Consider the following 57,671-nt stretch of genomic DNA (forward strand, 5'->3'; position numbering starts at 1 on the left):
CGGCCGCCCTCGACGTTTTGGAGGACCGCTGATGAAAGCCCGCCTGATCGCCACCGGTGAACGCGCCCCCAGCTGGGTCGCGCAGGGCTTCGCCGAGTACCAGAAGCGGCTGTCGCACTGGCTGCCGTTCGAGCTGGTCGAAATCGAGCCTGGCCTGCGCGGCAAGGGCCGCGATCCGCGCCGCGCCACGGAGGATGAAGGCAGGCGGGTAATCGCTGCGCTGCCGAAGAACGCTTATGTGGTGGCGCTGGATGTGCCGGGCCGCCAGCTCAGCTCCGAACAGCTGGCACAACGCCTGGAGCATTGGCGCGGGCAGGGCAGGGACCTGGCGTTCCTGATCGGTGGCCCGGAAGGGCATTCGCCGGAAGTATCCGCGTTGGCCGATGAGAAGTGGTCGATTGGACCATTGACGCTGCCGCACATGCTGGTGCGGCTGGTGGTGGCCGAGCAGCTGTATCGGGCTGCCGCAATGATCGCCAATCACCCCTACCATCGCGCGTGAAGAATGGTTATACTAGTCGTCTGCCCGAATAGCTCAGCCGGTTAGAGCACTTGACTGTTAATCAGGGGGTCGTTGGTTCGAGTCCAACTTCGGGCGCCACCTTGAGAAACCTGCATCGCAAGATGCAGGTTTTTTTTGTCGTATTGTAGAACCGAGGCCATGCTCGGCTGCATCCTCGAAGCCGGGCATGGGCTCGGCGCTACAGCGTAATCAGGCCCTTCCAGAACGCGACCAGCGTGGCGATCGCCACCGCCAGGATCGCGCCGAACAGCACCCATTCCCAATGCGTGAATACCAGCTCGCCGCGCTGGCGCCGGGCCAGTGCGAACAGCACCACGCCGGGCACGTACAGCAACACCGACAACAGCAGGTTGTCGAGGCCGCCGGCATACACCAGCCACAGCGCGTACGCACTGGCCAGCAGCGCAACCGCGAAATCACGCCAGCGCACACTGGGCTCATCGGCGTAGGCCTGCCCGCGCCAGGCCAGTTGCACGCCGAATGCCGTGGACAGGAAGTAGGGCACCAGGCTCATCGACGCAGCGAGCAGCACCAGCCCGGTGTAGCTGCCCGAACTGACCAGCACCAGCAGCAGGAACAACTGGATCAGGCCATTGCTCAACCACAGTGCATTGGCCGGCACACCACGCGCGTTCTCGCGGCCGAGGAAGGCGGGCATGGTGCCGTCGCCCGCGGCGGCATAGAGCACTTCGGCGCACAGCAGCACCCAGGCCAGCAATGCACCGAGGACGGAGATGATCGAACCGATGATGATCACCGTCGCGCCCCATTCGCCGACGATGGCGCGCAGCACATAGGCCATCGACGGATTGGGCAGCCCGGCCAGTTCGGCCTGCGACAGCACGCCCATCGACAGCAGGCTGACCAGCACCAGCAGCAGCCAGACCCCCAGGAAACCGATCACCGTGGCGCGGCCAACGTCGGCGCGGCGCGCCGCACGCCGTGAATAGATGCTGGCGCCCTCGATGCCGATGAATACCCACACGGTCACCAGCATCATGCCGCGCAGCTGCTGGCCGAGATCGCCGAGCGCGGGTGTGCCAAGGAAATCGGCACGGAACACCTCCATGCGGAACGCACCTGCTGCCAGGATCAGGAACAGCGTGATCGGCAGCAGCTTGGCCACCGTCACCAGGCCATTGACAATGGCCGCCGTACGCAGGCCACGCAGCACCAGCAGGTGCACGGTCCACAGCAGCACTGACGACGCCGCCACGGCGGCAGGCGTGTTGCCTTCGCCGAACACTGGCAGGAAATGGCCGAGGCCGCTGAAGATCAGCACGAAGAAGCTGGCATTGCCAAGCACCGAGGCGACCCAGTAGCCCCAGGCCGCAGAGAACCCGATGTAGTTGCCGAAGCCCTCACGCGCGTATGCGTAGATGCCGGTATCAAGATCCGGCCGGCGGTTGGCCAGGGCCTGGAACACGAAGGCCAGCATCAGCATGCCGGCGCCACTGACCGCCCAGCCGATCAGCGCGGCGGCCGGCCCGGCGCTGCGCGCCACGTTCTGCGGCAATGAGAAGATGCCGGCGCCTACCATCGAGCCAACTACCAGTGCAGTCAACGCGGGCAGGCCCAGGCGTTGCGATGTCGTGGCCATGGTGATCCCCTGCGGCGGTAGTGCCGCTTGCACACGGTAGCCACGTGCCTGTGAACGTGCATGCAAGGCGTGCAACGACGAAGGCCCGGGCTGCTGCCCGGGCCTCCGAAGTTGATGCGTTGAACGGTATTACTTGAAGGTGTACTTGGCGCCGACGGTGAAGTAGCGACCGATGGCGCCGCTGAAGTGCAGCGGGTTGTAGTTCACGCCACCGTAGGTGGTCGGATCGAGCGGAGCAATGCGATCGAACACGTTCTGCACCGAGGCGTTCAGTTCGAAGGCTTCGGTGATGTTCCAGCGGCCGGACAGATCGAAGGTGGTGAACGAGGAGATCTTGGTGACGTCGGTACCGTCGGCGTAGGAGAACTGGTACGAACCCTCCGGACCACGGAAATCCTTGTTGTCCATCTTGGAGATGTAGTTGGCGACGCCGCTCACGCTCCACGGCCCCTGACGCCAGGTGGTACCGAAGTTGATCCGGTCCTTTGGCGTACCGATGCAGTTGGTCACGTCGCAGTTGCCGTGGGTGCCTGCATAGTCGAAGGTCTCGTCGGAGTCGGTGCGCTCGTACTTCAGCACATGGCTCCACTGCAGGTCCATTTCCAGCTGGCCCGGGCCGATATCGAAGGTCTGGCGGATATCGGTATCGATACCGCGCACGCGCGTGGATGCCGCATTGATGTACGCGGTGTTGACCGCCAGGATGCTGCCGGTGCCAGCGATGCCGTTGATCAGGTCGATGTCACGCAGCACGTTGCCGGCGGCGATGGCATCGGCCGTGGAGCCTTGGGCGATTTCGTTGGTGCGCTTGATCTGCCAGGCATCCACGGTCATCGAAGTGGTGGAGGTCGGCTGCAGCACGATGCCCACCGAGTAGCTCTTGGACTCTTCCGGCTTCAGGTCCTTGTTGGGGCGGGTGATGATCGCGACCGGGCGCGAGCTGCAGTTGGTGCCGACATCGGCCGGCGGGCTGACGGCGCAGCGCACCGGATCGCGGGCGTTGGAGAAGGCGGCCAGGCCACCATCGCCGTTCTCGGCCGGGTTGGGGGCGCGGAAGCCTTCGGCGTAGCTGGCACGCAGAGCGATCCAGTCGGCTGGGGTCCACTTGATGCCCAGCTTCGGCGTGGCCTTGCCTTCGCCGCTTTCGTACTTGTCGTAACGCAGCGCGCCGGAAAGTTCCAGTTGCTCCAGCACCGGTGCCGACAGTTCGACGTAGCCGGCGTAGACATTCTGCGTACCGTCATAGGCCGAATAGCCCAGGCCGATGATGTCACCCTGGTCGGTGTAAGTCTGCGGGGTCAGGCTGTTGCTGGTCTTGCGCCACTCGGTACCGATTGCCAGGCCCAGCGGACCACCTTTCAGGTCCATCAGGCTGCGCGACACGGTGAAGTCGAACATGTCCAGGCTGGACTTGGCGCGTGCGCTGATGGTCGGCGAGATGAAGTCGTACAGCGCCTGCGAGTTGAGGTTGGCATTGTCGCCAATACGCCACACGCCGCCGGCACAGTTCGGGTTGCCCAGCGCGCACTGTACAGCGCTGTAGCGCAGGAACCCGGTGCGCTTGTTCACCAGATCGGTACCGGAGTGCAGGTAGGCGGTGTCGTAGCTCCAGTCACCCCAGTTGCCCTTGACGCCGACCAGGAAGCGGTTGAACTCATTGGTGTTGTTGGTCACGCGCGGACCGACATCCCAGGCCGAGTAGCGCAGGCGCGAGGCCTGGCCCTGGATCGGATTGTCGGGATGGGTCGGCGACAGCACCACGGCGCCCGGGCCGCTGCTGGCATTGCGCGGGCCAAGGGGATAGCCCCAGCTGCCGGAGACGCCGGACGGTGTGTTGCTGAAGATCGTTTCCTTCTTCGAGTAGCCGATCTCGGTGTAGACCTCGCCGCCTTCGCCGAAGGCGAAGCTGGCGCGGCCGAACACGTTGACGTACTTCTCTTCAGGCGTGAGATCACGGAACTGCTGCGCCGGATCCCACAGGCAGCCCTGGGCCGCCACTGACGCGTCGGTCTGGCCCGGGATGGTGGTCAGGCCTTGGCAGCCGGGCAGTGGCACGAGCCTTGCCGGATTGGTCGCCGTGACATTGCGGTCGTCATACACCGAGCCATTCGGACCGACGCCTCCGCTGGTGCGGCCATTGAGGTAGGCGCCGCCGAGGAACTGGGCATTGTTGCCATAGCCCCAAGGACGGATGTCGCCGGTGCCGATCCACTTGCGGTTCTTGCGATCGCTGATCTTGATCGCGTCGGTCTTGCCGACGTCCAGGCTGAAGAAGGCATTCCAGCCGTCAGTGGCCAGGTCGCCGGTGCCGGCGGTCAGGGTCGCCTTCTTCGCGTCGCCATCGCTGTCACCGGACAGGCCATAGGAGCCACGCAGGATGGCGCCCTGGAAGTCGCTGCGCAGGATGATGTTGACCACGCCGGCGATGGCATCGGAGCCATAGATTGCCGAGGCGCCGTCCTTGAGCACTTCCACGCGCTCGACGGCATCGAGCGGAATGGTGCTCAGGTCGGTGAAGACCTTCTGGCCGTCGTCGGCCAGGCCGTAGGTGGCCATGCGGCGGCCGTTCAACAGGACCAGGGTCGAGCCCGCGCCCAGGCCGCGCAGCGAAATGCCGGCGCCACCACCGGCAAAGCCGTTGCCGAAGGTCTTGGGGATGGAGCCGGAGCCATCAGCGGTCAGGGTCTGCAGGTATTCGGCAACCGTGGTCTTGCCGGTGCGGTCGATTTCCTGGCGGGTTACTACCTGCACCGGCGACGGCGTTTCAGTGTTGGTGCGCGGAATGTTCGAACCGGTGACCGTGATGCGGTCCAGGTTGGTGGCCTTGTCCTGCGCGAAGGCGGAGGTGGAAGCCGCGGCGCCAACCAGCAACAGGGTGCTGCCGGTAAGGATATGGGTGATGGACGATGCCAGAGTGCTGCGGCGGCGGCTGGCGGGCCGTTGGATCAGGTGTTTCACAGCTTCTCTCCTAACTGGAAAACCGTAGCGTTGAGGGCTGTCTCCGGAAGATTCCGGGACGGATCAATCTAGGTTTCCGGTAGGTGACGAAGTCGTGAATTTTTGCTTAATCGGTAACGGTTGATCCGGTTCCGTCCGTTGGCACGTGCAGGGAAGCGCCGGCCCGGCAGGGGGCCGGGCCGGCGATCACTTCACTCCGGCAGCGAGAACTGCACCGGCACCATGCCGATGGCCGGTACCGCCACGCCATCACGCTGGGCCGGCTCGAAGCGCCAGTGCCGGAGCACCTGCAGGCGCGCGGCCTGGTCCAGGCTGCGCGAACCGCTGCTGCGCTCGATGCTGACCCCCGTCGGCTGCCCGCGGGTGTCCACCTCTACCCGCAACAGCACAGTGCCCTGTTCGCGGTTGCGCAATGCCGCCAGCGGATAGGCCGGCGGCGGGGCGCTGCGGTACTGCAGCTGGGCACCGGCCAGTGGTGCGGAGGTATCGATGCTCGGTGCAAGCTGGGGCGGGGCCGGTTCGGCGGCCGGCAGCGCGATGCCCTGGGCTTCTTCCACGGTTGCGGTAGGAGCTGGAAGCGGCGGCGCGGCCGGCTGCGTCTGTGGCTTCGGTACGACCCGGGCGACCTCCCTGGGCTGTTCCAGCACCGGGGGCGGCGGCGTTGGCGGGATCTTCTCGATCAGCCTGACCGTGGTCTTTTCACGCGGGGCCTGCACGGCCTGGTAGGTCGCAGGGATGAGCAACAACAGGAAGGCCAGCAGGTGCAGGGCGATCGCCGCGCTCCAGGCGGCAACGCGGGCGGGGTCGAAGTGCAGGGATGCAACGGGATACGTACGAACCATGGTCCACCTCCATGCCAGTGACGAAGTCCTCAACGCACCAGGGCCCGTGGCGGGGTTGCCGCACGCGGCTGGCAGTGCATCAGTAGCGCGCCCGGGCGGCCACTGCATAGAGGCAGGGGCAGCCGTGTTGGGCTGGCCTTCAGCCACTGCCGTCGGAATGCACGAAAAAAGGCGGGTCCCCTGGGGAACCCGCCTCTGTCGGCAATGACCAACGGCTCAGCGACCCAGTTCGAACACCACGTCCAGGTTGACCGAGACGGTGGATTCACCCGGCGCGACCGGGGTGGCCTTGTCCATCGCCGCACCGGCCGCCATGGTGCGCATCATCGGCATCGGGCGGAAACCGCCATTGCTGTTCTCGGAGATGCTGACGATGCGGCGCACCTGCAGGCCCAGTGACTTGGCATAGGTCTGGGCGCGGGCCTGGGCCTTCTTCAGCGCAGCCAGGCGGGCTTCGTCATACACTGGTTCCGGCTGGTCGATCTCGAAGCTCGGGCCGTTGATCTGGTTGGCGCCCTGCGCGGCCAGCGCGTCCAGCACCTTGCCGAGCTTGGCGATGTCGCGCACCTTGAGGCTGACCGTGTTGCTGGCCTGGTAACCGGTGATCTTCGGCGCTTCGTTGTCGGCGTAGCGGTACTGCGGGTTGAGGCTGACGCCGCTGGTCTGCACGTCGCGCTCGGCGATGCCGGCGGCCTTGATCGCGGCCAGCACCTTGTCCATCTGCTGGGCGTTCTGGCGCATGGCGCTGTTGCCATCGGCAGCCTGGCTCACCACGCCGGCCGACAGCGTGGCCACGTCAGGCACGCGGGTGGCCTCGGCATTGGCCGAGATGTTCAGCAGCGTGCCCTCGGCCGGTGCGGCGATCGACGGCGAGGACGGAGCGGCATGGGCGGTCATCGAGGTTCCAAGGGCGAGGGACAGGGCGAGCAGCAGCGGGGTGGCAGTCAGGCGCATGGGATCTCCTTGTTGTGCCGTTGAGGGTGGTGTCGTAGCGATGAACGCGTTGTGAGTCCGTTCGGGGTTGAACGCGTTCCGGGACGGGTTGCCGACGATTCAGGTGGCGGCCTCAGGTTATGCTGTGCCGATGCTCTACCTAGCTTCCCGCTCCCCCCGACGCAACCAGCTGCTGGCCCGACTCGGACGCCCTTTCCAGGCATTGGATCTGGAGGTCGTCGAGCAGCGTGCGCCCGCTGAAAGCGCCGAACAGTACGTCTGCCGGGTCGCCGCCGACAAGGCGCGCGCCGGCCTGGCCCGGGTGCTGGCCAATGACCCGCAGGCGCGGGTGCTTGGTTCGGACACCGAGGTGGTGCTGCATGGCGAGGTGTTTGGAAAGCCCGCCGACGCTGCCGATGCCCGGGGGATGCTGGCGCGTCTTGCCGGGCGTACCCACCAGGTGATGACGGCCGTAGTGGTGGTCGGCGCGGACGGGCTGGACAGCGAACTGGTCATTTCCGAAGTGACCTTCGCCCCGATCGACGCTGCCGACATCGCCGCCTATGTCGCCACCGGCGAACCGCTGGACAAAGCCGGTGCCTACGCCATCCAGGGCGGGGCCGAGCGCTGGATCGAGCACCTGTCCGGCAGCTACTCCGGCGTCATGGGGCTGCCGTTGCTGCACACCGATCGTTTGCTGGCGCGCTGCGGCGTGCCGGCCCCCACCGCCGATGCCGCCAGGGAGGCTGCAGATGTCTGAGGAAATCCTGGTCAACGTGACCCCGCGCGAGACCCGGGTCGCGGTGATCGAAAATGGCATGCTGCAGGAACTGCACATCGAGCGTGGCTGGCGCCGGGGTGTGGTCGGCAACATCTACAAGGGCAAGGTGCAGCGGGTCATGCCCGGCATGCAGGCCGCCTTCGTCGAAGTCGGGCTGGAGCGCGCCGCGTTCCTGCACGCCAATGACGTGGTGCGGCCGGCGCCGGTGGCCAGTGCCGATACCGAGAACACCACCCTGCCGCCGCCGGCCAGCGTGCCGATTGTCGAGCTGCTGCGTGACGGCCAGGACATCGTCGTGCAGGTGGTGAAGGACCCGATCGGCACCAAGGGCGCACGCCTGACCACGCAGATCAGCATTCCCTCGCGCTACATGGTGCTGCTGCCGCAGTCCAAGGTGGTGGGCGTGTCGGCGCGCATCGAGGACGAAGCCGAGCGCGCCCGCCTGAAGGCGCTGGTGACCGAGCTGTCGGCGCAGCACGGCGGCTACGGCTACATCGTGCGCACCAACGCCGAAGGCCAGCCGGCCGAGGCCATCGCCGAGGACATCGCCTACCTGTCGCGCGTGTGGAACGTGGTCGAGCGCCGTGGCCGCGAAGCGCCCTCGTGCAGCATCATCTATGAAGACCTGAGCCTGCCGCTGCGTTCGGTGCGCGACCTGATCCGCAAGGATGTGGACAAGGTGAAGGTGGACTCGAAGGAGACCTTCGGCCAGCTGCAGGCCTTCGTCGCCAAGTACATGCCGGTGCTGGCCGAGAAGCTGGAGCTGTATTCCGGCGATCGCCCGATCTTCGACATGTTCGGGGTGGAGGACGAGATCGGCCGCGCGCTGGACAAGCAGGTGCCGTTGAAATCCGGTGGCTACCTGGTGATCGACCAGACCGAGGCGATGACCACCATCGACGTCAATACCGGTTCGTTCCTCGGCCAGCGCAACCTGGAAGAAACGGTGTTCCGCACCAACCTGGAGGCTGCGCAGGCGGTGGCGCGGCAGCTGCGGCTGCGCAACCTGGGCGGCATCATCATCATCGACTTCATCGACATGGATGATGCCGAGCACCGCCGCCAGGTGCTGCGCACGCTGGAAAAGGCGCTTGCGCGCGACCATGCCAAGACAACAGTCTATGACTTCTCGCCGCTGGGCCTGGTGGAGATGACCCGCAAGCGCACGGTGGAAAGCCTGGAGCGCCAGCTGTCGGAAACCTGCCCGCAGTGCAGCGGCCGCGGCAGCATCAAGACCACCGAGACGGTGACCTACGAGATCTTCCGCGAGATCACCCGCGCGGTGCGTCAGTTCGACGCCGCGCGCCTGCTGGTGATCGCCTCGACCAAGGTGGTCGCGCGCATCACCGACGAGGAATCGGCGGCGGTGGCCGAGCTGGAGGAATTCCTCGGCAAGAGCATCCGCTTCCAGGCGGACGAGCAATACCTGCAGGAGCAGTTCGATGTCGTTCTGCTCTGATCCTCGCCGGCTGCAGGCCGGCGGTGGCCGATGAGCGCGCCGCCGCGCCTGCGACTGCGAAGGATCCGCCGTCATCTCATTGCCGCCTGCGCGGTGGGCCTGGTCGGGCTGGCACTGCTGGTGGGCACCCTCAGCCAGCTGCTGCCGCTGGCCGAGCGCCACCCCGACAGGATTGCGGCCTGGCTGAGCGAACGTGCCGGCCAGCCGGTGCGTTTCGACCAGCTGCAGACGGCCTGGACCCGTCGTGGCCCGTTGCTGCAGCTCAAAGGCCTGCATATCGGCGCGGGCCGCGGCCTGGCCATTGGCGAGGCCGAGGTGCTGGTATCGATGTACAGCGGCCTGTTGCCTGGCCGTTCGCTGACCGAGTTGCGCCTGCGTGGGCTGGCGCTGGATCTGCAGCAGGATGCAAGCGGTCGCTGGTCGGTGCGTGGGCTGCCACAGTCCGCCGACGGTGGAGATCCGCTGGATGCGCTGCGCCGGCTGGGCGAGCTGCAGGTGATCGGGGGGCGCCTGGGCGTGCACTCGCCGACGTTGGACATCGACACCACGCTGCCGCGCATCGACCTGCGCCTGCGGGTCAATGGCGATCGCCTGCGCGTGGGCGTGCGCGCCTGGGCCCAGGCCGAAGCGCTGCCATTGACTGCGGTGCTGGATGTGGACCGCACGCGTGGCAACGGCGAGGCCTGGCTGGGCGCCGATCCGGTCGATTTCCATGCCTGGTCTCCGCTGTTGGCGGCCGGCGGTGTGCGCCTGCGCGAGGGCAAGGGCGAACTCAACCTGTGGTTGACCCTGCGCGATTTCGTGCCGGTGGCGGTGACCACGGATTCGGACCTGCGCGACGTGCGCATCGATGGCGCACCGATACCCGGCATGGCGGCGCCGCAGCTGCAGCTGCAGCGACTGCAGGCCCGCCTGCGCTGGCAGCGCCAGGCCGAGGGCTGGGCGCTGCAGGTACCGCGCCTGCGGCTGAAGAATGAAGACGGCGAGCAGCGCCTCGATGGCCTGCAGCTGCAGGTCGGCAAACAGCTGCGGGTGCGTTCCGGTGAAGTGCAGGCCGGCATCGCGCTGCGTGCGCTGGCTCTGAGCGATCGCCTTGAGCCGGGCCTGCGTCGCTGGCTGTTCCTGTCCAGGCCGCAGCTGGACGTGCGCGCGTTGCAGCTGGCCGGCGAACGCGATGGCCCATTGTGGGCGCAGGGTGAACTGCAGTCGCTGGGCTTTGCAAGCGTCGGCAATTCACCGGGGCTGCGCGGCCTTGGCGGGCGTTTCGAAGGCGATGCCAACGGCTTCAGCCTGCAGCTGCAGCCGCAACGGCAGCTGCAGTTCGACTGGCCCACCGGCTTCGGCGTGCGCCACGACCTGCAGCTGGCCGGGCAGATCGTGGGCTGGCGCGACGAGGGCGGTGGTTGGCGGATCGGGACGCCGGCGATGCGTGTGGAAGGTACCGACTATGCGGCCGACGTGCGCGGCGGTGTGTGGTTCCAGGGCGACGGTACGCGGCCGTGGCTGCAGCTGGCCGCCAAGCTGGACGACGTGCCGATGACGGCGGCCAAGCGCTTCTGGATCCACTCCAAGATGAGCAAGGGCGCCACCGACTGGCTGGACATGGCACTGGCCGGCGGCCAGGTACGTGGCGGCGTCGGCCTGGTCACCGGTGACCTGGACGACTGGCCGTTCGACGACAACGATGGCCGCTTCGAGGCCACCGGCCACATCACCAATGGCGACATCCGCTTCCAGCATGATTGGCCGCTGATGAGCCAGGTCGATGCCGATATCGCCTTCATCGGCCCCGGCTTCGACATGCATGGGCGCGGCGACCTGGCCGGCGTGGCGGTGCAGAAGTTCGAGGCGGGCATCCAGGATTTCGGGCAGCAGCCGCTGTACGTGCGCGCCGATGCACAGAGCGAGGCCGGCAGACTGCTGGCCATGCTGCGGCAGAGCCCGCTGCACAAGGACTATGGCGATACCCTGGACAACCTCACCGCAGCGGGCCCGGCGCATGTGACCTTCGATCTGCTGCAACCGCTGCACCACGATGAAGGCGGTGGCCATCTGCAGGGGACGGTTGACCTGGCCGGCGTGAAGCTGGTCGACAAGCGTTTCCAGCTCGCCTTCGACAACATGCACGGGCAGGCGCGCTACAGCAATGGCGGTTTCGATGCCGAGGAACTGTCGGTGCGCCACCTCGGCCAGGACGGCCGCCTGAGCCTGCGTGCTGGTGGCTACGTGCACGACAGCAGACTGGCCTTCGAATCGAAGCTGTCGGCCACGCTTGACGCCGGCGTGCTGATCGACCGCGCACCGGAGATGGCCTGGCTCAAGCCCTACATCACCGGGACCTCGCCGTGGACCATCGCGGTCAACCTGCCCAAGGTGGCGCCAGGTGCTCCTGCGCCGCCCAGCGAGCTGCGCTTGAGCTCCGATCTGGTCGGCACACGGCTGGATCTGCCGGCGCCGCTGGACAAACCGGCTGCCGAGCCGCTGGCGACCACCGTGGCCGCACAGCTGCCGATGGGTGCCGGCCGCATCGATGTGGCGTTCGGCCAGCGCCTGGCGCTGGCCGCGCGCAGCCACAACAACCAGACCGGCGTGCAGGTGACGCTGGGCAGCGACCATGTCGATCGCGAGCCGCCGCCCAGCGGATTGACCGTCAACGGCCGCAGCCCGACCTTGGACGCATTGGAGTGGATCGGCCTGGCGCGGGGCGGCAGCGATGACAACACGATGCCGCTGCGTGCGGTGGACGTGCAGGTCGGTCAATTGAAGCTGATCGGTGGCGTTTTCGAGCAGACCCGGTTGCAGCTGCATCCGGGCGCGCAGGCGCTGGACGTGCGCCTGGCGGGCCCGTCGCTGGCCGGGCGCCTGACTGTCCCCAATGCTGACGGCGGCACCATCAGCGGCCAGCTCGACCGTGTGCACTGGCAATCGCTGCCGGCAGCTCTGGATGCACCGGCCGCACCGGCCCGGGTCCAGGCCGGCGCCAACGATATGGACCCGGCCAAGCTGCCGCCGTTCGCGCTGGACATCGCCGACCTCAAGTTCGGCAAGGTGGTGCTGGGCCAGGCGGTGCTGCGCACACGACCGTTGGCCAATGGCCTGAACGTGGACGAGCTGCGCTTCCGCGCGCCGGACCAGGAGATCGACATCAACGGTCGCTGGCTGGGCCGTGCCGGCGGAGCCCGCACCGAGCTGACCGCCCAGGTGCGCAGCGAGGATCTGGGCGGACTGATGCAGAACCTGGACTACGGCGGCCAGCTGCGTGGTGGCTCCGGCCAGGCCCAGCTGCAGGCCACCTGGAGCGGGGGGCCGTCGGACTTCCAGCTGGGCAACCTGCAGGGCCGCCTGGACCTGCACGCACGCAACGGCCAGCTGCTGGAGCTGGAGCCGGGTGCTGGCCGCGTGCTGGGCCTGCTCAGCGTGACCCAGCTGCCGCGGCGCCTGATGTTCGACTTCCGCGACTTCTTCTCCAAGGGCTTCGCGTTCAACCAGATCGACGGCAGCATGCAGTTCGGCCAGGGCATGGCGCGCACCGACAAGGTGCTGATCGAAGGCCCGGCAGCCAACATCACCATCCGCGGCCAGGCCGACCTGCGCAACCAGCAGTTCGACCAGACCATCGACGTCAACCCGCGTGCCGGCAATCTGCTGACCGTGGTGGGGGCAGTGGCCGGTGGCCCGGTGGGAGCGGCGTTGGGCGCGGCCACCAATGCGGTATTGTCCAAGCCGTTGGGCGAGATTGGCGCCCGTACCTACAAGGTGACCGGTCCATGGAAGGAGCCCAAGGTGGAAGTGATCGAACGCAGCCGCGACAAGGCTCCACCACCCGCGCCGGCACCGGCGCCGGCCATTCCACCGACCGTCACCGGCCTGCCGCGCCCGCGGTGAGCGCGGCCTTCCTGTTCACGGGGCTTGCCTGAGCGCCCCCGCATCCCCAGATCGAGAACCATGACTGACATCGCCCTGACGCTTGCCCAAGACCGCCTGCTGCGCCCCGGCGGCCTGGATACCGCTGGCCTGGAGCGCACCTTCGGCCAGTTGCTTGGCCCCGGTGTGGACTTCGGTGATCTTTACTTCCAGCATGCCCGCCGCGAGAGCTGGAGCGTGGAAGACGGCATCGTCAAGGATGGCGCCCATTCCATCGAACAGGGCGTGGGCGTACGGGCAATTTCCGGCGAAAAGACCGGCTTCGCCTATTCCGATGACATCCACGCCGACGCGCTGCTGGCGGCGGCGCAGTCGGCACGTGCGATCTCACGCGAAGGCGGTGCCCAATCCGGGCGATCGCTGCTGCGTGGCAACGCGCGCGCGCTGTACCCGGCGCTGGACCCGATCGATGGTATCGGCAACGAGGCCAAGGTCGAGGTGCTCAAGCGCCTGGATGGCTACCTGCGTGCCGCCGACCCGCGCGTGAAGCAGGTGATGGTGAGCCTGTCCGGCGGCGTCGACACGGTGCTGATCGCACGCAGCGACGGTGTGCTGGGTGCTGATGTGCGGCCGCTGGTGCGCCTGAACGTACAGGTGATCGTCGAGCACCACGGTCGCCGCGAGTCCGGCTATGCAGGCGGCGGTGGCCGCTACGGGTATGAAGAACTGTTTGCGGGCGGGCGCCCCGAGGCCTTCGCCCGCGAGGCGCTGCGCCAGGCGCTGGTGAACCTGGACGCCGTTCCGGCTCCGGCCGGGGTGATGCCGGTGGTGCTCGGTCCGGGCTGGCCGGGCGTGCTGCTGCATGAAGCGGTTGGCCACGGGTTGGAAGGCGACTTCAACCGCAAGGGCACCAGCGTCTACGCGGGCCGCATCGGTGAGCGCGTTGCCGCCCCGGGCGTGACCATCGTCGATGACGGCACGCTGGACGGACGCCGCGGTTCGTTGAACATCGACGACGAGGGCCATCCCAGCCAGTGCACCACGCTGATCGAGGACGGCATCCTGGTCGGCTACATGCAGGACAGCCTCAATGCGCGCCTGATGGGCGTGGCGCCTACCGGCAATGGCCGCCGCGAATCATTCGCGCACATGACCATGCCGCGCATGACCAACACCTACATGCGTGCCGGCCAGCACGACCCGCAGGAGATGATCCGTTCGGTGAAGAAGGGCCTGTACGCGGTCAACTTCGGCGGCGGCCAGGTCGACATCACCAGCGGCAAGTACGTGTTCTCGGCGACCGAGGCCTACCTGATCGAGGATGGCCGCGTCACCACGCCGGTGAAGGGCGCGACCCTGATCGGGAACGGTCCGGAAACCATGCAGAAGGTGCGCATGGTCGGCAATGACCTGGCCTTGGACGAGGGCGTGGGCGTCTGCGGCAAGGACGGGCAGAGCGTGCCCGTGGGTGTCGGCCAGCCCTCGCTGCTGATCGAGGGCATCACCGTCGGCGGTACCCAGGCCTGAGCCGGGCGATGGCCAGCGCCACCGCCCCGACCGGCGCGGACTCAGTCCTCGTCGGCTTCGTCGGTCTCGACGTGGCCGGCGTCTTCGTCGCCCGCCGTCTTCAGGCCAAGCGCGGCCGGCAGCATCAGGCCGCGCAGCACCTGGAAAATCTCACGGTAGGCGCGCGGCGGCTTGTTCCTGGCCTTTTCGGCCTGCGCGTTGCGCACCAGCGTGCGCAGCTGCTGGCGATCGGCCTGCGGATAATCGTCGAGAAGGGCCGCCAGTGCCTTGTCACCCTCGGCCAGCAGGCGGTCGCGCCAGTCCTCAACGCGATGCATCATTGCCACTTCGCGGCGGCCGGTCTCGCTGTTGGCGTCCAGCGCGTCGCGGATCGCATCCAGCGTGGCCTCTTCTTCGCGCCGCATGTGCTTGGCCAGGAACGCCAGCTGGCGCTTGTGGGCGATGTGGGCGGTGATGCGCTTGCACTCGGCGATATGCGGCAGCAGGTCTTCCGGGATCGGCAGGCGCGCCAGCTGGGCCGGGGTCAACGACACCAGCTTCTCGCCCAGGGCCAGGACGTCGAGCGCGTCGCGCCGGCTCTGGCTGCGGCTCTTGTCGTGGAATTCACCGGTTTCTTCGTCGCGTCCGCGCATCGTCCATACCTGATTTCAAAAAAGTCGCCCGGCGTGATGCCGGGCCCAACCCGTACAGGATAAAGCATTGAACGTGATCGCCCCTGAAGTGGCCGTCGGCGACGACAGCGCGGCCCGGCTGGAACGGCTGGCCGACCTCTCCCAGCAGCTGCTCGACCGTGCCCGCGCGCTGGGCGCCAGCCAGGCCGAGGTCAGCTGCAGCGAGGATCGTGGCCTGGAGGTCAATGTCCGCCTTGGCGAGGTTGAGACCGTGCAGTCCACCCGTGACCGCGGTATCGCCGTCACCGTCTATTTCGGGCAACGCAAGGGCAGTGCCAGCACTGGCGACCTGAACGAGGCCAGCCTTGCCGCCACGGTCGAACAGGCCTGTGCGATCGCCCGGCATACCGAAGATGACCCGGCTGCCGGCTTGGCCGAGGCCGCGTTGATGGCCACCGACTTCCCGGATCTGGATGCCTGGCACCCGTGGGCGCTGCAGGCCGACGAGGCGGTGGACCTGGCCCTGGCCTGTGAGAACGCAGGCCGCGAGGCCGATGCGCAGATCCGCAATTCCGACGGCGCTTCGGTGTCAAGCATGCAGAGCCTGTCGGTCTATGCCAATTCGCATGGTTTCATCGGCCGTGAGCGCGGCACCCATCATTCGGTGGGCTGTGCGCTGATTGCCGGCCAGGGCGATGGCATGCAGCGCGATGGCTGGTACACCAGTGCGCTGGCCCGCGAGGATCTGGAGGAGGTGGGCCTGGTCGGTCGTCGTGCTGCCGAGCGCACCGTCGCCCGCCTGCAGCCTCGCTCGATGGCCACCGGCAGCATGCCGGTGTTGTTCGCCCCGGAAGTGGCGCGCAGCCTGGTCGGCCACCTGTTGTCGGCGGTGTCCGGCGGTGCCCTGTACCGCCAGGCCAGCTTCCTGCTGGACAGCGTCGGCCTGCAGTTGTTCCCCGGCTGGATGCAGATCGAGGAACTGCCTCACCTGCGCCGTGGCCTGCGTTCGGCCGCCTTCGATGGCGATGGCGTGGCCACCCGAGCTTCGGCGCTGGTCCGTGACGGCGTCCTGCAGCGCTACGTGCTGGGCAGCTACTCGGCACGCAAGCTGGGCCTGCAGACCACCGCCAATGCCGGTGGCGTGCACAACCTGCAGTTGGCCGCCAATGCTGGCGCGCTGCAGGACATCGCCCGGCAGATGGGCAATGGCCTGCTGGTGACCGAGCTGATGGGGCAGGGCGTCAACGGGGTGACCGGCGACTATTCGCGGGGCGCCGGTGGCTTCCGGGTCGAGAATGGCGAGATCCAGTATCCGGTGGATGGCATCACCATCGCCGGCAACCTGCGCGAGATGTTCAGCAGCATCGAAGCGGTGGGCAGTGATGTTGACCCGCGCTCGCACATCCGCACCGGCTCGATCCTGGTGGGGCGGATGACCATTGCCGGTAATGATTGATGGCGTCGATGGCGTAAGCTATGCCCGCCTGACGCAGCCAGCTTGGTGCTGGTGGGTCAAGACCACCCAATGAAAAGGAGTTTTGTCGTGAGCGAATTCGATAACGTCCCGCCGCCGCCGGCGACCACCGAGGCCCCGGCCGACCAGCGCACGATGGCGCTGGCTGCGCACCTGCTGGGCATCTTCACCGGCTTCATCGGCGCGCTGATCATCTGGTTGATCAACAAGGATGATGCGGGCAAGGCCTTTGTGACCGACCAGGCCAAGGAAGCGCTGAACTTCCAGATCACCGTGGCCATCGCCATGGTCATCTGCATGATCCTGACCATCGTCGTCATCGGCGCGATCCTGATGCCGATCGTTGGTCTGGTCAGCCTGGTGTTCTGCATCATTGCCGCCGTCAAGGCCAACAACGGCGAGGCGTACCGCTACCCGTTCGCGCTGCGCCTGATCAAGTAAGTTCGTCCGCACGCGGATACATGCAACGCCCGGCATTGCCGGGCGTTGTTGTTTGGCGCTCCTGCCGGGCCAAGCGCGGTGAGCGCAGTGCGGCAGCGTCGCCGCCAGCAATCAGTGATTGCGCTCCACCGCCAGCGTTGCCAGCGCGCGCAGCGGATCGGCTTCCTCGCCATGGCCGGCCAGGGTTGCCTGCATGCGCGCTGCCAGTTCGCGCAGCTGTGCTTTGGCGCCGTCCATGCCCAGCAGCGCCGGGAAGGTGCTCTTTTCCTGTGCCTGGTCCTTGCCGGCGGTCTTGCCCAGTTGTTCAGAACTGGCTTCCACATCCAGGATGTCATCGCGGACCTGGAAGGCCAGGCCGAGTGCATCGGCGAAACTGTCGAGCTGGGCCAGCTGCGGTTCGTGGGCCTGGCCGCACAGCGCACCCATGCGCACCGCCGCGCGGATCAGTGCGCCGGTCTTCAGTGCATGCATGCGGGTCAGTGCCGCCAGGGTCTGTTGCTGGCCGGTGGCATCGATGTCCAGCGCCTGGCCGCCGCACATGCCGGAGGCACCGGACGCGTGGGCCAGGGTCTGCAGGCAGGCCACGCGCAGCGTGGCCGTCAGCGGCGCATCGGCCAGCAGGCCAAAGGCACGGGTCTGCAGGGCGTCACCGGCGAGGATGGCGGTAGCTTCGTCGAAGGCGATGTGGGTGGTCGGCTTGCCGCGGCGCAGGGCATCGTCGTCCATCGCCGGCAGGTCGTCATGCACCAGCGAATAGGCGTGGATGAGCTCGACGGACATCGCCGCCGCGTCCAGCTGTTCCGGCTGCGCGCCGAACAGGTGGCCACTGGCGTACACCAGCAGCGGCCGCATGCGCTTGCCGCCACCCAGCACCGAGTAGCGCATGGCCTGGTGCAGGCGTTGCGGGGCCTCGGCGGGCGAGGGCAGGGCGGCGTCGAGCTGGCTCTCGATGCGGTCGCGCCAGCGCGCGAACAGAACCTCAGCCATCATGGCTGGGCGGATCGAACGGCTCGGATGCTTCCGGCTGCGCCGGATCGCTGAGCAGGCGCACGCGCAGTTCGGCCTGTTCCAGCGCTTGCTGGCACTGGCGATACAGACCGACGCCACGTTCGTAAGCACTGAGCGAGGCTTCCAGGCTCAGCTCGCCGGTTTCCATCTGCTCCACCAGCTGTTCCAGCGATTCAAGCGACTGCTCGAACTGGGCGACCGGGGAGGCGTTTTCGGGGGACTTCTTGGCCATGCGGCAAGTGTGGACGGGCTGCGCGCGGGGGTCAATTCACCAGCCGCCGGGACGCCAACGCAGCTGTGCCCCGTTCGTCTGCAACCAGGCCTGCAGGGGCGCGGCGATGACCACGTCGGCGGCGGCCAGCAACTGCGGGCCATCGAAGATCAACGGCAGCTGCGCGCGGCGCCACGGGGCAAGACGCTCACGTTGCAGGCAGTCCTTCAGCGCGTGCGAATGCTGGCGACCGGGTAGCAGGATGCGCTCACCGCCCGCGCGCGCACGTACCTGCAATGGGCGTTCGAAGGCCGGGGCGCCCTGCAGGCGCAGTTGTCCGCCATCGGGCAGCGCCAATGGCGCGCGTCCGTCCCATTCGGCCTGCCACGCGGGGGGGAGCGCAGGTAGCCGGGCTGGCAGCAGGTAGGCGTGGTCGCGCCATTGCTGGATCGCGTGATCGTGCCAGCGCACACGCGCCTGGCGATCGTTGCCGGCCGGCAGCAGTTCGTCCAGCGCCTGTTTCAGCACCGTGGCCGGCAACGGTGCTGCAGCATGGCCCAGCACCCAGGCACGCAGCACGCGCGCGGCGCGGCCCGGCGACACCTGGCGTAGCAGCTGCAGCGACAGCACGCGCGGTGCCACTTCCAGATGCGCGATCAGCTCGGCGTCTTCCTCGTCCAGCAGTTCGCGGGTCTGCCGGCAATGCGTCGCGCTGCCGGCCAATGCCGACGCCGCGTGCGGCCAGCGCTGGCGCAGCAACGGCAACACCTGCAGGCGCAGGAAGTTGCGATCGGCGTGGTCTTCCGCGTTGCTGGGGTCTTCAATCCATTGAAGCGCGTGCTCCCGGGCGTAGTGGAGCAGCGCGTCGCGCGACGTCGACAGCAGTGGTCGCCACAGGGGATGTTCGCCAAGATGGCTGTGTGCAGACATCGCTGCAAGGCCGTCGACGCCTGAACCGCGCAGCGCGCGCAGCAGGAAGGTCTCGGCCTGGTCGTCCTGGTGCTGCGCAAGTGCCAGCGTTTCGCCCTCGCGCAACTCGGCCGCGAACGCGGCGCGTCGCGCCTGCCGCGCCGCGCCTTCAAGGCCGAGGCCCGCACGGTTGTCGACCTGCACGCGATGCACGGCCAGTTCGATGCCCAGCGCGGCGCATTGATGCCGGCAATGCAGCGCCCAGGCGTCCGCATCGGGTTGCAGACCGTGGTGCACGTGCACCGCACGCAGTGCCGTGCCGGAGGCCTGTGCACAGCGCCACAGCCAGTGCAGCAGCACGGTCGAGTCGACACCGCCGCTGTAACCCACCAGCAGCGGCGCATCCAGCGGAACGAGGGCAGGGAAGGCGGTCACGGCGGCAAGTATAGGGTGGGGTTTGCTTGGCAGGGCTGCGCCCTGCACCTGCTACGAGCCAGAGCAACAGCAACAGCTGGTCTGCTGAGGGATGGCGGGGTGGGTCCGGTTGCGGGGGACGCTGCAAGTCCCCCTCCGGGGCCCGGCCCAGCCGCTGGCGGCTGTGCGTTCGGGCGCTTGCGAAGCAGTGCTTCGCAAGCAAAGCGCCCTCACCCATGTAAGCTCGGTCGCCGCTTGCTCGTGTGCGCAGGACTGCGCACACGTGCAAGCGGCGACCAAGGCTACATGGACGTACTCGCGCCGTCCCCGCACACCCACAGTGCCCCGCCATCCCACGGAATGCACGCTGTTGCTGTTGCTTCCGGCCGTTGCCGTTGCCGTTGCGTCTGCAGGTGCAGGGCGCAGCCCTGCCGAAAACCCTACTTCACCCGACGGCCCGAACGGTCGATGCGGAACCACTCTCCGCCTTCCATCGGCGTGTGGCCATCGGCATCCGGCGTACCACGACGGCAACCATTGCAGACCTCGGCGACGCCGTCCTGGAACGGCCATGCGAAATCGAACGTGCCGGGTACCACCTGGCGGAACGTCAGGTCGAAGTAACCCACGCGGTTGCCTACGCGGGCGCGCAGCAGGCCTTCCTGCGGCGTTTCCGGGCCGTTGTCCCAGGTCAGCACCGGCAGGCTGCGGCCCTTGCGGTCGACGTAGTGGAAACCCTGGTCGGCGTACACCACTGCCAGGCCGTGGTCGTCGTAATTCAGGGCCTTCAGCGTGTCGGCACTGATCTTCGGCCGGTGATCGATCACCTCGCAGTTGGGCAGCGGCCACAACCCGTGTTCGTCGGTCAGCAGCTTGCATGCCGGTGCCTGTGCCGCTGCAGTGGCGCTGACCAGCATGCCAAGCAGGGCCAGCGACCGCGCGAAGCGGCCGCTGGCAGAATCAGGGCGGGCCTGACGTGCGATCACTGGGCCTCGGCCTTGCGCTCGAACGCGGTCGGTGCCGGCAGCTGCACCGGCACGCCCTTGTCATCGCAGGTGCCGGCCTGGCACAGGCGCTCGCGCAGGGCCGGGGTGGCCTGCACGATCATGTGATAGATCGCGTTCTGTTCCAGCGTGCCGCGAATCGCCTTGCTGCCCGGGCCGCGTGCCCAGATGCCGACGTCCTCGCCACCGTGCGATTCGGACTTCATCGGCACCAGCGCTTCCTGCATGTAGTCCGGATGCTCGGTGTCGACCTCGCGCAGGTTCGGGCGGCCGTTGGCCGGTTCGAAGCTGCTCGGGTTGTGCGGATAGCGCTTCGGGCCGGCCGGCTGCTGGTTGCTGCTGCCGGTGTGGCCCGGGCCATTGGCGTAGCTCAGCGTGGTGTACGGCTGGCCGGTGCCGTCCAGTGCGTAGTCCAGCTTGCCGGCGCCATCTTCGCCGCCCTTGTCCTTCACCTTGCCCAGGATCGGGTTGCCGCGCGCCGGGTAGCCGACGAAGTTCAGCGTGTGCGAGTGGTCGGCGGTAACGATGATCAGGGTGTCGTCGGCCGAGGTCAGCTCGCTGGCCACGCGCACCGCATCGGACAGCGCCACGGTTTCGGTCAGCGCACGGTAGGCGTTGCCGCTGTGGTTGGCGTGATCGATGCGTGCGCCTTCGATCATCAGCACGTAGCCTTCCGGGTGCCTCGACAGATTCTTGATCGCCGCTGCGGTCAGTTCGGCCAGGCTCGGCTCACCGCCCGGATCCTGCGGGCGCTCGTACTCGTAGCGCATGTGGTCCGGTTCAAACAGGCCGAGGATCGCCGGTGCGTTGGCGGCGGCGGCCAGCTGCTTGCTGTTCCACACGTAGGCGCCGTGCGGATGGGCCTGCTGCCATTCCTGCACCAGGCTGCGCCCATCCAATCGCTGGCCGGCCTTGTCGTCGTACTCCGGGTCGCGCTCTTCCACGGTGGTGAATTCCCCGCGCCCGCCGCCGAGGGCGACCAGCGGGCCGCGGCCGTAGCGCGAAGTCGACAGCAGCTGCTGGGCGATGTCCTTGCAGCCGGCCGCCTTCGCCGCTTCAGTCAGGTCGGTATCGTTTTCCCAGTTGCGCTCGGGCGAGTGCGCGTAGGTCGCGGCCGGGGTGGCATGGGTCAGGCGCGCGGTGGACACCACGCCGGTGGCCAGGCCGGCGCTGTCGGCCAGCTGAAGCCAGGTCAGCAGGCCCTTGGACAGGCTGTCGGCACAGTCGGTGCGGCTGCCGGCGCTGACGCCGATCGCACCCATGTGGGTCTTCACACCGGTGGTGATGGCGGTCATGGTGCCGGCCGAATCCGGGGTCTGCGAATCGGTGTTGTAGGTCTTGCTGAACGCCGTGGCCGGGAAGCGCTCCCAGGACAGCAGGTTCTCTTCACCGGAGCCCCCCTTGCGCTGGCCCTCGTAGATGCGCGAGGCGGCCACGGTGGTCAGGCTCATGCCGTCGCCGAGGAACAGGATGACGTTCTTGGCCTTGCCGGACATCGCGCCGTTGGCGGCGGCCTGGGCAGCGCCGCTGCGGTACCACCACTGCGGGGTTTCGCCGGCCGGGTGGGCGACGGGATTGACGGCGACCTTCAGGCCGGCCGGGGCAGAGGCAGGGGTGGTGCTGGCGCAGGCGCCCAGCAGCAGGGTGGTGGCGCAGGCGGCCAACAGGGAGACGGAACGGCGCATGGACGCTGGGATCTCACAAACTGTAACGGGACGTTCATTATGCCCGCCCTCGCAAGGCACGCCGATGACACACTGATTTGCCGGTCGGGCGGTCGTTCCCCAGCCGTTGATGGGCTATCGTGCCAGCATCCCTTCCTTCCCTCTGGATTGCCTATGAAGCTGGTCTCTGCCTGGCTGCGGATTCCATTCTGGCAGCGCGTGGTCGGTGGCTTCGTGCTCGGCGCGCTGGCCGGCTGGGCGCTCGGCCCGGCCGCGGAAACGTGGTTCGGCCCGCTTGGCGAGCTGTACGTCACCCTGATCAAGATGATCGCCGTGCCGCTGGTGTTCTTCGCGGTGATCAATGCGATCTCGTCGCTGCACGGCCAGAAGTCGGTTGCCGCGCTCAGTGGCCGCACCTTCCTGTGGTTCGTGATCACTGCTGCTTTGGCGGTGTGCGTCGGCCTGGGCGTGGGCACCGTGCTGCAGCCCGGCGCCGGTGGCCTGCAGCTGACGATGGCCAGCAATTACGTGCCGCGCGAAGTGCCCAGCGTGGTGCAGGTGCTGCTGGACGTGGTACCGGCCAATGTCTTCTATGCGCTGTCCGGTATCGGCACCAAGGTCAACGCGGCCGGCGAAACCGTGCTGGCCGCCGGCCGTGGCTCGATCCTGCCGGTCATCTTCTTCGCTGGCCTGGTCGGCTTCGCCATCGTCAAGCTCGGCGAGAAGGTGACCGAGGCGCGCAAGCTGGTCGGCCAGATGAGCGACATCATGATCCAGGTGACCCGCTTCGTGCTGGAAGTCACCCCGATCGGCACCTTTGGCCTGATCGCCGGTCTGGTCGGCAGCTACGGGTTCGAGAAGCTGCTGCCGCTGGGGCATTTCGTGCTGGCGCTGTACGTGGCCTGCGCCCTGCACATCGTGGTGGTCTACAGCGCACTGCTGCTGGCGCACGGACTGAACCCGCTGAAGTTCTTCCGTGGTGCGGCGCCGGGCATGCAGGTTGCGTTCGTCAGCTCTTCCAGCTTCGCGGCGATGCCGGTGGCACTGCGTTCGATCACCCACAACCTGGGCGTGAACAAGGATTACGGTTCGTTTGCGGTGCCGCTGGGCGCCAGCATCAAGATGGACGGCTGCGGCGCGATCTACCCGGCGCTGTGCGCGGTGTTCATCGCGCAGTACAGCGGTGTGCCGCTGACTCCGGAGCAGTATGTGGTGGTGCTGATCGCCTCGGTGCTGGGCAGCTTCGGTACCGCCGGCGTGCCGGGTACTGCGGTGATCATGGCCACGGTGGTGCTGAGTGCGGCCAACCTGCCGCTGGAGACCATCGGCTACCTGTATGCCATTGATCGCATCCTGGACATGATGCGCACGATGACGAACGTGACGGGCCAGATGCTGGTACCGGTGATCGTGGCCAAGGAGACCGGGCTGCTTGATCAGGCGGTGTACGACAACCCGTCCAGCAACGTGGGCGTGGATGATCCCGACCCGACACCACCACGCGCCTGAGGTGGTGTGCTGAATTGAAAGGCCCGCCCTGACCGGCGGGCCTTTTGTTTGGGGGATGGCCGAGGCGGTGTCGGCCAAGGCGGTCTCCGCTTGATCTACACCATGCATGGATGGAGCCGGTGGCGACCAAGGTCGGCAGCCACCCACCATTACGGGCCCAACAAAAAAGCCGCTGCAGGGCAGCGGCTTCTTGCATCAGGCGGCGCTGTAGCGCCAGGGGTCAGAGATCCACCCGGCGGGCCTGCATGAACTTGTTGCCCCAGTAGCCACTGAGCAGGGTGTCCACGCGCACATCCTTGCCCGAGCTGGGGGCGTGCAGGAAGCGGCCGTCGCCGACATAGATGCCGACGTGGTCGACGCGGCCCTTGCGGCCGAAGAAGACCAGGTCGCCCGCCGCCAGCGCGGTGCGGTCGTTGATCAGTTCGGCGTTGTCATCGTGCGCCATCTCGCGCGAGACGCGCGGCAACTCGATGCCCAGCGCCGAACGGAACACATAGCCGACCAGGCCGCTGCAGTCGAAACCGCTGTCCGGGTTGCTGCCACCCCAACGGTACGGGGTGCCCAGCAGGGTCATCGCGCGGCGCAGCAGCGACTGCACCTTGCCGTTGTCGGCGGCGGTGCCGACGACGCTGCCATTGGCGGCGCTGCTGGTGTCGTAGTTGGCGAGCAGGCGGCTGAGGTCACCGGCCACCACGGCCGAGCGATCCATCAGCGGAATGGTGTCGTTGGCGGCCAGGTGCGGCAGCAGGGCGGCCAGCGTGGCACTGGCGGCGGCATCGACTCGGCTGCGCTGCGGAGCGGCAGCCTCGGCCTTGGCGGCCGGTCGGGCGGTGCTCTCGGCCACCGGGGCCGGGGTCACATCGGAACGGTTTGGAGCAGTCTGCGACCAGGCCGGAAGGCTGGTCAGGCACAGTGCCAGGCCAAGCAACAGCGGGCGGGCACTACGTGAAGATACGGAAGTCTGGCCTTCGCTTTTCAGGTCGTCAGTCGTCACGCGTCGGTCACAGGAAAAAAACGATGGGGCATCATGCCCTGTAAAAGCGCGGATAAGTTAAAAATTCCGTTATAAAATCGTTATTTATATAGTGACGCATGTCACATTTTTAGACATATCGCCTGTTCAGCTTAGCGAAGGACACGTTTCGCGCCCGTGTAGTGGTCTTTCCAGTAGGGGCCACTGAGCGAGTCCAGGCGAACCGTACCGCCGGTACTCGGCGCGTGCACAAAACGCCCTTCACCTACATAGATGCCCACGTGGGTGACGCTGCCGCGGCTGCCGAAGAACACCAGGTCGCCGGTGGCCAGGCGTTGCGGATCGATCCTGGGGCCCTGTACCGCCGCCAGGTCGCGCGAGGTGCGCGGCAGCCGCAGGTCCAGCATCTCGCGATAGACATAGGCGACCAGCCCGCTGCAGTCGAAGCCCGAGTCCGGGGTGTTGCCGCCATAGCGGTAGGGCGTGCCGACCAGGCTGATGGCCCGCATCAGCACCGAGTTGGCGGCCTCGGGGTTGTCCGGCACGGTCTTCGGCCAGTTCGCCGTCGGCGGGGGCGGCGCCGGGCGGGTGGCCTTGCCGCCGCCACAGGCGGTCATCAACACGGGCAGGGCCAGCAGCAGGGCCGGGGCGAGAAACCGGCGCGGGCCGGACGAAACTGGCGTGATGTGCATGATCTCCGGATAATGCGCCACCTTGGAATGGCCGTCATGATGGCGGCGTCCCCGTCGGGCGACAACCCGCCCCAACCCGCCTGCCTCCGGCAGATCCAGACAGAGTTGCGCATGAAGATCGAAAAAGACCGCGTTGTCCGCTTCCACTACACCGTTTCCGAAGTCGGCCAGGAGCCGATTGAATCGTCCAAGGACCGCGGCGAGCCGCTGGCGATCCTGATCGGCCATGGCAATATCATCCCGGGCCTGGAAAACGCCATGATGGACAAGGAAGCCGGCGCGACCTTCAGCGTCGACGTCAAGGCGGCCGATGCCTACGGCGAGCGCCGCGAGGGCCTGTCCCAGCGCGTGCCGAAGAAGCACTTCGGCAACACCAAGCTGGCCCCGGGCCAGCAGGTGGTGCTGCAGACCAACTTCGGCCCGCGTGCGGTGACCGTGCAGAAGGTCGGCATGAGCGTCGTGGACGTCGACCTGAACCACCCGATGGCCGGCAAGGACCTGCACTTCGACGTGGAAATCGTCGATGTGCGCGAAGCCGGCAAGGAAGAGCTCGACCACGGCCACGTCCACGGCGACGGTGGTCACCAGCACTGATCGCAGCGCGATCGTGATGGATGCGACGGCCCGCTTCGGCGGGCCGTTGCGTTTCTGGAACATGGCGCGGCCATCCATGGCGCGCGGGCCGGCGGCATAATGGCGGACCTGCCTGACGGACGCCCCGTGAACGCTGTCTCTCCTTCCCTGCAGCCGGTGGCTTCCGGCGAACGCATCGCCGTGCTGGACGTGCTGCGTGGTGCCGCGCTGCTGGGCATCCTGCTGATGAACATCGAGGCCTTCAGCGGTCCGCTGGACCTGGCCTTCACCGGCATTGACGTGCACTGGCGGGGCATCGATTACTGGGCCGACGCCTTCGTCTATGTGTTCGTGCAGGGCAAGTTCTTCACCCTGTTCTCGCTGCTGTTCGGTGCCGGCTTTGCGGTGATGGCGCAACGCGCCGAGGTGGCCGGGCGCGACTTCACCCCGTTCTACCTGCGCCGCAGCGCCGGCCTGCTGCTGATCGGCCTGTGCCATGCACTGCTGGTCTGGTCCGGCGACATCCTGGTGATGTATGCACTGGTCTCGTTGCCGTTGCTGGCCTGCCGCGAGGCGCCGCGCAGCTGGCTGCCGTGGATGGGCGTGATCGTCTACCTCGGCGGTGTAGCGATGATGTTGCTGGTGGGTGCGATGGTGTCGATGGCTTCGGCCGAAGACATGCAGAAGATGCTTGCCGAAGCACAGCAGGCCATCGCGCAGCAGCGCCTGGTGTACGGGCACGGCAGCTGGATGCAGGCCACCGCGCAGCGCCTGCACGAGTTCGGATCGTCGATGGGCGCGCTGCTGATTACCGGTCCGGAAGTGCTGGGCATGTTCCTGATCGGCAGCTGGTTCGCCAGCAGCGGTGCACTGGTATCACCCGAGCGCTTCCCACGGCTGTACGTGCTGTTGCGTTGGGTGGCGCTGCCGCTGGGCCTGGCGGTCACGCTGCTCGGCGTTGCCTGGAAGCCGTATCTGGCACCGGGCGCCTACGACCTGCCGGTGACCGCAGCGATGGCACTGGTGACGATCGGCGGGCTGCCGATGTGCCTGGGTTACCTGGCGTGGATCGTGCGTTGGCGCGCGCGGCTGGGATGGCTGGCGCCGGTGGGGCGCATGGCATTGACCCACTACCTGGCCCAGTCGTTGCTGTGTACCTGGCTGTTCTACCACTATGGCCTGGGCGGGTTCGAGCGGATGCCGCGCAGCGTGCAGTTGCTGTTCGCGCTGCTGGTATTCGCAGCGCAGGTGGCTGTTTCGCACGCGTGGCTGGCGCGCTTCCGCTTTGGTCCGGTGGAATGGCTATGGCGTGCAATGACCTATCGCCAGTGGCCACCGATGCGGCGTGGAGCCGGGCAGGGCTGATCGATGCAGGGCGCGCATCCTCACGTCTGGCTTGCAGCTGGGCATGGCATGCTCGGCATCAGCATGAGCGCCGGCAACGGCCAGCTGATCGCCGATCTCGTCTGCGTCCGTACGCCGGTGATCGACCCTGCCCCCTACCGACCCGAGCGATTCCGATGAGCACTGCACCCTATGACTACGACCTGATCGTCCTCGGCGGCGGCTCCGCCGGCCTGGCCGGTGCGATCCGCGCCGCGCAGCACGGCAAGCGCGTGGCGCTGCTGGAGCCGGGCGAACTGGGTGGGACCTGCGTCAACGTCGGTTGCGTGCCGAAGAAGGCCATGTGGCTGGCAGCTGACCTGCATGAGCGCATCGGCCTGGCCAGTGCGATGGGCTTCGATGTCCAAGCGCGCCCGGCGCTGTCGTGGAAGGAACTGGTGATACATCGCCAGGCCTACATCAGCAATATCCATACCAGCTACCACAAGCGCCTGGACGAAACCGGCGTGGTGCGCATTCCGGCGCGCGGCCATCTGCTCGATGCGCACACCGTGGCCTGCAGCGATGGCGTGCGCTACAGCGCCGAACACATCCTGATCGCCACCGGCGCGCACCCGCTGCGCCCGGACATTCCCGGTGCGGAACTGGGCCTGGTTTCCGATGATTTCTTCGATCTGCGCGCGGCACCGGCCGAGGTGGCGATCATCGGTGGCGGTTACATCGCGGTGGAGCTGGCTGGCCTGCTGCAGGCACTGGGCAGCAGGGTGAGCCTGCTGGTGCGCGGTCAGCGGCTGCTGGATCGCTTCGACTACGAGCTGACCGATCAGCTGGCCGAGAACCTGAAGCAGCAGGGCGTGCGCATCCATTTCGGCTATCGCCTGCGCGAACTGCAGCGCGATGGTGAGCGCGTACGTGCATTCGGCCATGATGGCCCGCTCGACAGCGTGTTCGATGCGGTGTTCTTCGCTGCCGGCCGCCGCGGCAACAGCCGTGGCCTGGGTCTGGAAGCGCTCGGCATCGACATCGGCGAGCACGAGCAGGTGCAGGTGGACGAGTGGCAGACCACCCGTGTGCCGAGCGTGCATGCGGTCGGCGACATCGCCGGCAAGGTCGGCCTGACCCCGGTGGCGGTGGCCGCGTCGCGGCGGCTGATGGACCGGCTGTTCGGGGGCCGCCCGCAGTCGAAGATGGATTACGAGAACGTGGCCAGCGTGGTGTTCTCGCATCCGCCGCTGGGCGCGGTGGGCATGAGCGAGGAGGAAGCGCGCCGGCGTTTCGACCAGGTGAGCGTCTACCACAGCCGCTTTCGCCCGATGCTGCAGGCGCTGGCCAACGGCCCCCAGCGCAGCCTGTTCAAGATGGTCTGTGCCGGCCCGGAAGAACGCGTGGTGGGCATCCACCTGCTGGGCGAAGCGGCCGACGAGATCCTGCAGGGCTTTGCCGTGGCGGTGAAGATGGGCGCGACCAAGGCCCAGTTCGACGACACTGTGGCGATCCACCCGACCTCGGCCGAGGAAGTGGTGCTGATGCGCTGAGCCCGCAGTTGTAGAGCCGAGCCTATGCTCGGCTGCATTCCGTGCAGACATGGTGCAGCCGAGCGCAGGCTCGGCTCTACAGGGCACCTGGCGCCCCCATGCGATACTGGGCGCCCCCATGCGTTTCCGGACCGCTCCATGCGGCCCGCCGTCGTCCTGATGTCCAGCCCCGCTTCCCGTATCGCTACCGCTTCCCCACGCATCGCGCTGGGGGGTATCGGCCTGGCCGCGATCGGTGCCATCGCCGCCTCCGGCAAGGCCATCATCGTCAAGCTGGGCCTGCGTCATGGCGTCGATGCCACCACGCTGCTGGCGCTGCGCATGCTGATGGCGCTGCCGTTGTTCGCGCTGATGGCGCTGTGGGCCGCGCGCCGGGCCGAGCCGCTGTCCTGGGCTGATCGCGCCCGCGTGCTGTGGCTGGGCTTCACCGGCTACTACCTGTCCAGCCTGCTCGACTTCCAGGGCCTGCAGTACATCAGCGTGACCCTGGAGCGGCTGATCCTGTACTTGAACCCGACCCTGGTACTGCTGATCAACGTGCTGCTGGCGCGCCAGCGGCCGGGACGCTGGCAGATCGGCGCGCTGGTGCTGAGTTACCTCGGCGTGCTGCTGGCCTTCGGGCATGACCTGCAGCGCGAGGGCGGCCAGATCATCGTCGGCAGCCTGCTGGTGCTGGGCAGTGCGCTCAGCTACGCGCTGTACCTGTTCGGCAGCGGGCAGGTGGTCGCGCGCATCGGTGCAGTGCGGCTGACCGCCTATGCCAGCTGCGTGGCCAGCGTGCTGGTGCTGCTGCATTTCGCGGTGACCCATCCGCTGCCACTGCTGTGGCAGGCACCGGCGCCGGTACAGTGGCTGTCGCTGGTCAATGCCACTGTCTGTACGGTGCTGCCGGTGCTGGCGATCATGTTGGCGGTGCAGCGCGTGGGTTCGTCGCTTGCCGCGCAGGTCGGTATGCTGGGCCCTGTTTCCACCATCGTGATGAGCCTATGGCTGCTCGACGAACCGATGGGGCCGGCACAGATCGCCGGTACCGTGCTGGTGCTGATCGGCGTTCTGCTGGTGACCCGCCTGCGGCGCTGACGCCGGAGCAGGCGCGTGCGCGCATCCTGGCGGTGATCCGCGCGATCCCGGCTGGGCAGGTGATGGGCTACGGACAGGTGGCGATGCGCGCGGGCCTGCCCGGGCGAGCACGCCTGACCGCGCGCATCCTGGGCCAGAACGACGACCCGGACCTGCCCTGGCACCGCGTGCTGCGCTCGGATGGGCGCATTGCCATGGAAGAAGGGTCGGCGGGCTGGCGTGAGCAATCGCAGCGGCTGCGTGCCGAGGGCGTGGTGGTTGAGAACGGCCGGGTGCGGATGCCCACGACCGATCCGACGGTAGCGCTGGATGCTGCCGTATGGGGGCCGGGCTGAGCGCCGCTGGCGACTGAACAGGCCGGACCTGCGGGTCGCCAACAAGGCGCGGTGCTGCGGCTATGATGGAGGTCGTTCCATGCCGGTGCTCCCATGTTCCCGCGACTGCCAACCGTCACCAAGGCCCTGCTGATCGCCAACGCGATCCTGTTCCTGCTGCAGCAGCCGTTCCTGCTCGGCATGCAGACCTTCGAGCCGTTCATGCTGCAACCGCTGCAGCAGGGCTTCGATGCGTTCTCGCCGGGCGGCAACTTCCAGCCGTGGCAGCTGCTGACCTATGGCTTCCTGCATGGCAGCTTCGGCCACCTGTTCTTCAACATGCTGGCGGTCTTCATGTTCGGTGCGCCGCTGGAGCAGACCTGGGGCGAGAAGCGATTCCTGCTGTACTACCTGGTCTGCGTGGCCGGTGCCGGTGTCTGCCAGCTGCTGGTGGGAACGCTGCTGGAGAATCCGGCCACGGTGCTGGGCGCCTCCGGCGGCGTGTTCGGCCTGCTGCTGGCCTACGGCATGCTGTTCCCGAACCAGCGGGTGATGCTGCTGTTCCCGCCGATCCCGATGAAGGCACGGACCTTCGTGATCCTGTTCGGTGTGGGCGAACTGATGCTGGGCATGACCGGCTGGCAGCCAGGCGTGGCCCACTTCGCGCACCTGGGCGGCATGCTGTTTGGCTGGTTGCTGATCCGCTACTGGCGCGGGCAGCCGCCGTTCAACAATCGCCGCCCGCCCGGCCCGCCGAAGCGCCCGAACCATCTGCGCAGCGTGAAGTGAGGCGCGATGCGCCTCGCTTCACGCGGGTAGGTGCCAACCTCGGTTGGCACACCTTGGCCAGGATCATCTGACGCGGTAGGTGCCGACCGTTGGTCGGCACGCCTTCAGAGATCCTGCAACACTACCTGCGCCGCATTGTGACCTGGCGCGCCGGTCACGCCGCCCCCGGGATGTGTTCCCGACCCGCACAGATACAGGCCGGGCAGGGCGCCACGATAGCCAGCCTGGCCGACCATCGGCCGTGCCGAGAACAGCTGGTTGGCGCTCAGTGCGCCGTGGAAGATGTCACCGCCGACCAGGCCAAAGGCGCGTTCCAGATCCAGCGGTGACAGCACCTGTCGGCCAAGCACGCTGTCGGCGAAGCCCGGTGCATACCGGTCGACGGTCGCGATCATCAGATCGGCCACCGTGTCACGGTGATCATCCCAGTGACGTCCATCGGACAGCACCGGTGCCACGTGCTGGCAGAACAGACTGGCCACATGCCGGCCGGGTGGCGCCAGCGAAGCGTCCAGCGTGCTGGGAATCAGCATCTCCACGATCGGTTCGCGTGACCAGCCGTCGCGTCGCGCATCCAGCCAGGCGCGGTCCATGTACTCCAGGCTGGGCGCCATGATGATGCCGGCGCTGAGGTGATCGCCGGGCCCGGGCAGGGCGCGGAAGTCCGGCAGCCGCGACAGCGCCACGTTCATCCGGAACGTGCCGGAACCGCAGCGCCAGTTCGCCATGCGTTCGCGGGTCGCGTCCGGTACCTGTGCCGGGGCCAGCATCTGCTCGTACAACAGCTTCGGATTGACGTTGGCGATCACCGCGCGTGCACGCAGGATTTCACCGTTGGTCAGTTCCACTCCCACGGCACTGCCGTGTTCAACCAGTACGCGTCGCACGCCGGCGTCCACGTGCAGTTCCGCGCCAGCCGCGCGTGCAGCGGCGGCGATGGCCTGGCTGATTGCGCCCATGCCGCCGATCGCATGGCCCCACGCACCTTTCACGCCATTGCACTGGCCGAACACATGGTGCAGCAGTACGTAGGCGCTGCCCGGTGTATACGGGCTTGCATAGTTGCCGACAATGCCATCAAAGCCGAACAGGGCCTTGATCGGCTCGCTCTCGAACCAGCGGTCCAGGTACTCGGCCGCCGACAGCGTGAACAGGTCCAGCAGTTCCTGGCGTAGCGAAGCATCCAGCGTTGCCAGTTCGCGGCCGAGGCGGCCCATCTGCCAGAGCGCGGGCAGCGCACGCCAACCGCCTGCTACACCCAGGTCCGGCGGCGCGCGCAGGGCCCATGCGCGCAGTACGTCGGCGAAGATCCCCAGGCGTGCTTCATACGCTGGCAGCGCCTGCGCATCGCGTTCGGAGAATCTCGCGACTTCGGCCTGGGCGCGGCCAGGTGCCGACAACAGGTAGCGGTCGTCGGGCAATGGCAGGAAGTTGTTGACCGGGCGCGCGACAATGCGCAGCCCATGCGCATGCAGTTGCAGGTCGTCGATCACCTTCGGTTGCAACAGCGATACCGTATACGACGCCACAGAGTTGCGGAACCCGGGGTGGAATTCCTCGGTGACCGCCGCGCCGCCGAGAACGCCACGACGTTCCAGCACCAGCACCTTCTTGCCAGCGCGTGCGAGATAGGCCGCGCAGACCAGGCCGTTGTGGCCACCACCGATGATGATCGCATCCCAGGACATCAGCACCTCGGAAAAAGGGGACGGAGGGAATTAAGTCGCAATTCGCATTGGGTCACAGACAATGGGGAAAAACGACTTAATCCCCTCCGTCCCCTTTTTTGATCGCTGCTTCGATGCTGGCGATGTCGATCTTCTTCATTGGCATCATTGCGTTGAAGGCCCGCTTGGCCAGCGCCTTGTCCTTGCTGGTCACCGCTTCGATCAGCATGCGCGGGCTGATCTGCCAGGAAATGCCCCAGCGGTCCTTGCACCAGCCGCACTGGCTCTCCTGGCCACCGTTGCTGACGATGGCGTCCCACAAGCGGTCAGTCTCGGCCTGGTCCTCGGTCTGGATCTGGAAGGAGAAGGCTTCGCTGTGCTTGAACGCGGTGCCGCCGTTGAGGCCGACGCAGGGGATGCCGCAGACCGTGAACTCGACCGTCAGTACGTTGCCTTCCTTGCCGTCCGGGTAGTCGCCCGGGGCGTGGTGGACAGCGCTCACCGCGCTGTCGGGAAAGGTGTTGGCATAGAAGGTGGCGGCCTCGAGCGCGCCGTTGTCGTACCAGATACAGATCGTGTTCTTGTGTGCCATGGTCGGGCTCCGCAGCGGACGAAGGCGCAGCGATAGCACGGGCGGTGTTAACCCGGGATCGTGCTGCATCCGCAAAAAAAAGGGCGCCCGAAGGCGCCCTCTGCATCCCCAGCGTGACGGCTGGCTCAGCGCCAGACCTTGATCTGGTCGGCTTCGCTGCGCTGCATCGGCTGCCCGGCCTTGCAACTGAAGGTGGCACCGAACGCCGGCAGGTTGGCCAGCGTGCCATTGCTGCGCCACAGGCCCGGCGCGCGGATGTCGGCGGTCAGGCGGCGCGCGGCCTCGTTCGGCGACAGCTGCTGCGCCCACAACGTCGACCAGGCGCGGAAGAAGCCCTGCTGCTGTGCCGGCTTGGCCTTCGGCTCCTGCGCGGTGTATGCGGCCCAGGCCAGTTCCAGGCCGGCGATGTCGGCCAGGTTCTCTTCCTGGGTGAGCGTGCCGTTGACCTTGGCACCCTTCACGCCCGGGAAGTCGTAGGCGCTGTACTGCGCGGCCACGCGATTGCCGAGCAGGGTCCAGGCGGTCTTGTCGGCCGGAGTCCACCAGCTGCGCAGCTCACCCTTGGCATCGACCAGCGCGCCCTTGGCATCGATCGCACGGGTCAGTTCATGGCCGACCAGACCACCGAAGCTGCCGAACTTGTCGGCGGCGTCGGCCTTGGCGTTGAACACCGGGCCCTGCAGGATCGCGGCGGTGACGATCAGGCGGTTCTGCGCCAGGTCATAGGCCAGCGACGGCTGCTGCGGCAGCACGTCCCAGCGACGGTCGGCGTTGCCCTTGCCGATGCGCTTCATTTCCTCGCGATGGCGCCAGGTCGACGCGATCAGCATATTGCCACCGAACGAGCCGCGGCCCATCGGCTGCACGCTGTAGTCCAGGTCGCGCAGTGGAGTGCCGATCTCGATCTTCAGCGCAGCCAGCTTGGCCTGCGCTTCGGTCTTGGCTTCGGCACTCATCCAGCTGCTGTTCTTTACCGCCTCGATCTGTACTTCGCGCACCTTGTCGACGATCCATGCGGCCTGGCGACGATCTTCGGCCGACAGGTAGCGGGCGGCGTACTCGCGGCCGACCATCGGGCCGGCGGCCACATTGATTGCATCCAGCACGGATTCCCAGCGCTGCGGCGGCAGGGTCTGGCCACGCAGCACACGGCCACGGAATTCGAACTCGGCGTCGCGGTAGGCCCTGGACAGGTACGGCGCCATCGAGTCGCCCACGCGCCAGCGCAGGTACGCCTTCCACTGCTCCGGCTTGAGCTTGGTGACCATGCCATCGAGCTGCTTGAACAGGCCCGGGTCGGCCAGCGAGACCAGGTCATCGTCCACGCCCTGTGCCTTCAGGAAGGCATCCAGCTGCAGGTTGCGGTAGCGGCTGTTGAGCTCCTTGGTGGAGATGGGCGCGTAGTTGTTGAACGGGTTGTTGATGCCGGCCAGCGACTGCGCATTGCGTGCCAGTTCGGTTTCCAGCGCGATCACCGCCTGCGACTCGGCATCCAGCTTGGCGGCCGGGGTACCGGTCAGCGCCAGGATCTGCTTGACGTAGTTGCGGTAGCGGCCCATCAGCGCCACGGTGTCGGCGTCGGTGCGGGTATAGAACGCCGGATCCGGCAGGCCCATGCCGCCCTGCATGAAGTAGCCGATGTGACGATCCAGCGCCTTCAGGTCGACGTCCGGGCCGAAGTTGAAGGCCACCGGGATGCCGACCTGGTGCAGCGCGGCGATCGAGGCCGGCACATCCTTGGCCTTCTTGATGGCGTTGATGCGGGTCAGCAGCGGCGCAATCGGATTGGAGCCGTCTGCTTCCACGGCGGCTTCGTCCAGGCCACTGGCCCAGAAGTCGCCCAGCAGCTTCTGCACATTGCCCTGCGGCGACTTCATCGCGGCGTCGAGCAGTTCACGCTGCTGCTGGCGGCTGCGGTCAACCAGCTGTCCCAGCGCGGTGACGGCGCCGGTCTGCGGCACCGGGTTGGCCTTCAGCCAGCCTGCATTGGTGGCGTCGTAGAAGTCGCTGCACTGGGCGCTGACGGCCGGAGCGCGTGCGGCCTTCTTCTTGGCGGCGAACGCATCGTGAGTCGGGACCAGGGTCGCCAGGCTGATGCCCAGGGCGATGGCAAGCGGACGGAAGTTGGGCATGTGGAACGAATCCGTGATGGATTGAGGGCGCGCGCACTATAGCAAGCCAGGCATGGGCGCGGGATGCACGCGTCGCGGTGCATTCGCCGACCAAGGTCGGCAGCTACCGGGGAGCGCCGGGATCAGTAGATCCACGCCATGCGTGGATGAAAGACACCCCGGAAAAACAAAGGCCCGGGAATTCCCGGGCCTTTGCAGGTCTGCAACAGCGTCAGCCAGGACTTACCAGATCACCACCTGCTGCTCGCCGGTGCGGGCCATCGGCGAACCGGCCTTGCACTGGAACGCGGCCGCGAAGGTCGGCAGGTTCGACGGTGCACCCATGGCGCGGAACTGTGCCGGGGCGTGCGGGTCGGTCGCCAGGCGGACCTTGGCGTTCTCCGGGGTGTACTTGGTGCGCCACACGGTGGCCCAGTTGAAGAAGAAGCGCTGGTCGCGGGTGAAGCCGTCCACCTTCGGGTCTTCCTTGCCGGCGCTGGCCTTCTGCAGGGCATCGTAGGCGGTAGCCAGGCCGCCCAGGTCGGCGATGTTCTCACCCAGGGTCAGGTGGCCGTTCACCGCCTGGCCGTCGACCTTGTACTGGTCGAACTGCTTGACCAGCTTGCCAGTCAGGCCTTCGAAGTTCTTCTTGTCAGCGGCGGTCCACCAGTCTTCCATGTTGCCGGTCGGCCCGAAGCGCGCGCCCTGGTCGTCGTAACCATGGGTCATTTCGTGGCCGATCACCGCGCCGATGCCGCCGTAGTTCAATGCGTCGTCGGCCTTCGGGTCGAAGAACGGCGGCTGCAGGATGGCGGCCGGGAACACGATCTCGTTCTGCAGCGGGTTGTAGTAGGCATTGACCGTCTGCGGGGTCATGCCCCACTCGGTCTTGTCCACCGGCTTGCCGATCTTGGACAGGTTGAACTTGTAGTTGAACTCGTTGGCCGCGCGCACGTTGCCCAGGAAGCTGTCGCGCTGGGTCTGCAGGCCCGACCAGTCACGCCACTTGTCCGGGTAGCCGATCTTCGGGGTGAAGGTTTCCCACTTGGCGATGGCCTTGGCCTTGGTCTCCTCGCTCATCCAGCTCAAGCCCTGGATGCGCTCCTTCAGCGCGGCGGCCAGATTCTTCACCAGTTCTTCCATCTTCGCCTTGGCTTCCGGCGAGAAGGCAACCTTCACGTACAGCTGGCCGAAGGCTTCACCCGCATCGTTTTCGATGGTGCCCAGCACGCGCTTCCAGCGCGGCTTCTGTTCCTTCTGGCCGTTGAGGGTCTTGCCGTAGAACTCGTAGTTTTCCTGCACGAAGGCATCGGCCAGGTACGGCGAGGCGCTGTCCACGGTGTGGAAGCGCAGGTAGGCGCGCCACACCGACGGGTCGGTATCGCCCAGCGCCTTGCTCACTTCCTCATGGAAGGCCGGCATGGCCAGCGAGAACTTCTCCGGCGCGGCCACGCCCTGCGATTTGAAGAACTCGGTCCAGCTGAAGTTCGGGGTCAGCTTGTCGGCATCGGCCAGGGTGACCGGGTTGTAGTACAGCTCGACGTTGCGCGACAGCTCCACGCGCGACTTGGAGGCCTTGGCCAGGCGGGTCTCGAACTTGACCACGTCCTCGGCCTGCTTGGCGGCGTCGGCAGCGGCGACACCGGACAGCTCCAGCACCTTGGCGACGTGCGCCTGGTAGGCCTTCAGCTTGTCGGCATTCTTGGCGTCGGTGTAATAGGTGCTGTCCGGCAGGCCCAGGCCGCCCTGGCTGGCGTAGGCCATGTTCACGGCCGAGTTCTTGAAGTCGGCTTCGGCACCGAAGCCGAACAGGACGTTGTCGCCCCTGGCCGCGCTGGTGCGCAGGTAATCGGCGATCGCCGCCTTGTCCTGCAGGCCGTCGATGGCGGCCAGGTCGGCCTTCAGCGGCTCGATGCCCTGGGCATTGATCTTGGCCTCGTCCATGCCGGTGGCCCACAGGTCGCCGACGATTTTCTCGATGTGGTTCGGATTCTTGACCTGCGCCACCTGTTCGGCCAGCTGGTGCTGCACGGCCACCGAGCGCTCGTCGAGGATGGTGAACGCACCCCAGCTGGTGCGGTCGCCCGGAATTTCATTGGCGGCCAGCCACTTGCTGTTCACATAGTCGCCGAAGGCGCCGCAGGCGTCCTTGGTGGTATCCAGATCGCTGGGCTGGAAAGCGTTGTAGGCCGGCAGCTTGCTTTCGTCCAGCGTGTAGTTGGTGGCTTCGGCCGCGGCCGGCGTGGAGGCGGTGGCGTCCTTGGCCGGGGTTTCAGTCTTGCCGCAGCCGACCAGCGCGGCCGAAACGGCCAGGGTCAGCAGCACGATCTTGGGAGTACGGGTCACTTTGATGGCCTCCAGGCCGAGTGAGTCAGGGAAAGGCCGTGGGACGGCCGTGGGCCGAACGATACGCCGCCGGCCAGACCTGCAAGGGTGTCGAAGGTCATGGCCGGGTGCAAGGGGGCCGCTTGGTGGCCCGGAAAAGACAGACCCGGCAAAAGCCGGGTCTGTCGGGCGTTGCGGTCAGCGGTGGATCAGAACTTGTACTTCAGGCGCACGAACGGGGTGCGACCGTAGTAGTCGTACTGGGTGGCGAACGGGTGGGTGTTGCCGTAGCGCGAAGAGTAGACGCTGCTGGAGATCAGCGGCGGCTTGGCATCGAACACGTTGGAGACGCCCACCAGAATCTGCCAATCGGCCTGCTCGTAGCTCACCGAGGCGGTGTGATACCAGCGGCTGCCAGCGGTGATGTCGCGGTAGGAATTCGGACGGCCCTGATAGGTGAACGTCTCCAGCAGGTCCGGGTCCTTGGTCGACGCGATGTACTGGGTCATCCAGTTGTAGGTCCAGTCGCCACGCTCCAGGCTCAGGCCCAGGTTGCCGACCAGGTCCGGGCGACCGAAATCACCCAGCTGGTCCGACGAGGACAGGCCGCTGGCCGCTGCGCTGTCGAACAGCTCGGCGGTGTCTTCAACCGTGTAGGTGACCTGCGAGTCCAGCGAGAACTTGCCGAAGCTGAACTCGTGTTCCCAGTTCAGGGTCAGATCCCAGCCGCGGGTGCGCTGGCGGTTGATGTTCAGGTACTGCGCATACACCTCGGTGATCATGTTCGCGTTGGTACCCGAATTCGGATTACGACGCATCAGGTCGCAGTAGCGGTTCGGATAGGTGGTCGACTCGTAGCAGCCTTCCAGGATGGACGCTGCACTCAGCGCGGTGATCTGGTCGCTGACTTCGTAGTCGAAGTAGTCGATCGCAACGCTCAGGTCAGCAAATTCCGGGGTGAACACCAGGCCGATGCTGCGTGCACGCGAGGTCTCCGGCTTCAGGTCGCCGCCAGCGCCGCCACGAGTGAAGACGGTGGCGCTGCTGTTGCCTGCGGCGGTGTAGTCGCCCGGGATACCGGCAGCGGCGCAGTTGGCAGCAGCGTTGCTGTTGTTGCCTTCAGCCCAGCGGATGCAGGGATCGATCGCGGTCTGCGCCTGGAAGCCGGTCTGATTGCCAAGGTACAGCTCATACAGGCCCGGTGCACGGTAGGAGGTACCGATGGTGCCGCGCAGGCGCAGCGACGGGATGATCTGCCAGTTGACACCGAACTTCCACACCTTGTCCGAACCGGACACCGTGTCGTACTTGAAGACGCGGGCCGAGCCGTTCAGCGACAGCGACTCGATGCCCGGAACTCCCTTGAAGACCGGCACATCCAGTTCGACGAACGCTTCCTTCACCTTCTCGTCGCCCTTGGTGCGACCGGCGGTGGTCGAACCCCAGATGTCGGCAAAATCGGCACCCGGCTGGTCGTCGATCTTGTAGTTGCGGTACTCCACACCGACTGCGGAAGCCACGGCACCGGCCGGAAGATCGAACAGCTCACCGCTGAACACGGCGTTGACCGTGGTCTGATCGTAGGTGGTCTTGCCCTTGGCCCAGACGCCGAGGATCGAGACCAGCTCGTCGACCTTCGAGCCATTCAGATAGCCCGGGTCGAAGTAGTTCGCAGCTGCAGTGCCGGTACCCGGACGGCCGATGTCGCCGCTGATCGAGTTGCGGATGCCAAGGTTGCTGTACTTGCCACTGGAGTGGCTGTAGTTGGCATTGACTTCCCAGCCCCAGGTGCTGCTGCCGAAGCCGCCATCGAACTTGTTGGCGAAGTAGTAGTAATCAACTTCGGTCTCGGAAGCAGACTTGAACGGCAGCACCGGCTGAGCGCGGGTGGTGGTGCCGGGGATCAGCACTGTCGGGAAGAACTGGCGCCACGAGAAGTTGTCCGTGGTGCGGTTGTTGTAGAGGAACTGGGTCTTCCAGTTGAACGAATCAAAGCCGAAGTCAGTGGCAAAGTAGACCGTCTTGCGCTCTTGGCGGTTGATGATCTGGGCTTGGCCGTAAGCCTGGAAGTTGTACGGCTCCTGATACGTCGCCACGGGGTTGCCGTTGGCATAGGTCTGGTTGGCGCGCGGACGATAGCCCGGGAACGGGCCAACCGTGCTGCCATCGGTGCTCGGCACGTAACGGACGGAACCGACGTCGATGACGTTGTGCAGCATGTTCTGGCAGTTGGCCAGGTTGGTGCCGGCCAGGATGGAGCGGTCGACGCGGTCGATGCGGTTGCCCTTGTCGTCCCAGACGATATCTTCGGCGCACTTGAAGAAATCGCGGTCACCGCGGGTCAGTTCGTTCTGGCGGTACCATTCCACGGCGGCGACGATGCTGCCATTGTCGAAGTTCCAGCCGTTGGCCAGCGACGCCGAGAATACTTCACCGCCGCCTTCGGTCGGAACGCGACCGCTGACGGTCAGCTCGGGACGGTCGAAGTTCTTCTTGGTGATCAGATTGACCACGCCGGCGACGGCATCGGAGCCATAGATGGAGGACGAACCATCCTTCACGATCTCGGCACGCTGCAGGACGGCGGTGGGCAGCACGTTCAGGTCGAACGCGCCGACCGCGCCGCGGGTACCGGCCGGGCCCGGACGCTGGCCATCAAGCAGGATAAGCGTGCGATTGGCACCCAGGCCGCGTAGCGAGAACGTCTGTACGCCGGTACCACCATTGGTGGTGAAGCCGCCGAACTGATTGGTGATCTGCGTTTCGGCGGCGCCGATCGCCGACTTCTGCAGGAATTCACTGACGCTGGTCTGGCCCTGGGCGGCATTGCGCTCGGTGTCGATGGTGAACACCGGCGAGGTGGTTTCATAGTCCGCGCGACGGATCAGGGAGCCGGTGACCGTAACCTTGTCAAGATCAGTGGCCTTCTTGTCAGACGTCGAAGCACTTGACGCCGCTGCTTCCTCGCGGGTGGATTCCTGGGCCAGCACCGGGGCTGCCTGCAGGCAGGCAATCACTGCCAGGGCGAGCGGCAGGCGGCTGGGCGTAATAAGGCGGTTGGTCTTGCGCATTGTGTCGGATCCCCACTTGTTATGCTTCGGTTAACGGAGTGTATGTACGGCGTAAAGTAAATGCAACATGAACATTCCCCGTATGTAACGCGCTTTTGCTAATGGCGTATTCATGTACCGGTGGGGAGCTGCAGAGCTCCCCAGCTGCGTGGACGACGGCAGGGTGCGTCCCTGGGCGGCCTACAGGCCGCCTGGGCCGCAGTCCTTGGCCAGGAAGTCGGCCATCAGCGGCAGCGTGGCCCGGTAGTGGCTCGGGTACCACGGCATGCTGTGCGGCATGTCGGCGATCAACTCGAACTTCGCCGGAACCTTGCCCTGGACTGCGTTGTAGAACGATCGGGCGTGGAACGCCGGAGTACGTACGTCACGATCTCCGACGTAAAGCAGTACCGGGATGGTCGCCTTGGCCGTGTTCTGTATCGGGTCCATTCCCTTGACGGTCTGCCCCTGCAGGATGCGCTGCAGGCGGTTCTCGCTCCATGACATGCCGACTCTGCCGAGATCGGTGACGGGCGCTCCGGCAATGGCACACTGGAAAGGCGAGGGGCTGCGGACCGTGGCTGCAGCGGCTGCGAAGCCGCCATAGGAGTAACCGAAGATGGCCAGGCGGTCCTTTGCGGCGATGCCCTGCTGCACCAGCCACGCAGCCGCATCGTCATTGTCGTCCTGCATGGTCAGCCCCCACTGCCTGTCACCCGCGAGCCAGTGGTCGCGTCCAAAGCCGGTTGAGCCTCGATACTGGGGGCGGATGACAGCGTAGCCACGCGAGGTGAAGTAAGGCACCCAGCCAGATGCATCCCAGCCGGCATAGTCACGAGCCCATGGGCCACCGTGCGGGTGCACGAGCGCTGGAAGTGGTTCTCCCCCTTCCTTCCAGCCCGCGGGCAGATCAAGGATGGCGGGAATCTTTCGTCCGTCGCGGGCGGTATAGGTGACCCAGCGTTGCTGGCCGATCTGCCTGCCATCGATCCAGGGTCGCTCACTGCCCAGGGTGGTCACCTGTTTGCGGTCGCTGAGTATGTGATAGGTCGTCGGCGTGTCGGCACTGTTGGTGGTAAAGAGCACGCGGGAGAGATCGTCGTTGTAGCCGGTGATGGCGACGTACTTCCCCGGATAGGCCTGTTTGAGGCCGTCGAAGAGGGCCTTCATCTGCGGGTCGACATAGATCGCTTCGCGCCGCGGCCCATCCACATAGAAGCCCAGAACCTGATTGAAGTTGCTGGGTTTGCTGCCGAGGATGAGGCCGCTGATCGGATACTGCGGGTGGGCGGCCAGCGGCTCCTTGTCGAAGGTCCGGGTTGCTGGGTCGTACAGGCGGGCCTGCACCTGCTCGGAAAATCTGTCGGTGAGGATGTAGAGCTTGCCGGTCTGGTCATCGATGCCGGCCACGTCCATCGTGTAGCGTTCGCTGAGCTTGGTTGTCAGCGCATCGTGCTTCTCGAACTTTCCGCTTGCCTTGTCCTTGATCAGGATCTGCTGTTCGTACTCGCTCGACCCGGCCGGTTCGATCTGGGTCCTTGTCAGGAGTTCGCCGCTGCGGGGATGGAACAACCCGGGCGTCGAGCGCGCGTCGCCACGGAAGAGCAGCTCGGTCTGTCCGGTCTTGAGATTGAACAGGTAGTAGCCTGCCGAGAACGTTGACTGATTGATCTGTGAAATGATGACCTTGTCAGGGTCCATTGGGAGCGAGTGAACCAGTGACGCAGTTCCCGCCAGTTCCAGGCAGCGTTGTGTCTGTTCGCTGATGCCAAGCTTGCGTGAATTGTCGGCGAATGCTTCGTCGAACTTGGTCTGGGAAGTGTCGGTCAGGTAAGCCTTCGATAGGAAAGTCTTGGTGTTTCCCACCGAGTTGCCTTCTCCACAACCGGCCAGCTGCGCGGTAAGTTCCTGGCGGCCGATGACAAGGCTGCGGCCGGCCTTCAATGCGCTGGCGGCGATGAACTTCATGCGGTCGCCGGAGGGCGTGATGGCCACCGGGCCTGCGCCGAGATTGTCCAGGTTCCAGTTGGCGAGCGCGGTGTCACCGTTGTTGCTTCCCGGGGCAGCGATGATCGCAACCAGCTGTTTGCCATCGGGGCTCATGGTGACCGATTGGATGGCGGGAATCTTGGCGAAGTCGTCGACCGGCAGCGGTGTAGCCAGCGCCTGGCCCACGGCCAGGCCCAGCAGCGTAGCAGCAGCGCCCACATGGGCGAAGAGGCGTGTGGCTTTCATGTACAGGGCATCCTTGGCAGTTTGACTGGAAGATGACCTGAAGATGAACGAGGACGCCCGGTTCGTCAACTTGGCGTGAAATCTACAACTCTGGCCGGCCCTGGTTGCGTTCCAAAGCAGAAGGCCCCGCTGGAGCGGGGCCTTCTGCAGCACAAGTGGCGTCAGCGGATCAGCGGCCACCGAACTCGTACTTGGCCTGCACGTAGATGGCTCGCCCGTAGGCGTTGTACAGGTAATTGTTGTACGGCTGGCCACTGGTGCCGGCGAAGCTGAAGCGCTGGTTGTCCGGCATCCTGTTGAAGACGTTGTTGACCATCAGTGACAGGGTCAGGTTGTCCAGCGCGCGATAGTTCACGCTCAGGTTGTAGGTGGTGTAGGAGCCCCACTTGCCCGCCTTGTAGCCGGAGCTGTGCACATAGTCGTAGCCATTGCCCAGGTATGCCATGTAGTTCGGCGTCTTGCCGATGTAGTTGGCATACAGGGTAGTGGTCCACTTGTCCTTGGCCCAGCCGATCGAGCCGTCCGCGCGCACCTTTGCGTAAGAGTCGTACACCCACATCGCGTAGGGGTCACGCAGCAGGTCCAGGAACTCATCGCCCGGCTGCGGCTGCAGCTCGCGCTTGAGCATGTCGGTGTAGTTGCCCGAGAACTGCAACGAACCGAAGCGACCCATGTCGTGCACGTACTTGAAGCTGGCGGTCAAAGCTTCCAGGTTCTGGCGCGCAACATTCATCTTCGGGGTGTAGATCTCGTCCAGCACGCCGGATGCATCACGGGTGATCCAGTCGTTGACGTTCTGGCAGCTTGCAGAGGTGTTGTTGGCCTGGTCGTTACGGCAGTAGTACTCGGCCAGCAGCAACTGGTCCGAACTGAGCGTGTCGACCTCGTTCTTGATTTTCCAGTTGTAGTAGTCAACCGACAGCGAGAGGTTATTGATCGGAGCCCACACCACGCCCGCGTTCCAGACGTCGGCGGTGATAGGCTCCAGGTCCGGGTTGCCCGAACGCGTACCGAACACCGATACGCTGTCATACGGGCAGCCAGCGGTGTTGCTCGGGGCATACCCCAACTGGCCGCAACGGTAGTAGTCGGTGGAGCCGTTGGCATAGTAGCCACTGCGGCCCTGGAAGGCATCGGACAGGGTCGGCGCGCGGAAGGCCGTCCCGTACTTGCCACGGAACAGCAGGCTCTCGATCGGGCGGAACTCGATGCCGATGCTGTAGGTGGACTTGTCGACGGTGTTGCTGCCGATCTTGAAGGCGTCGTAGCGGCCGGATCCGGTCACGGTCAGCATGTCATGCAGCGGCAGGCGCAGTTCGCCTGTCACGGCGTAATTGCTGCGGTGGCCGGCGCCGGAGACCGCCGTGGTGCCCCAGACGCTGCCATCCATCAGGCCCGGATCGGGAGTGTAGTCCCAACCTTCGCTGCCACCCTCGACCACCACCGCCAGGCCGGCGTCGCCACCGGGCAGCTTGAACAGCGACCCGTTGGTGACCTGGGCCCGGGCCAGGTTCTGCCAGGTACGGCTCTGGCTGTAGCTGTAGCCGGTGAACGTCTGGAAATCACCTGCCGGCAGTGGCGCATAGAACGCTTCCCAGTTCGGGCTGTAGATGTTGTAGCCAGTGCTGGTAGTACCCAGCACCGGGCCCAGCACACGCTGCTCGAAGTAGTCGTTGATCGGATCGTTCCAGCGCACGAAGTTGCGCTCGGTCAGCTTGTACTCGCCACGGGTGAAGCTGACGCTGTAGTCCCAGTTGCCGGCCGTGCCGCGGCCGCCCAGTGTCACCTGGTAGGCCTTGTTGCGGTCGGTGTTCATGATGTCGCGGTAGCCGGCGCCGCCGATGTCTTCCGGGGCGAACACGCGCTGCAGGTTCATGTACTGGCCGCTGGCCTGGTCGTAGAAGCGACCCCAGCCGGACGAGGTGCCCCACCAGGTGTAGTTGGAGCCGGTCGCATACTTGACCTCTTCCAGGCTGTACAGCGCATCGCCAAACAGCTGCAGGTTGTCATTGAGGTCAAAGGTGGCAGAGCTGTAGATCTGTGCGCTTTCCTTGCCGTTCTTGATGGTCTTGTAGCCGGTGCCGTACACCGAGCCGCATGCCTGGCCGGTCGGGCGGGTGCCCAGTACGGTGGTACCGTCGAACTGGCCCGCCACGTTGGCGCAGAGGTTCGGGTCCATCATGGCGTAGCGGTTGTTGGCGGCCGGCAGCAGCACCAGGAAATCGTTGGAAACGTACTGCGGGCTGTAGCCGTCTGGATTGTTGACCTTGGTCAGGTCGCGCTGGTAACCCCAGATCGGGCTGGTCTTTTCGTACTGCACGTTGACCAGCGCGTGGAAGCGGTCATCGACGCCATTGAACCCGTGTGCGCCGCTCAGGCGGAAACTGTTGCCACCGCCTTCGCTGTAGGCGCCGCCACGGACGTTGAGAACGCCGCCGTCCATGCGTTCCTTGAGGATGATGTTGACCACGCCGGCAATCGCATCCGAGCCATACAGGGAGGACTGGCCACCCGGCAGGATCTCGATGCGCTCCACGATGTCGATGGGAATGCCGCTGATGTTGTTGAACGTATCGCCGCCGTTGTACAGCGCTGGATACGAAAGCATCGGGCGGCCATTGATGAGGTACTTGGTGTAGCCCGGGCTGAGGCCGAACATGCCGGCCGCTTCGGCGCCCTGGGTGAACGAGGCCGAGGTCTGGCCGCCCTGGAGGCCGCCCGTGGACAGTGAGGACTGCTGCAGTACGTCGGCCACACTGGTGAAGCCGCGGGTCTGGATGTCCTCGGCGGTGACGGTCAGGACCGGCGTGTGGTTCTCGATTTCGGTCTGTGGAATCAGCGAGCCGGTGACGGTGACGCGGTCAAGCTGGGTCGGTGCGTTGCCGCTTTGCGCCAGCGCGGTACCGGAGGCGAGCAGGGTGCCAAGCAGGGCGAGGGTCAGTGGGTGGCGCAGCGGCGTGGAGCGATGGCAAGACATGATGGATCCCCGTATGAGCGTTGTCGGCTGGCTGACGTCCTCCCTGACAGCTTTCATGATTTGTTCAGTTGCAATCCATTCAGCTGGACCGTAACACGGCGTTCACGTAGACAAAATAGTCCAGTCACAAAAACAGGCTGGCTTTCTCTGAAAAAGTTCTTTTAAATCAAAAGCTAAGGCTGCTTGTTTGGGAATGTTTCAAAATGTTGCGCTGCGGAACGGTGTTGTTCACTTTTACATTCAATATATAAATCAATAGCTTACGTAACGACCGGCATGCTAATGAAATATTAACGAATGGTGTGGATGTGGATTCGTGCAACATTTGTTAAAAAAAGGCCCCGCCGAAGCGGGGCCGTTGGTCCAACAGAGGTGTGCTGCTTACTTCCCGCCGAACTCGTACCTGGCCTGCACGTAGACGGCGCGGCCGTAAGGGTTGTAGATGCTGCTGTTATAGGGAGCGCCGACGTTGCCGGCGTAACTGTGTGCCTGACCGTCGGGCATCTTGTTGAACACGTTGTTGACCATCATCGACAGCGTCAGGTTGTCCATCGCCTGATAGTTCACGCTCAGGTTGTAGGTGGTGTATGAGCCCCACTTGCCGGCCTGGTAGCCGGACGGATGCACGTAGTCGTAGCCCTTGCCCAGGTACGCCATGCGGTTTGGCGTCTTGCCGATGTAGTTGAAGTACAACGTGGTAGTCCACTTGTCCTTCGCCCAGCCCACCGCACCGTCGGCACGCACCTTGGCGTACTGGTCATAGTTCCACATCGCGTACGGGTCGCGCAGCAGGTCCAGATACTCATCGCCCGGTTGCGGCTGCAGCTCGCGCTTGATCATGTTGGTGTAGTTGCTGGAGAACTGCAGCGCGCCGAAGCGGCCGATGTCCTGCACGTACTTGAAGCTGGCCGTTACCGCCTGCAGGTTCTGGCTGGCGATGTTCATCTTGGGCGTGTAGATCTGTTCCAGCTTGCCGGCGCCATCGCGGGTGATCCAGTCGTTTACGTTCTGGCAACTGGCCGAGGTGTTGTTGGTCTGGCCATTACGGCAGTAGTACTCGGCCAGCAGCAACTGGTCGGAGCTGAGCGTATTGACCTCGTTCTTGATCTTCCAGTTGTAGTAGTCCACCGACACCGACAGGTTGTTGATCGGCGCCCACACGATGCCGGCATTCCAGACGTCGGCGGTGATCGCTTCCAGCTCCGGGTTGCCTGACTGCTCGCCGAACACCGATTCATTGGCATAGGGACAACCCACCGTGTCGCTGGGGTTGAAGCCGAGCTGTCCACAGCGGAAGTAGTCGATCGAACCATTGGCGTAGTACCCACTGCGCCCCTGGAACGCGTCGGACAGGCTGGGCGCGCGGAAGGCGGTGCCGTACTTGCCACGGAACAGCAGGCTTTCGATCGGGCGGAACTCGATACCGATGCTGTAGGTCGATTTGTCGACGGTCTTTTCGGCGATCCTGAACGCGTCGTAACGTCCGGAGGCGGTCACGGTCAGCGACTCCAGCAGCGGCATGCGCAGCTCGCTGGTCACCGCGTAGTTGCTGCGATGGCCGGCACCGGCCACCGAGGTTGTGCCCCACACGCTACCGTCCAGCAGGCGCTGGTCAGGGGTGTACGACCAGCCTTCGCTGCCGGCTTCGGCCACCACGGCCAGTCCGGCATCACCACCAGGCAGCTTGAACAGCGAACCGTTGGTGATCTGCGCGCGGCCCAGGTTCTGCCAGGTGCGGCTCTTGTTGTAGGTGAAGCCGGTGAAGGTCTGGAAATCACCGGCCGGCAGCGGCGAATAGAACGCGCTCCAATTGGGGCTGTAGATGTTGTAGCCGTCGTCGGTGATGCCCAGTACCGGGCCCAGCACGCGGTCTTCGAAGTAGCTGTCGATCTCGTTCGCCCAGCGCGCAAAGCTGCGCTCGGTCAGCTTGTACTCGCCTCGGCTGAAGCTGGCGCTGTAATCCCAGTTGCCGAAGTTGCCACGCCCTCCCAACGTGACCTGGTAGGCCTTGTTGCGATCAGTGCTCATGGTGTCACGGTAGCCGGCGGGACCGATGTCCTCCGGCGCGAACGCGCGCTGCAGGTTCATGTATTCGCCGCTGGCCTGGTCGACGAACGCACCGAAGCCGACATCACTGCCCCAGAACGCGTAGCCCGAACCGGCGTTGTACTGGACCTCCTCCAGGCTGTACAGCGCATCGGCGAACAGCTGGAAGTTGTCGTTGACATCAAAGGACATCGACGAATAGATCTGGCTGCTTTCCTTGCCGTTCTTCAGCGTCTTGTAGCCAGCGCTGAAGGGCGAGCCGCAAGATTCACCGACCGCGCGCGTGCCCAGTACGGTGGTGCCGCCGAACTGGCTGGCCACGTTGGCACAGCGGCTTGGATCCATCATCACGTAGGCGTTCTGCTGGTCCGGCAGGTAGACCAGGAAGTCGTTGGTCGGAACCTGTGGCGTGTAGCCACGGGTGTTGTTCTGCTTGGTCAGGTCGCGCTGGTAACCCCAGATCGGACTGCTCTTCTCGTACTGCACGTTGACCAGCGCATGGAAACGGTCATCGAAGGCGTTGAAGCCATGCGCGCCACTGACTCGGAAATCGTTGCCGCCACCCTCGGTGTAGGCGCCGCCACGCACGTTCAGTACGCCGCCGTCCATGTGGTCCTTGAGGATGATGTTGACCACGCCGGCGATCGCGTCCGAGCCGTACAGCGACGATTGGCCGCCCGGCAGAATCTCGATGCGCTCGACGATGTCGATCGGGATGCCGCTGAGATTGTTGAAGGTGTCGCTGCCGTTGTAGAGAGCGGGGTAGGACAGCATCGGCCGCCCGTTGATCAGGTACTTGGTGTAGCTCGGGCTGAGGCCGAACATGCCTGAGGCTTCGGCGCCCTGGGTGAACGAAGCTGAGGTCTGGCCGCCCTGCAGCCCGCCAGTGGTCAGCGAATTCTGCTGCAGTACTTCGGCCACGCTGGTGAAGCCGCGGGTCTGGATGTCCTCGGCGGTAACAGTCAGGACCGGCGTGTGGTTCTCGATCTGTGTCTGCGGGATCAGTGAGCCGGTGACGGTTACGCGTCCGAGATCGGTGGGCGTGTTTTCCTGGGCGAGCGCGATCGCGCTGCCGCCGGCCAGGATCAAGCCGCTGAGGACGGCGCGGGTGAGCGGGTGACGCGGGAAGCCATTACGAGACATGCGGTACTCCGTGTGGTCGTGAGAAACGCGTTTTCCCTTTCCTGGGAACTCATGGATGGTTCAGCAGCCTTCAAAACCAGAATGGCGGCGTTTTTCGAACGTAACACACGCTTAACCTGATTTGCGCGACTTTGTAATGTGTTGAGCTGGGGCTGGCCTTGAATAATATTTTTCTTTTAAAAAACAACTGGTTGCATTAATCGGTGGACTTTGCCGAATCTGGCTGAATGAATGGTGAGTAAATAAATGCTGGCTGGCGGCGGAAGTCGCTGTTCCGCGCTGAATATCGATCCAAAAAAAAGGCCCCGCCGAAGCGGGGCCTGGTCCGGAATCAAACCCGGAAAACGACGGGATTACTTGCCGAAGTCGTACTTGGCCTGCACGTACACGGTGCGACCGTAGACGTTGTACAGGTAGTTGTTGAACGGCGTGCCGGAGGTGCCCTGGTAGCTGTGGGCCTGCTGTTCGGGCATCTTGTTGAACACGTTGTTGACCATCAGCGACAGGGTCAGGTCATCCTGCGCACGGTAGTTCACGCTCAGATTGTAGGTGGTGTACGAACCCCACTTGCCTGCCTTGTAGCCCGATGCGGCGTGGGTGTACTCGTAGCCGTTCAGGCCTGCCAGGTAGTTCGGGGTGTGGCCGATGTAGTTCGCGTACAGCGTGGTGGTCCACTTGTCCAGCGACCAGGCCACCGACGCGTCGGAACGGACCTTGGCGTAGCTGTCGTAGTTCCACATCGACTTCGGGTTGCCCAGCAGGTCCTGGAAGTCCTCACCCGGCTGCGCCTGCACTTCACGCTTCAGCATGTTGGTGTAGTTGCCCGAGAACTGCAGCGAACCGAAGCGGCCGATGTCCTGCAGGTACTTGAAGCCGACGGTCACGGCCTGCAGGTTCTGCCGGGCCACGTTCATCTTCGGGGTGTACAGCGAGCTCAGGTTGCCGGCCGAATCGCGCACGACCCAGTCGGCCACGTTCTGGCAGGTGGCCGAGGAGCCATTCGGCAGGCCGTTGCGGCAGTAGTACTCGGCCAGCAGCAGCTGGTCGGTGCTGGCCGTATCGACTTCGTTCTCGATCTTCCAGTTGTAGTAGTCGGCCGAGATCGACAGGTTTGCCATCGGTGCCCAGACGATACCCGCGTTCCAGACGTCGGCGGTGATCGGCTCCAGGTCCGGGTTGCCGGCACGCTCGGAATAGACCGAGACGCTGTCGGCGTAGCGGCAGGCGTCGGTGTTGCCCGGGGTGTAGCCCAGCTCGCCGCAACGGTAGTAGTCGGTCGAGTTGGCAGCATAGTAGCCGCTGCGACCCTGGAAGGCGTCGGGCAGGGTCGGCGCGCGGAAGGCGGTGCCGTACTTGCCGCGGAACAGCAGGCTTTCGATCGGACGGAACTCCACGCCCACGCTGTAGGTGGCCTTGTCGACGGTGTTGTCGGCGATCTTGAAGGCGTCATAGCGACCGGAAGCGGTCACCGTCAGCGACTCCAGCAGCGGCATGCGCAGTTCGCTGGTCACCGCATAGTTGCTGCGATGGCCGTTGCCGGCAACAGCCGACGAGCCCCACACGTCGCCGTCCAGCAGGCGCTGGTCGGGGCTGTAGTCCCAGCCTTCGCTGCCGCCTTCGACGACCACGGCCAGGCCCGCATCGCCACCCGGCAGCGAGAACAGCGAACCGTTGGTGACCTGCGCGCGAGCCAGGTTCTGCCAGGTGCGGCTGTGGTTGGTGGTGTAACCGGTGAAGCCAGCGAAATCTTCCGGCGAGATCGGCGAGTAGAACGCGCCCCAGTTGGTGTTGTAGATGCCGAAGCCATCCTTGGTGCCCAGCTGCGGGCCGAGCACCTTGTCGGCGAAGTAGCTGTTGATGGCATTGCCGAAGCGCTGGAACTTGCTTTCATCCAGGCGATATTCGCCGCGGGTGAAGCTCAGGCTGTAGTCCCAGTTGCCCACTGCGCCCTTGCCGCCCAGGGTGACCTGGTAGGCACGGCTCTTGTCGTTGTTCAGGATGCTCTTGTAGCCTTCGCCGCCGATGTCTTCCGGAGCAAAGGCGCGCTGCAGGTTGACCAGCTTGCCTGACGCCTGGTCGTAGAAGCCGCCCATGGTGCTCTTGGTGCCCCACCACAGGTAGTTCGAGCCCGAGGTGTACTCGGTCTTTTCCTTGCTGTACAGCACGTCGGCGAACAGCTGGAAGTTGTCGTTCACGTCGAAGGTCATCGACGAATAGAACTGGCCGCTGTCCTTGCCGTTCTTCAGGGTCTTGTAACCGGCGCCGAACACCGAGCCGCAGGACTGGCCGGTCGGGCGGTTGGCCAGCACGGTGGTGCCGCCAAACTGGCCGGCGACATTGGCGCAGTTGCCCGGGTCCATCATGTACAGCGCATTGGTCTTGGCGTCGATGACGGCGAAGTCGTTCGACGGCAGCTGTGCGGTATAGCCGTGGGTGTTGTTCTGCTTGGTCAGGTCACGCTGGTAGCCCCAGATCGGGTTGCTGCTTTCGATCTGCACGTTGACCAGCGCATTGAAGCGGTCGTCCAGCGCCGAGAAGCCGTGCGCGCCACTGATGCGGAAGCTGCTGCCACCGCCTTCGGTGGAGGTGCCGCCACGCACGGACAGGCTGCCGCCTTCCATGTGGTCCTTCAGGATGATGTTGACCACGCCGGCGATCGCGTCCGAACCGTACAGGGAGGACTGGCCGCCCGGCAGGACTTCGATGCGCTCGACGATGTCGATCGGAATGCCGCTGATGTTGTTGAACGCGTCGCCGCCGTTGTACAGCGCCGGGTAGGACATCATCGGGCGGCCGTTGATCAGGTACTTGGTATACCCCGGATTCAGGCCGAACATGCCAGCGGCTTCAGCGCCCTGGGTGAACGAGGCGGAGGTCTGGCCACCCTGGATGCCGCCGGTGGTCAGCGAAGACTGCTGCAGCACTTCGGCGACGCTGTTGAAGCCGCGCGACTGGATGGCTTCAGCGCTGATGGTCATGACCGGGGTCTGGGTCTCAACCTGGGTCTGCGGGATCAGCGAACCGGTGACGGTGATCTTGTCCAGGTTGGTGGCCTTGTCCTGGGCCATTGCCGGCGAGGCGGCGACCAGGGCGGAAATCAAGGCGACGGCGAGGGTGTTGCGACGTGCGGAATTGCGAAGGTCTTTCATGTAGTTCCGTTCAAAGAGCAAATACAAATACGGCACTGCGCATGCGCCATCGTGCGTGCAATGAAACAGCGACGCAGCCCAAAACCAGTGCTTAGCGAACGTAACATGAACTTAACAACCTGTGCACGAATCTGTAGCAATCCTGAATTTCAGTCAGCTTGTGTCCAGCTTGTATGATGTTGGGTTATTCCCCCTGACCCGCCGGTGCTCGTTGTGAACAGTTCTCCCCGCCGTCCCCATGCAAGCCAGGTCCAGAAGGGACTCACGCCGCATGCCCGCATCCGCAACGTGATCGCGGTTGGTTCGGGCAAGGGCGGCGTCGGCAAGTCGACCACCGCAGTCAATCTGGCCGTGGCGCTGCAGCAGCTTGGCGCACGCGTGGGCGTGCTTGACGCGGACATCTATGGGCCGAGCGTACCGGCCATGCTGGGCCTGTCCGGTCGTCCGGAAAGCCCTGACAACAAGAGCATCGAGCCGCTGCGCGCGTTCGGCGTGGACACCATGTCGATCGGCTACCTGATCGAAGAGGATACGCCGATGATCTGGCGTGGGCCGATGGCCACCTCGGCGATGACCCAGCTGTTCAATGACACGCTGTGGGATGACCTGGATTTCCTGCTGATCGACCTGCCGCCGGGCACCGGTGACATCCAGCTGACCCTGACCCAGAAGATTCCGCTGGCCGGTGCGGTGATCGTTACCACGCCGCAGGACATCGCCACGCTGGATGCGAAGAAGGCGCTGAAGATGTTCGAGAAGGTGGAGGTGCCGGTGCTGGGCATCGTCGAGAATATGGCGGTACATACCTGCAGCAGCTGCGGGCATGTCGAGCACCTGTTCGGCGAGGGCGGCGGCGAGCGCATGGCCGCGCAGTATGGTGTGCCGTTGCTGGGTTCGCTGCCGCTGCAGATCGGCATCCGCGAGCAGGGGGATGCTGGCACTCCGATCACCGTGGCGCAGCCCGATTCGGTGCCAGCCCAGGCCTACCGCCATGCCGCCCAGCGCCTGATCGAGGAAGTGGGCAAGCGCCCGCGTGCCTCCATTCCGATTCTCTCTTCGCTGCTGTAGGTGCCAGGGCAGGGCCGCCGGCGACGCCCGGCCCCCTGCTAGAATCCACGCGCCCCCTCGTACCCAGGACAAAGCATGAGCATCAAGAGTGACCGTTGGATCCGCCGCATGTCCGAGCAGCACGGCATGATCGAGCCGTTCGAGGCCGGGCAGGTCAAGCAGGCCAATGGCGAGCGCATCGTCAGCTACGGCACCTCCAGCTACGGGTACGACGTCCGTTGCTCGCGCGAGTTCAAGGTGTTCACCAACATCAACTCGACGATTGTCGATCCCAAGCATTTCGATTCGGGCAGCTTCGTCGACATCACGGCCGATGAGTGCATCATCCCGCCGAACAGCTTCGCCCTGGCGCGTACCGTGGAGTACTTCCGCATCCCGCGCGACACCCTGGTGGTGTGCCTGGGCAAGAGCACCTACGCGCGCTGCGGCATCATCGTCAACGTGACCCCGTTGGAACCGGAGTGGGAAGGCCACGTCACCCTGGAATTCAGCAACACCACGCCGCTGCCGGCCCGCATCTATGCCAACGAAGGCGTGGCGCAGATGCTGTTCTTCCAGGCCGCGGCCGATGACATCTGCGAGACGTCGTACCGCGATCGTGGCGGCAAGTACCAGGGCCAGACCGGCGTGACCCTGCCGCGGACCTGATCGCCCGCGTCATTGCATGACGAAAGCGCCGGGCCGTGCCCGGCGTTTTCGCATGGTCCACGCGGTGCGTTCGCCGGGCACGACCCGGCGCTACGTCATTTGCCGCGACCGAACAGCATCGCAATGCCCACGCCCACCAGTGCCACCGGCCACCAGGTCAGCAGCAGCTTGGACAGGTTCAGGTGCGTCCAGCCGAGGTTGCTGGCGAGCATGAACAGGCCGATCAGGATCAGCAGGATGGCGGCAACGAGGTTGAATCGCATCGGGTCGGGCAAGGCTCAGGAACGGGCTGGATATCCTAGCCGTTCCTTCCAGTAGGCGACATGCTGGTCCAGCGCCGCAGGCTCGTAGCGGTGCGCCGGGCCGCTGCCCCAGACCGGGCCGGGCCAGGCCGGATCGCCGTCATGGCGGCCGATCACATGGAAGTGCAGCTGGCGCACGATGTTGCCCAGCGCGCCGATATTGATCTTCTCCACGCCGTCGTGGCCCTTCAGGGCCTTGCAGGCGCGGTTGAGCTCGGTGCGCAGCTTGTCCTGCTGCTCGCCGTCCAGCTCGATCCACTCGGTCACCCCGGCCAGGCGTGGTACCAGCACCAGCCAGGGGAATCGTTCGTCGTTCATCAGCCGCACTTGCGACAACGGTCCTTCCGCCACCAGCACGCTATCGGTGGCCAGGCGTGAATCGAGTTCGAATTCGCTCATCCAAGATGCTCCGAGAAGAAGTCCAGGGTGCGTTGCAGCGCCAGGGCGGCGCTGTCTGGATCATACGCATGTCCGACCTCGCGGTTGAAGGCGTGGTCGGCCGGATAGACGAAAGTGGCCATCTGCGGCAGCTTGTCGCGGTGGGCCTGGACGGCCTCCGGCGGGATGCTCCTGTCCTGGGTGCCGAAATGGAAGATCACCGGCGCCTTGGGTGTCTCATCGAGGAACTGGACGTTGCGTGCGCCGTAGTAGCTGACCGACGGCAGCCCGAGCCGCAGCGCCGACAGCATCGCCACCGTGCCGCCCCAGCAGTAGCCGACGGTGCCGACCTTGCCGTAGGGGGCCAGCCGGGTGGCCGCCGCGCGGACCACTTCCAGCGCCTTCTCCATGCCCAGCGCGCTGACCCTTTCCAGGCCCTGCTTCACGCCGTCGGCGTCGTAGGGCAGGGCATCCGGGTCGGCATCGGGTCCATCGACCAGGTCGAAGAACGAAGGAGCCAGCACCGCATAGCCCTCGGCGGCGAAGCGCTCGGCCACGCCGCGGATGTGCGGGTTGGCGCCGAAGATTTCCTGCACCACCACCAGCCCGCCTCGCGCGGTGCCCTCGGGGAGTGCCTGCCAAGCCCGTACCGTGCCGTGGTGCGTATCCAGGGTGATCCATTCGTTCATCGCGGCTGACTCGCTTTGGAAACTGAAACCCGATTATCCGGTGCGCGTCAGTGCACGTCATGTCGGCAGTTGGGCCGGATCGGTGATCTCCAGCTGCCTGGCGTCTCCAGCTATCTGCGGGCAGGGTTGGAAACCATGGCCTAGGGTGGTTAGATGGCGGGGCACCACTGCGCTTGATCGTAGTTGGCGCCGCACGTGCGTTTTTTCGTCAAATTAACGGAGTGATTGATGAAGAGCATGATCGTGATGGCAGTAATGGGCACTTCATTGCTTGCGGTGATGGGGCCTGCCAAGGCTGCGGACCCTTATCCGAGGTGCACCGCGTGCTCCAGGGGCTGGGCCGAGTGTGTAGCAAACAACGGTGCTGATCACCCGATCTGTCAGCACAAGCAACTCGTATGCGATCAGATCTGCGCATGGGAGATCCCGGTAGTGGGCATCCCATCTGCCTTGGACGCGGGCGGGCGCGAGGCTCCGACAGGCAGGCTGGAGCTTGCTGTGGCGATGGCCAAGCGATTGTCCAGCTCCTGAGGTACAAGGGGCCGAACGACGGCCCCTTCCTCGGGGCGCGTCTCAGGGCGCGGGACGATAGCGGCGAGCCATCAGGCCAGCCCGGTATCCTCACTGGGGCGGCTGGCCGTTCAGAGCGCCGCCGCCAACCCCGGTATACTGGCGCCCTTTCAGGCCCCGGCCCCCAGGACCCCCTGCCATGCCGGCAGGGGCCCAGGCCCCCAGAGTCCCGCGATTCCATGTCCCAGCTGAACCCCAAAGTCGGCTTCGTCAGCCTTGGCTGCCCGAAGGCCCTTGTCGATTCCGAGCGCATCCTCACCCAGCTCCGCTCGGAAGGCTACGACATCGTCCCGTCCTACGATTCGGCCGACGTGGTGGTGGTCAACACCTGCGGCTTCATCGATTCGGCGGTGACCGAGTCGCTGGACGCGATCGGCGAGGCGATGAACCAGAACGGCAAGGTCATCGTCACCGGCTGCCTGGGCAAGCGCCCGGAGCAGATCCGCGAGGCCTACCCGAACGTGCTGGCGGTGTCCGGCCCGCAGGACTACCAGAGCGTGATGGAAGCGGTGCATGAAGCACTGCCGCCCAAGCACGATCCGTTCGTGGACCTGGTGCCCGACTACGGTATCAAGCTGACCCCGCGGCACTACGCGTACCTGAAGATTTCCGAGGGCTGCAACCACAAATGCAGCTTCTGCATCATTCCGTCGATGCGCGGCAAGCTGGTTTCGCGCCCGGTCGACGAGGTGCTGCGTGAAGCCGAGCGCCTGGTGCGTGGCGGCGTGCGCGAGCTGCTGGTGGTTTCGCAGGACACCTCGGCCTACGGCGTGGACGTGAAGTACGCCGAAAAGATGTGGCGCGACAAGGCCTACCAGACCCGTTTGAAGGCGCTGTGCGAAGGCCTGTCGGAGCTGGATGCGTGGGTGCGCATGCACTACGTCTACCCGTATCCGCACGTGGACGAAGTGGTGCCGCTGATGGCCGAGAACCGCATCCTCCCGTACCTGGATATCCCGTTCCAGCACGCCAGCCCGCGCATCCTGCGCCTGATGAAGCGCCCCGGCGCGGTGGAGAAGACCCTGGAGCGCGTGCAGAACTGGCGCCGCATCGCGCCGGACATCACCGTGCGTTCCACCTTCATCGTCGGCTTCCCGGGCGAGACAGAGGCCGAGTTCGAAGAGCTGCTGTCGTTCCTGGACGAAGCGCAGCTGGATCGCGTGGGCGCGTTCGCCTATTCGCCGGTAGAGGGCGCCACCGCCAATGACCTGCCCGACGCTGTGCCGGAAGAAGTGAAGCAGGAACGCCTGGCCCGTTTCATGGAGAAGCAGGCGCAGATTTCCGCCGCGCGCCTGGAAGCCAAGATCGGGACCGTGCAGCAGTGCCTGGTCGATGCCATCGAAGGCGATATCGCCGTGGCCCGCTCCAGGGCCGATGCGCCGGAGATCGACGGCCTGGTGCATATCCAGAACGCCGATCAGGTGCCGCTGCGGGTGGGCGAGTTCGTCGACGTGGAAATCACCGAGAGCGACGAGCACGACCTGTACGGCGATGCGCTGCCGGCCAATGCCCGCCCGGCGTTCGACCTCAAGGTACTGTGATCGCAACGGCCGCCGCCGGTGACGGCAGCGGTGTCCGGCGCTTCGTGCCGCCGCCGCGTGCGGCGGTCGATCCGCAGGTGTTCGCGCATCCGTTGTTTGCCGGATTGCAGGATTTCCGGGATCTGCTGCTCGGCCCTCGCTGGCCGTC

42 protein-coding genes, 1 tRNA gene and 1 pseudogene (1 of these 44 running past the window's edge) are annotated in these 57,671 nt (G+C 65.6%); 20 read left to right on the plus strand and 24 right to left on the minus strand.

What is annotated here, in order from left to right; translation table 11 throughout:
* Nucleotides 1-31 precede the first annotated feature (31 nt).
* Both rlmH and O0J15_RS01855 read left to right on the plus strand, forming a co-directional pair.
* Nucleotides 32-502, plus strand: coding sequence for a 23S rRNA (pseudouridine(1915)-N(3))-methyltransferase RlmH (rlmH, locus tag O0J15_RS01850; RefSeq protein ID WP_019662111.1), 471 nt, complete (start codon nt 32-34; stop codon nt 500-502).
* Between the two features lie 22 nt (nt 503-524).
* Nucleotides 525-601: transfer RNA gene (locus tag O0J15_RS01855), tRNA-Asn, on the plus strand.
* Between the two features lie 100 nt (nt 602-701).
* Here O0J15_RS01855 and O0J15_RS01860 read toward each other — a convergent pair.
* From O0J15_RS01860 to O0J15_RS01875, 4 genes are all read right to left on the minus strand, one after another.
* On the minus strand, nt 702-2,123 hold the full coding sequence (locus O0J15_RS01860; protein ID WP_308304991.1) for a basic amino acid/polyamine antiporter: 1,422 nt from the start codon (nt 2,121-2,123) through the stop codon (nt 702-704).
* A 129-nt stretch (nt 2,124-2,252) separates the two neighbouring features.
* Complete coding sequence (locus O0J15_RS01865; protein ID WP_021204309.1) at nt 2,253-5,081, minus strand: TonB-dependent receptor; 2,829 nt, start codon at nt 5,079-5,081, stop codon at nt 2,253-2,255.
* A gap of 191 nt (nt 5,082-5,272) precedes the next feature.
* Nucleotides 5,273-5,923, minus strand: coding sequence for an energy transducer TonB (locus O0J15_RS01870; RefSeq protein WP_019662108.1), 651 nt, complete (start codon nt 5,921-5,923; stop codon nt 5,273-5,275).
* 216 nt (nt 5,924-6,139) lie between these two features.
* Nucleotides 6,140-6,877, minus strand: coding sequence for an SIMPL domain-containing protein (locus O0J15_RS01875; protein ID WP_021204307.1), 738 nt, complete (start codon nt 6,875-6,877; stop codon nt 6,140-6,142).
* Between the two features lie 130 nt (nt 6,878-7,007).
* On the opposite strand from O0J15_RS01875, the gene O0J15_RS01880 reads away from it, so the two are divergent.
* Genes O0J15_RS01880 through tldD form a run of 4 tightly spaced genes read left to right on the plus strand, consistent with a single transcriptional unit; the run spans nt 7,008 to nt 14,487 of the window.
* On the plus strand, nt 7,008-7,616 hold the full coding sequence (locus O0J15_RS01880) for a Maf family nucleotide pyrophosphatase (protein ID WP_021204306.1): 609 nt from the start codon (nt 7,008-7,010) through the stop codon (nt 7,614-7,616).
* On the plus strand, nt 7,609-9,096 hold the full coding sequence (rng, locus tag O0J15_RS01885; RefSeq protein WP_019662105.1) for a ribonuclease G: 1,488 nt from the start codon (nt 7,609-7,611) through the stop codon (nt 9,094-9,096). The genes O0J15_RS01880 and rng overlap by 8 nt, the downstream gene beginning before the upstream one ends.
* Before the next feature lie 30 nt (nt 9,097-9,126).
* Nucleotides 9,127-12,981 (plus strand): YhdP family protein, encoded by a 3,855-nt coding sequence (locus O0J15_RS01890; RefSeq protein ID WP_308304992.1) that lies wholly within the window; start codon nt 9,127-9,129, stop codon nt 12,979-12,981.
* A 60-nt stretch (nt 12,982-13,041) separates the two neighbouring features.
* Nucleotides 13,042-14,487, plus strand: a complete 1,446-nt coding sequence (tldD, locus tag O0J15_RS01895) for a metalloprotease TldD (RefSeq protein ID WP_308304993.1) — start codon at nt 13,042-13,044, stop codon at nt 14,485-14,487.
* A 41-nt stretch (nt 14,488-14,528) separates the two neighbouring features.
* On the opposite strand, the gene yjgA is transcribed toward tldD, so the two are convergent.
* On the minus strand, nt 14,529-15,119 hold the full coding sequence (gene yjgA, locus O0J15_RS01900) for a ribosome biogenesis factor YjgA (protein WP_308304994.1): 591 nt from the start codon (nt 15,117-15,119) through the stop codon (nt 14,529-14,531).
* A gap of 67 nt (nt 15,120-15,186) precedes the next feature.
* On the opposite strand from yjgA, the gene pmbA reads away from it, so the two are divergent.
* A complete protein-coding gene (gene pmbA / locus O0J15_RS01905) occupies nt 15,187-16,554 on the plus strand; it encodes a metalloprotease PmbA (protein WP_019662101.1) in 1,368 nt (455 codons plus the stop codon).
* A gap of 87 nt (nt 16,555-16,641) precedes the next feature.
* Nucleotides 16,642-17,013, plus strand: coding sequence for a DUF4870 domain-containing protein (locus O0J15_RS01910; RefSeq protein WP_019662100.1), 372 nt, complete (start codon nt 16,642-16,644; stop codon nt 17,011-17,013).
* Nucleotides 17,014-17,124: 111 nt separating this feature from the next.
* Here the strand turns inward: O0J15_RS01910 and O0J15_RS01915 are convergent, their stop codons facing one another.
* The 5 genes from O0J15_RS01915 to O0J15_RS01935 form a co-directional block, all read right to left on the minus strand.
* Nucleotides 17,125-18,003, minus strand: coding sequence for a polyprenyl synthetase family protein (locus O0J15_RS01915; RefSeq protein WP_164145219.1), 879 nt, complete (start codon nt 18,001-18,003; stop codon nt 17,125-17,127).
* Nucleotides 17,993-18,253, minus strand: coding sequence for an exodeoxyribonuclease VII small subunit (locus O0J15_RS01920; protein WP_005410522.1), 261 nt, complete (start codon nt 18,251-18,253; stop codon nt 17,993-17,995). The genes O0J15_RS01915 and O0J15_RS01920 overlap by 11 nt, the downstream gene beginning before the upstream one ends.
* A 36-nt stretch (nt 18,254-18,289) precedes the next feature.
* Nucleotides 18,290-19,576: a tRNA lysidine(34) synthetase TilS gene (tilS, locus tag O0J15_RS01925; protein ID WP_308304995.1), complete on the minus strand. Its 1,287-nt coding sequence runs from the start codon at nt 19,574-19,576 to the stop codon at nt 18,290-18,292.
* A 419-nt stretch (nt 19,577-19,995) separates the two neighbouring features.
* Entirely contained in the window at nt 19,996-20,541 is a 546-nt protein-coding gene (locus O0J15_RS01930; protein WP_308304996.1) for a WG repeat-containing protein, read from the minus strand.
* Nucleotides 20,538-22,244 (minus strand): alkaline phosphatase, encoded by a 1,707-nt coding sequence (locus tag O0J15_RS01935; protein ID WP_308304997.1) that lies wholly within the window; start codon nt 22,242-22,244, stop codon nt 20,538-20,540. Before O0J15_RS01935 ends, O0J15_RS01930 begins: the two co-directional genes overlap by 4 nt.
* 153 nt (nt 22,245-22,397) lie before the next feature.
* Here O0J15_RS01935 and O0J15_RS01940 point away from each other — a divergent pair, with 153 nt between their 5' ends.
* Nucleotides 22,398-23,732, plus strand: a complete 1,335-nt coding sequence (locus tag O0J15_RS01940; protein ID WP_019660634.1) for a dicarboxylate/amino acid:cation symporter — start codon at nt 22,398-22,400, stop codon at nt 23,730-23,732.
* A 220-nt stretch (nt 23,733-23,952) separates the two neighbouring features.
* On the opposite strand, the gene O0J15_RS01945 is transcribed toward O0J15_RS01940, so the two are convergent.
* A complete protein-coding gene (locus O0J15_RS01945; RefSeq protein WP_223224737.1) occupies nt 23,953-24,660 on the minus strand; it encodes a C40 family peptidase in 708 nt (235 codons plus the stop codon).
* A 197-nt stretch (nt 24,661-24,857) separates the two neighbouring features.
* A complete protein-coding gene (locus O0J15_RS01950) occupies nt 24,858-25,397 on the minus strand; it encodes a C40 family peptidase (protein WP_031270212.1) in 540 nt (179 codons plus the stop codon).
* Between the two features lie 111 nt (nt 25,398-25,508).
* Here O0J15_RS01950 and O0J15_RS01955 point away from each other — a divergent pair, with 111 nt between their 5' ends.
* From O0J15_RS01955 to O0J15_RS01985, 7 genes and pseudogenes are all read left to right on the plus strand, one after another.
* Nucleotides 25,509-25,991, plus strand: a complete 483-nt coding sequence (locus O0J15_RS01955; RefSeq protein WP_111098588.1) for a peptidylprolyl isomerase — start codon at nt 25,509-25,511, stop codon at nt 25,989-25,991.
* Between the two features lie 99 nt (nt 25,992-26,090).
* Complete coding sequence (locus O0J15_RS01960; protein WP_180876530.1) at nt 26,091-27,335, plus strand: DUF418 domain-containing protein; 1,245 nt, start codon at nt 26,091-26,093, stop codon at nt 27,333-27,335.
* A gap of 15 nt (nt 27,336-27,350) precedes the next feature.
* Nucleotides 27,351-27,494, plus strand: a pseudogene (locus O0J15_RS01965) (amino acid dehydrogenase); the annotation flags it as partial.
* The gene (gorA, locus tag O0J15_RS01970; RefSeq protein ID WP_019660629.1) at nt 27,491-28,849 is read left to right on the plus strand and encodes a glutathione-disulfide reductase; all 1,359 of its coding nucleotides are present in this window, start codon (nt 27,491-27,493) and stop codon (nt 28,847-28,849) included. The pseudogene O0J15_RS01965 and the gene gorA, both read left to right, overlap by 4 nt.
* Nucleotides 28,850-29,008: 159 nt before the next feature.
* Nucleotides 29,009-29,929: a DMT family transporter gene (locus O0J15_RS01975; RefSeq protein ID WP_308305010.1), complete on the plus strand. Its 921-nt coding sequence runs from the start codon at nt 29,009-29,011 to the stop codon at nt 29,927-29,929.
* Nucleotides 29,926-30,264: an MGMT family protein gene (locus O0J15_RS01980; protein WP_239502454.1), complete on the plus strand. Its 339-nt coding sequence runs from the start codon at nt 29,926-29,928 to the stop codon at nt 30,262-30,264. Before O0J15_RS01975 ends, O0J15_RS01980 begins: the two co-directional genes overlap by 4 nt.
* A 93-nt stretch (nt 30,265-30,357) precedes the next feature.
* Nucleotides 30,358-31,032: a rhomboid family intramembrane serine protease gene (locus O0J15_RS01985; RefSeq protein ID WP_308304998.1), complete on the plus strand. Its 675-nt coding sequence runs from the start codon at nt 30,358-30,360 to the stop codon at nt 31,030-31,032.
* Nucleotides 31,033-31,136: 104 nt separating this feature from the next.
* On the opposite strand, the gene O0J15_RS01990 is transcribed toward O0J15_RS01985, so the two are convergent.
* The 9 genes from O0J15_RS01990 to O0J15_RS02030 form a co-directional block, all read right to left on the minus strand.
* Nucleotides 31,137-32,720 (minus strand): NAD(P)/FAD-dependent oxidoreductase, encoded by a 1,584-nt coding sequence (locus tag O0J15_RS01990; RefSeq protein WP_308304999.1) that lies wholly within the window; start codon nt 32,718-32,720, stop codon nt 31,137-31,139.
* A gap of 76 nt (nt 32,721-32,796) precedes the next feature.
* Entirely contained in the window at nt 32,797-33,291 is a 495-nt protein-coding gene (locus O0J15_RS01995) for a VOC family protein (RefSeq protein WP_155029909.1), read from the minus strand.
* Nucleotides 33,292-33,416: 125 nt separating this feature from the next.
* Nucleotides 33,417-35,423, minus strand: coding sequence for a M13 family metallopeptidase (locus O0J15_RS02000; protein ID WP_308305000.1), 2,007 nt, complete (start codon nt 35,421-35,423; stop codon nt 33,417-33,419).
* Nucleotides 35,424-35,645: 222 nt separating this feature from the next.
* Complete coding sequence (locus O0J15_RS02005; protein WP_019660623.1) at nt 35,646-37,748, minus strand: M13 family metallopeptidase; 2,103 nt, start codon at nt 37,746-37,748, stop codon at nt 35,646-35,648.
* A gap of 188 nt (nt 37,749-37,936) precedes the next feature.
* Entirely contained in the window at nt 37,937-40,798 is a 2,862-nt protein-coding gene (locus O0J15_RS02010; protein WP_019660622.1) for a TonB-dependent receptor, read from the minus strand.
* A gap of 180 nt (nt 40,799-40,978) precedes the next feature.
* Nucleotides 40,979-43,012, minus strand: coding sequence for a S9 family peptidase (locus tag O0J15_RS02015; protein WP_134734790.1), 2,034 nt, complete (start codon nt 43,010-43,012; stop codon nt 40,979-40,981).
* A gap of 169 nt (nt 43,013-43,181) precedes the next feature.
* Nucleotides 43,182-45,989 carry a TonB-dependent receptor gene (locus O0J15_RS02020; protein ID WP_058981090.1) on the minus strand — a complete coding sequence of 936 codons (2,808 nt, stop codon included), beginning with the start codon at nt 45,987-45,989 and terminating at the stop codon, nt 43,182-43,184.
* A gap of 381 nt (nt 45,990-46,370) precedes the next feature.
* Nucleotides 46,371-49,178 carry a TonB-dependent receptor gene (locus tag O0J15_RS02025; protein ID WP_308305001.1) on the minus strand — a complete coding sequence of 936 codons (2,808 nt, stop codon included), beginning with the start codon at nt 49,176-49,178 and terminating at the stop codon, nt 46,371-46,373.
* 353 nt (nt 49,179-49,531) lie between these two features.
* The gene (locus O0J15_RS02030; RefSeq protein ID WP_019660618.1) at nt 49,532-52,327 is read right to left on the minus strand and encodes a TonB-dependent receptor; all 2,796 of its coding nucleotides are present in this window, start codon (nt 52,325-52,327) and stop codon (nt 49,532-49,534) included.
* 213 nt (nt 52,328-52,540) lie between these two features.
* Between O0J15_RS02030 and apbC the strand changes: the two genes are divergently transcribed.
* On the plus strand, nt 52,541-53,395 hold the full coding sequence (gene apbC, locus O0J15_RS02035; RefSeq protein ID WP_031270225.1) for an iron-sulfur cluster carrier protein ApbC: 855 nt from the start codon (nt 52,541-52,543) through the stop codon (nt 53,393-53,395).
* A gap of 75 nt (nt 53,396-53,470) precedes the next feature.
* A complete protein-coding gene (gene dcd, locus O0J15_RS02040) occupies nt 53,471-54,043 on the plus strand; it encodes a dCTP deaminase (RefSeq protein WP_005410499.1) in 573 nt (190 codons plus the stop codon).
* Between the two features lie 95 nt (nt 54,044-54,138).
* On the opposite strand, the gene O0J15_RS02045 is transcribed toward dcd, so the two are convergent.
* From O0J15_RS02045 to O0J15_RS02055, 3 genes are read right to left on the minus strand one after another with little or no spacing between them, the layout of a single operon-like run.
* Nucleotides 54,139-54,306: a DUF5668 domain-containing protein gene (locus tag O0J15_RS02045; RefSeq protein ID WP_005410498.1), complete on the minus strand. Its 168-nt coding sequence runs from the start codon at nt 54,304-54,306 to the stop codon at nt 54,139-54,141.
* Nucleotides 54,307-54,321: 15 nt separating this feature from the next.
* Nucleotides 54,322-54,744, minus strand: coding sequence for an HIT domain-containing protein (locus O0J15_RS02050; RefSeq protein WP_019660615.1), 423 nt, complete (start codon nt 54,742-54,744; stop codon nt 54,322-54,324).
* A complete protein-coding gene (locus O0J15_RS02055) occupies nt 54,741-55,412 on the minus strand; it encodes a dienelactone hydrolase family protein (protein WP_171952907.1) in 672 nt (223 codons plus the stop codon). The genes O0J15_RS02050 and O0J15_RS02055 overlap by 4 nt, the downstream gene beginning before the upstream one ends.
* Nucleotides 55,413-56,161: 749 nt before the next feature.
* On the opposite strand from O0J15_RS02055, the gene rimO reads away from it, so the two are divergent.
* Together rimO and O0J15_RS02065 are read left to right on the plus strand one after the other, a co-directional pair.
* A complete protein-coding gene (gene rimO, locus O0J15_RS02060; RefSeq protein WP_021203404.1) occupies nt 56,162-57,523 on the plus strand; it encodes a 30S ribosomal protein S12 methylthiotransferase RimO in 1,362 nt (453 codons plus the stop codon).
* A protein-coding gene (locus O0J15_RS02065) for a DUF3025 domain-containing protein (protein ID WP_021203405.1) crosses the window boundary here: on the plus strand, nt 57,520-57,671 show its 5' end (the start). Its footprint extends 682 nt past the window's final position; only the first 152 of its 834 coding nucleotides appear in the window; it begins with the start codon at nt 57,520-57,522; the stop codon falls past the right edge of the window. The genes rimO and O0J15_RS02065 overlap by 4 nt, the downstream gene beginning before the upstream one ends.

Origin of the sequence: Stenotrophomonas sp. Sm10 (assembly GCF_030985515.1) — a bacterium.
Classification (GTDB): Bacteria; Pseudomonadota; Gammaproteobacteria; order Xanthomonadales; family Xanthomonadaceae; genus Stenotrophomonas; species Stenotrophomonas hibiscicola.

What these genes read in the sequence shown, in the direction of transcription:
- rlmH (WP_019662111.1), top strand. Translation starts at nt 32, where the DNA reads ATGAAAGCCCGCCTGATCGCCACCGGTGAACGCGCCCCCAGCTGGGTC.
- O0J15_RS01860 (WP_308304991.1), bottom strand. Translation starts at nt 2,123, where the DNA reads ATGGCCACGACATCGCAACGCCTGGGCCTGCCCGCGTTGACTGCACTG.
- O0J15_RS01870 (WP_019662108.1), bottom strand. Translation starts at nt 5,923, where the DNA reads ATGGTTCGTACGTATCCCGTTGCATCCCTGCACTTCGACCCCGCCCGC.
- O0J15_RS01875 (WP_021204307.1), bottom strand. Translation starts at nt 6,877, where the DNA reads ATGCGCCTGACTGCCACCCCGCTGCTGCTCGCCCTGTCCCTCGCCCTT.
- O0J15_RS01880 (WP_021204306.1), top strand. Translation starts at nt 7,008, where the DNA reads ATGCTCTACCTAGCTTCCCGCTCCCCCCGACGCAACCAGCTGCTGGCC.
- rng (WP_019662105.1), top strand. Translation starts at nt 7,609, where the DNA reads ATGTCTGAGGAAATCCTGGTCAACGTGACCCCGCGCGAGACCCGGGTC.
- O0J15_RS01890 (WP_308304992.1), top strand. Translation starts at nt 9,127, where the DNA reads ATGAGCGCGCCGCCGCGCCTGCGACTGCGAAGGATCCGCCGTCATCTC.
- tldD (WP_308304993.1), top strand. Translation starts at nt 13,042, where the DNA reads ATGACTGACATCGCCCTGACGCTTGCCCAAGACCGCCTGCTGCGCCCC.
- yjgA (WP_308304994.1), bottom strand. Translation starts at nt 15,119, where the DNA reads ATGCGCGGACGCGACGAAGAAACCGGTGAATTCCACGACAAGAGCCGC.
- O0J15_RS01915 (WP_164145219.1), bottom strand. Translation starts at nt 18,003, where the DNA reads ATGATGGCTGAGGTTCTGTTCGCGCGCTGGCGCGACCGCATCGAGAGC.
- O0J15_RS01920 (WP_005410522.1), bottom strand. Translation starts at nt 18,253, where the DNA reads ATGGCCAAGAAGTCCCCCGAAAACGCCTCCCCGGTCGCCCAGTTCGAG.
- O0J15_RS01935 (WP_308304997.1), bottom strand. Translation starts at nt 22,244, where the DNA reads ATGCGCCGTTCCGTCTCCCTGTTGGCCGCCTGCGCCACCACCCTGCTG.
- O0J15_RS01940 (WP_019660634.1), top strand. Translation starts at nt 22,398, where the DNA reads ATGAAGCTGGTCTCTGCCTGGCTGCGGATTCCATTCTGGCAGCGCGTG.
- O0J15_RS01950 (WP_031270212.1), bottom strand. Translation starts at nt 25,397, where the DNA reads ATGCACATCACGCCAGTTTCGTCCGGCCCGCGCCGGTTTCTCGCCCCG.
- O0J15_RS01955 (WP_111098588.1), top strand. Translation starts at nt 25,509, where the DNA reads ATGAAGATCGAAAAAGACCGCGTTGTCCGCTTCCACTACACCGTTTCC.
- O0J15_RS01960 (WP_180876530.1), top strand. Translation starts at nt 26,091, where the DNA reads ATGGCGGACCTGCCTGACGGACGCCCCGTGAACGCTGTCTCTCCTTCC.
- gorA (WP_019660629.1), top strand. Translation starts at nt 27,491, where the DNA reads ATGAGCACTGCACCCTATGACTACGACCTGATCGTCCTCGGCGGCGGC.
- O0J15_RS01975 (WP_308305010.1), top strand. Translation starts at nt 29,009, where the DNA reads ATGTCCAGCCCCGCTTCCCGTATCGCTACCGCTTCCCCACGCATCGCG.
- O0J15_RS01985 (WP_308304998.1), top strand. Translation starts at nt 30,358, where the DNA reads ATGTTCCCGCGACTGCCAACCGTCACCAAGGCCCTGCTGATCGCCAAC.
- O0J15_RS01990 (WP_308304999.1), bottom strand. Translation starts at nt 32,720, where the DNA reads ATGTCCTGGGATGCGATCATCATCGGTGGTGGCCACAACGGCCTGGTC.
- O0J15_RS01995 (WP_155029909.1), bottom strand. Translation starts at nt 33,291, where the DNA reads ATGGCACACAAGAACACGATCTGTATCTGGTACGACAACGGCGCGCTC.
- O0J15_RS02000 (WP_308305000.1), bottom strand. Translation starts at nt 35,423, where the DNA reads ATGCCCAACTTCCGTCCGCTTGCCATCGCCCTGGGCATCAGCCTGGCG.
- O0J15_RS02010 (WP_019660622.1), bottom strand. Translation starts at nt 40,798, where the DNA reads ATGCGCAAGACCAACCGCCTTATTACGCCCAGCCGCCTGCCGCTCGCC.
- O0J15_RS02015 (WP_134734790.1), bottom strand. Translation starts at nt 43,012, where the DNA reads ATGAAAGCCACACGCCTCTTCGCCCATGTGGGCGCTGCTGCTACGCTG.
- O0J15_RS02020 (WP_058981090.1), bottom strand. Translation starts at nt 45,989, where the DNA reads ATGTCTTGCCATCGCTCCACGCCGCTGCGCCACCCACTGACCCTCGCC.
- O0J15_RS02025 (WP_308305001.1), bottom strand. Translation starts at nt 49,178, where the DNA reads ATGTCTCGTAATGGCTTCCCGCGTCACCCGCTCACCCGCGCCGTCCTC.
- O0J15_RS02030 (WP_019660618.1), bottom strand. Translation starts at nt 52,327, where the DNA reads ATGAAAGACCTTCGCAATTCCGCACGTCGCAACACCCTCGCCGTCGCC.
- dcd (WP_005410499.1), top strand. Translation starts at nt 53,471, where the DNA reads ATGAGCATCAAGAGTGACCGTTGGATCCGCCGCATGTCCGAGCAGCAC.
- O0J15_RS02045 (WP_005410498.1), bottom strand. Translation starts at nt 54,306, where the DNA reads ATGCGATTCAACCTCGTTGCCGCCATCCTGCTGATCCTGATCGGCCTG.
- O0J15_RS02050 (WP_019660615.1), bottom strand. Translation starts at nt 54,744, where the DNA reads ATGAGCGAATTCGAACTCGATTCACGCCTGGCCACCGATAGCGTGCTG.
- O0J15_RS02055 (WP_171952907.1), bottom strand. Translation starts at nt 55,412, where the DNA reads ATGAACGAATGGATCACCCTGGATACGCACCACGGCACGGTACGGGCT.
- rimO (WP_021203404.1), top strand. Translation starts at nt 56,162, where the DNA reads ATGTCCCAGCTGAACCCCAAAGTCGGCTTCGTCAGCCTTGGCTGCCCG.